General features: G+C 38.5%; 58 protein-coding genes. 38 read left to right on the top strand and 20 right to left on the bottom strand.

Annotated elements, in window-relative coordinates; all coding sequences use genetic code 11:
* Positions 1–82: 82 nt before the first annotated feature.
* Complete coding sequence (locus E7Z79_RS02455; RefSeq protein ID WP_303738395.1) at positions 83–496, bottom strand: nuclease; 414 nt, start codon at positions 494–496, stop codon at positions 83–85.
* A 9-nt stretch (positions 497–505) separates the two neighbouring features.
* Positions 506–709: a MoaD/ThiS family protein gene (locus tag E7Z79_RS02450; RefSeq protein ID WP_303738394.1), complete on the bottom strand. Its 204-nt coding sequence runs from the start codon at positions 707–709 to the stop codon at positions 506–508.
* Positions 710–1,005: 296 nt separating this feature from the next.
* Between E7Z79_RS02450 and E7Z79_RS02445 the strand changes: the two genes are divergently transcribed.
* Positions 1,006–1,719, top strand: a complete 714-nt coding sequence (locus E7Z79_RS02445; RefSeq protein WP_303738393.1) for an alpha/beta fold hydrolase — start codon at positions 1,006–1,008, stop codon at positions 1,717–1,719.
* A gap of 26 nt (positions 1,720–1,745) precedes the next feature.
* Here E7Z79_RS02445 and E7Z79_RS02440 read toward each other — a convergent pair whose 3' ends face one another.
* Both E7Z79_RS02440 and E7Z79_RS02435 read right to left on the bottom strand, forming a co-directional pair.
* A complete protein-coding gene (locus E7Z79_RS02440; RefSeq protein ID WP_303738392.1) occupies positions 1,746–2,264 on the bottom strand; it encodes a macro domain-containing protein in 519 nt (172 codons plus the stop codon).
* Positions 2,265–2,279: 15 nt separating this feature from the next.
* Positions 2,280–3,542, bottom strand: coding sequence for an exodeoxyribonuclease III (locus E7Z79_RS02435; protein WP_303738391.1), 1,263 nt, complete (start codon positions 3,540–3,542; stop codon positions 2,280–2,282).
* A 121-nt stretch (positions 3,543–3,663) separates the two neighbouring features.
* Between E7Z79_RS02435 and E7Z79_RS02430 the strand changes: the two genes are divergently transcribed.
* Positions 3,664–4,089, top strand: a complete 426-nt coding sequence (locus E7Z79_RS02430; protein ID WP_303738390.1) for a hypothetical protein — start codon at positions 3,664–3,666, stop codon at positions 4,087–4,089.
* A 249-nt stretch (positions 4,090–4,338) separates the two neighbouring features.
* Here the strand turns inward: E7Z79_RS02430 and E7Z79_RS02425 are convergent, their stop codons facing one another.
* Positions 4,339–5,007: an Ada metal-binding domain-containing protein gene (locus tag E7Z79_RS02425; RefSeq protein ID WP_303738389.1), complete on the bottom strand. Its 669-nt coding sequence runs from the start codon at positions 5,005–5,007 to the stop codon at positions 4,339–4,341.
* 95 nt (positions 5,008–5,102) lie between these two features.
* On the opposite strand from E7Z79_RS02425, the gene E7Z79_RS02420 reads away from it, so the two are divergent.
* The 3 genes from E7Z79_RS02420 (at position 5,103) to E7Z79_RS02410 (ending at position 7,344) form a co-directional block, all read left to right on the top strand.
* Positions 5,103–5,885 carry an ion channel gene (locus E7Z79_RS02420; RefSeq protein WP_303738399.1) on the top strand — a complete coding sequence of 261 codons (783 nt, stop codon included), beginning with the start codon at positions 5,103–5,105 and terminating at the stop codon, positions 5,883–5,885.
* 131 nt (positions 5,886–6,016) lie between these two features.
* A complete protein-coding gene (locus E7Z79_RS02415; protein ID WP_303738388.1) occupies positions 6,017–6,616 on the top strand; it encodes an Ig-like domain-containing protein in 600 nt (199 codons plus the stop codon).
* A gap of 218 nt (positions 6,617–6,834) precedes the next feature.
* The gene (locus E7Z79_RS02410; RefSeq protein WP_303738387.1) at positions 6,835–7,344 is read left to right on the top strand and encodes a hypothetical protein; all 510 of its coding nucleotides are present in this window, start codon (positions 6,835–6,837) and stop codon (positions 7,342–7,344) included.
* A gap of 85 nt (positions 7,345–7,429) precedes the next feature.
* On the opposite strand, the gene E7Z79_RS02405 is transcribed toward E7Z79_RS02410, so the two are convergent.
* Positions 7,430–8,344, bottom strand: a complete 915-nt coding sequence (locus E7Z79_RS02405) for a hypothetical protein (protein ID WP_303738386.1) — start codon at positions 8,342–8,344, stop codon at positions 7,430–7,432.
* A gap of 564 nt (positions 8,345–8,908) precedes the next feature.
* On the opposite strand from E7Z79_RS02405, the gene E7Z79_RS02400 reads away from it, so the two are divergent.
* On the top strand, positions 8,909–10,333 hold the full coding sequence (locus tag E7Z79_RS02400) for a gamma-glutamylcyclotransferase (protein WP_303738385.1): 1,425 nt from the start codon (positions 8,909–8,911) through the stop codon (positions 10,331–10,333).
* A 70-nt stretch (positions 10,334–10,403) separates the two neighbouring features.
* On the opposite strand, the gene E7Z79_RS02395 is transcribed toward E7Z79_RS02400, so the two are convergent.
* The 6 genes from E7Z79_RS02395 to E7Z79_RS02370 form a co-directional block, all read right to left on the bottom strand.
* A complete protein-coding gene (locus tag E7Z79_RS02395; RefSeq protein WP_303738384.1) occupies positions 10,404–10,622 on the bottom strand; it encodes a DUF4870 domain-containing protein in 219 nt (72 codons plus the stop codon).
* A 620-nt stretch (positions 10,623–11,242) separates the two neighbouring features.
* Positions 11,243–13,693 (bottom strand): hypothetical protein, encoded by a 2,451-nt coding sequence (locus E7Z79_RS02390; protein ID WP_303738383.1) that lies wholly within the window; start codon positions 13,691–13,693, stop codon positions 11,243–11,245.
* A gap of 298 nt (positions 13,694–13,991) precedes the next feature.
* Complete coding sequence (locus E7Z79_RS02385) at positions 13,992–14,858, bottom strand: zinc ribbon domain-containing protein (RefSeq protein WP_303738382.1); 867 nt, start codon at positions 14,856–14,858, stop codon at positions 13,992–13,994.
* 147 nt (positions 14,859–15,005) lie between these two features.
* Positions 15,006–16,268: a lipopolysaccharide assembly protein LapB gene (locus tag E7Z79_RS02380; RefSeq protein ID WP_303738381.1), complete on the bottom strand. Its 1,263-nt coding sequence runs from the start codon at positions 16,266–16,268 to the stop codon at positions 15,006–15,008.
* Positions 16,269–16,335: 67 nt separating this feature from the next.
* Positions 16,336–17,757, bottom strand: a complete 1,422-nt coding sequence (locus tag E7Z79_RS02375) for a tetratricopeptide repeat protein (protein ID WP_303738380.1) — start codon at positions 17,755–17,757, stop codon at positions 16,336–16,338.
* Between the two features lie 253 nt (positions 17,758–18,010).
* Complete coding sequence (locus tag E7Z79_RS02370; protein ID WP_303738379.1) at positions 18,011–19,633, bottom strand: topoisomerase DNA-binding C4 zinc finger domain-containing protein; 1,623 nt, start codon at positions 19,631–19,633, stop codon at positions 18,011–18,013.
* Positions 19,634–19,947: 314 nt separating this feature from the next.
* Here E7Z79_RS02370 and E7Z79_RS09695 point away from each other — a divergent pair, with 314 nt between their 5' ends.
* The 13 genes from E7Z79_RS09695 to E7Z79_RS02315 all read left to right on the top strand — a co-directional run bounded on the left by E7Z79_RS09695 (position 19,948) and on the right by E7Z79_RS02315 (position 29,731).
* Positions 19,948–20,103, top strand: coding sequence for a hypothetical protein (locus tag E7Z79_RS09695; RefSeq protein ID WP_369693420.1), 156 nt, complete (start codon positions 19,948–19,950; stop codon positions 20,101–20,103).
* Positions 20,104–20,552: 449 nt separating this feature from the next.
* Complete coding sequence (locus tag E7Z79_RS02365; RefSeq protein WP_303738378.1) at positions 20,553–20,867, top strand: nucleotide pyrophosphohydrolase; 315 nt, start codon at positions 20,553–20,555, stop codon at positions 20,865–20,867.
* A 2-nt stretch (positions 20,868–20,869) separates the two neighbouring features.
* Positions 20,870–22,762, top strand: a complete 1,893-nt coding sequence (locus tag E7Z79_RS02360; RefSeq protein WP_303738377.1) for a DUF2075 domain-containing protein — start codon at positions 20,870–20,872, stop codon at positions 22,760–22,762.
* Between the two features lie 173 nt (positions 22,763–22,935).
* On the top strand, positions 22,936–24,423 hold the full coding sequence (locus E7Z79_RS02355; protein ID WP_303738376.1) for a DUF2779 domain-containing protein: 1,488 nt from the start codon (positions 22,936–22,938) through the stop codon (positions 24,421–24,423).
* Between the two features lie 20 nt (positions 24,424–24,443).
* On the top strand, positions 24,444–25,253 hold the full coding sequence (locus E7Z79_RS02350) for an AAA family ATPase (RefSeq protein WP_303738375.1): 810 nt from the start codon (positions 24,444–24,446) through the stop codon (positions 25,251–25,253).
* A gap of 2 nt (positions 25,254–25,255) precedes the next feature.
* Positions 25,256–26,071, top strand: coding sequence for a hypothetical protein (locus tag E7Z79_RS02345; RefSeq protein WP_303738374.1), 816 nt, complete (start codon positions 25,256–25,258; stop codon positions 26,069–26,071).
* A gap of 137 nt (positions 26,072–26,208) precedes the next feature.
* Complete coding sequence (locus tag E7Z79_RS02340; RefSeq protein WP_303738373.1) at positions 26,209–26,733, top strand: zinc-ribbon domain-containing protein; 525 nt, start codon at positions 26,209–26,211, stop codon at positions 26,731–26,733.
* A 14-nt stretch (positions 26,734–26,747) separates the two neighbouring features.
* Positions 26,748–27,254 carry a hypothetical protein gene (locus E7Z79_RS02335; protein WP_303738372.1) on the top strand — a complete coding sequence of 169 codons (507 nt, stop codon included), beginning with the start codon at positions 26,748–26,750 and terminating at the stop codon, positions 27,252–27,254.
* A gap of 7 nt (positions 27,255–27,261) precedes the next feature.
* Complete coding sequence (locus tag E7Z79_RS02330) at positions 27,262–27,999, top strand: hypothetical protein (RefSeq protein ID WP_303738371.1); 738 nt, start codon at positions 27,262–27,264, stop codon at positions 27,997–27,999.
* Between the two features lie 349 nt (positions 28,000–28,348).
* A complete protein-coding gene (locus E7Z79_RS02325) occupies positions 28,349–28,471 on the top strand; it encodes a hypothetical protein (RefSeq protein ID WP_303738370.1) in 123 nt (40 codons plus the stop codon).
* Between the two features lie 57 nt (positions 28,472–28,528).
* Positions 28,529–28,633, top strand: coding sequence for a zinc-ribbon domain-containing protein (locus E7Z79_RS09690; protein ID WP_369693419.1), 105 nt, complete (start codon positions 28,529–28,531; stop codon positions 28,631–28,633).
* A 135-nt stretch (positions 28,634–28,768) separates the two neighbouring features.
* The gene (locus E7Z79_RS02320) at positions 28,769–28,975 is read left to right on the top strand and encodes a hypothetical protein (protein ID WP_303738369.1); all 207 of its coding nucleotides are present in this window, start codon (positions 28,769–28,771) and stop codon (positions 28,973–28,975) included.
* 48 nt (positions 28,976–29,023) lie between these two features.
* Positions 29,024–29,731: a zinc ribbon domain-containing protein gene (locus E7Z79_RS02315; RefSeq protein ID WP_303738368.1), complete on the top strand. Its 708-nt coding sequence runs from the start codon at positions 29,024–29,026 to the stop codon at positions 29,729–29,731.
* On the opposite strand, the gene E7Z79_RS02310 is transcribed toward E7Z79_RS02315, so the two are convergent.
* Positions 29,728–30,027, bottom strand: coding sequence for a helix-turn-helix domain-containing protein (locus E7Z79_RS02310; RefSeq protein ID WP_303738367.1), 300 nt, complete (start codon positions 30,025–30,027; stop codon positions 29,728–29,730). The genes E7Z79_RS02315 and E7Z79_RS02310 overlap by 4 nt on opposite strands.
* Before the next feature lie 125 nt (positions 30,028–30,152).
* Here E7Z79_RS02310 and E7Z79_RS02305 point away from each other — a divergent pair, with 125 nt between their 5' ends.
* The 7 genes from E7Z79_RS02305 to E7Z79_RS02275 all read left to right on the top strand — a co-directional run bounded on the left by E7Z79_RS02305 (position 30,153) and on the right by E7Z79_RS02275 (position 37,321).
* On the top strand, positions 30,153–31,055 hold the full coding sequence (locus tag E7Z79_RS02305; RefSeq protein WP_303738366.1) for an SseB family protein: 903 nt from the start codon (positions 30,153–30,155) through the stop codon (positions 31,053–31,055).
* A gap of 48 nt (positions 31,056–31,103) precedes the next feature.
* Positions 31,104–32,564 (top strand): AAA family ATPase, encoded by a 1,461-nt coding sequence (locus E7Z79_RS02300; protein ID WP_303738365.1) that lies wholly within the window; start codon positions 31,104–31,106, stop codon positions 32,562–32,564.
* Positions 32,565–32,566: 2 nt separating this feature from the next.
* Positions 32,567–33,631 carry a zinc ribbon domain-containing protein gene (locus E7Z79_RS02295; protein ID WP_303738364.1) on the top strand — a complete coding sequence of 355 codons (1,065 nt, stop codon included), beginning with the start codon at positions 32,567–32,569 and terminating at the stop codon, positions 33,629–33,631.
* A 58-nt stretch (positions 33,632–33,689) separates the two neighbouring features.
* A complete protein-coding gene (locus tag E7Z79_RS02290; protein ID WP_303738363.1) occupies positions 33,690–35,204 on the top strand; it encodes a helicase C-terminal domain-containing protein in 1,515 nt (504 codons plus the stop codon).
* Positions 35,198–36,166: an SseB family protein gene (locus E7Z79_RS02285; RefSeq protein ID WP_303738362.1), complete on the top strand. Its 969-nt coding sequence runs from the start codon at positions 35,198–35,200 to the stop codon at positions 36,164–36,166. The genes E7Z79_RS02290 and E7Z79_RS02285 overlap by 7 nt, the downstream gene beginning before the upstream one ends.
* Before the next feature lie 254 nt (positions 36,167–36,420).
* Positions 36,421–36,990 (top strand): hypothetical protein, encoded by a 570-nt coding sequence (locus E7Z79_RS02280; protein ID WP_303738361.1) that lies wholly within the window; start codon positions 36,421–36,423, stop codon positions 36,988–36,990.
* A gap of 4 nt (positions 36,991–36,994) precedes the next feature.
* Entirely contained in the window at positions 36,995–37,321 is a 327-nt protein-coding gene (locus tag E7Z79_RS02275) for a zinc ribbon domain-containing protein (protein WP_303738360.1), read from the top strand.
* 12 nt (positions 37,322–37,333) lie between these two features.
* On the opposite strand, the gene E7Z79_RS02270 is transcribed toward E7Z79_RS02275, so the two are convergent.
* A complete protein-coding gene (locus E7Z79_RS02270; protein ID WP_303738359.1) occupies positions 37,334–38,713 on the bottom strand; it encodes a 2,3-diphosphoglycerate synthetase in 1,380 nt (459 codons plus the stop codon).
* A 43-nt stretch (positions 38,714–38,756) separates the two neighbouring features.
* On the opposite strand from E7Z79_RS02270, the gene E7Z79_RS02265 reads away from it, so the two are divergent.
* The 9 genes from E7Z79_RS02265 to E7Z79_RS02225 all read left to right on the top strand — a co-directional run bounded on the left by E7Z79_RS02265 (position 38,757) and on the right by E7Z79_RS02225 (position 51,726).
* Positions 38,757–39,467, top strand: coding sequence for a UPF0280 family protein (locus E7Z79_RS02265; protein WP_303738358.1), 711 nt, complete (start codon positions 38,757–38,759; stop codon positions 39,465–39,467).
* Positions 39,468–39,604: 137 nt separating this feature from the next.
* Positions 39,605–39,892, top strand: a complete 288-nt coding sequence (locus E7Z79_RS02260) for a UPF0058 family protein (RefSeq protein WP_303738357.1) — start codon at positions 39,605–39,607, stop codon at positions 39,890–39,892.
* 98 nt (positions 39,893–39,990) lie between these two features.
* A complete protein-coding gene (gene comA / locus E7Z79_RS02255) occupies positions 39,991–40,761 on the top strand; it encodes a phosphosulfolactate synthase (protein WP_303738356.1) in 771 nt (256 codons plus the stop codon).
* Positions 40,762–40,812: 51 nt separating this feature from the next.
* Entirely contained in the window at positions 40,813–42,063 is a 1,251-nt protein-coding gene (locus tag E7Z79_RS02250; protein WP_303738355.1) for a methanogenesis marker 16 metalloprotein, read from the top strand.
* Positions 42,060–42,674 (top strand): ferredoxin:CoB-CoM heterodisulfide reductase subunit HdrC, encoded by a 615-nt coding sequence (gene hdrC / locus E7Z79_RS02245; RefSeq protein ID WP_303738354.1) that lies wholly within the window; start codon positions 42,060–42,062, stop codon positions 42,672–42,674. The genes E7Z79_RS02250 and hdrC overlap by 4 nt, the downstream gene beginning before the upstream one ends.
* A complete protein-coding gene (hdrB, locus tag E7Z79_RS02240) occupies positions 42,655–43,602 on the top strand; it encodes a ferredoxin:CoB-CoM heterodisulfide reductase subunit HdrB (protein ID WP_303738353.1) in 948 nt (315 codons plus the stop codon). Before hdrC ends, hdrB begins: the two co-directional genes overlap by 20 nt.
* The gene (gene hdrA / locus E7Z79_RS02235; RefSeq protein WP_303738352.1) at positions 43,592–45,901 is read left to right on the top strand and encodes a ferredoxin:CoB-CoM heterodisulfide reductase subunit HdrA; all 2,310 of its coding nucleotides are present in this window, start codon (positions 43,592–43,594) and stop codon (positions 45,899–45,901) included. Before hdrB ends, hdrA begins: the two co-directional genes overlap by 11 nt.
* Positions 45,902–46,053: 152 nt before the next feature.
* The gene (locus E7Z79_RS02230; RefSeq protein WP_303738351.1) at positions 46,054–51,327 is read left to right on the top strand and encodes a C1 family peptidase; all 5,274 of its coding nucleotides are present in this window, start codon (positions 46,054–46,056) and stop codon (positions 51,325–51,327) included.
* 3 nt (positions 51,328–51,330) lie between these two features.
* Positions 51,331–51,726: a HEAT repeat domain-containing protein gene (locus E7Z79_RS02225; protein ID WP_303738350.1), complete on the top strand. Its 396-nt coding sequence runs from the start codon at positions 51,331–51,333 to the stop codon at positions 51,724–51,726.
* 7 nt (positions 51,727–51,733) lie between these two features.
* Here E7Z79_RS02225 and E7Z79_RS02220 read toward each other — a convergent pair whose 3' ends face one another.
* Positions 51,734–53,023 carry a dicarboxylate/amino acid:cation symporter gene (locus tag E7Z79_RS02220; RefSeq protein WP_303738349.1) on the bottom strand — a complete coding sequence of 430 codons (1,290 nt, stop codon included), beginning with the start codon at positions 53,021–53,023 and terminating at the stop codon, positions 51,734–51,736.
* A gap of 182 nt (positions 53,024–53,205) precedes the next feature.
* Positions 53,206–53,466, bottom strand: coding sequence for a MarR family transcriptional regulator (locus tag E7Z79_RS02215; RefSeq protein ID WP_303738348.1), 261 nt, complete (start codon positions 53,464–53,466; stop codon positions 53,206–53,208).
* 139 nt (positions 53,467–53,605) lie between these two features.
* Here E7Z79_RS02215 and E7Z79_RS02210 point away from each other — a divergent pair, with 139 nt between their 5' ends.
* Positions 53,606–53,863, top strand: coding sequence for a hypothetical protein (locus tag E7Z79_RS02210; RefSeq protein WP_303738347.1), 258 nt, complete (start codon positions 53,606–53,608; stop codon positions 53,861–53,863).
* Here the strand turns inward: E7Z79_RS02210 and comE are convergent.
* Complete coding sequence (gene comE, locus E7Z79_RS02205) at positions 53,856–54,392, bottom strand: sulfopyruvate decarboxylase subunit beta (protein WP_303738346.1); 537 nt, start codon at positions 54,390–54,392, stop codon at positions 53,856–53,858. The genes E7Z79_RS02210 and comE overlap by 8 nt on opposite strands.
* A 4-nt stretch (positions 54,393–54,396) precedes the next feature.
* Positions 54,397–54,888: a sulfopyruvate decarboxylase subunit alpha gene (gene comD, locus E7Z79_RS02200; protein ID WP_303738345.1), complete on the bottom strand. Its 492-nt coding sequence runs from the start codon at positions 54,886–54,888 to the stop codon at positions 54,397–54,399.
* Positions 54,889–55,013: 125 nt separating this feature from the next.
* Here comD and cofH point away from each other — a divergent pair, with 125 nt between their 5' ends.
* Entirely contained in the window at positions 55,014–56,132 is a 1,119-nt protein-coding gene (cofH, locus tag E7Z79_RS02195; RefSeq protein WP_303738344.1) for a 5-amino-6-(D-ribitylamino)uracil--L-tyrosine 4-hydroxyphenyl transferase CofH, read from the top strand.
* Between the two features lie 11 nt (positions 56,133–56,143).
* Positions 56,144–56,716 carry a thymidylate kinase gene (locus E7Z79_RS02190; protein WP_303738343.1) on the top strand — a complete coding sequence of 191 codons (573 nt, stop codon included), beginning with the start codon at positions 56,144–56,146 and terminating at the stop codon, positions 56,714–56,716.
* Position 56,717: 1 nt separating this feature from the next.
* Here the strand turns inward: E7Z79_RS02190 and E7Z79_RS02185 are convergent, their stop codons facing one another.
* Positions 56,718–56,975 carry a hypothetical protein gene (locus tag E7Z79_RS02185; protein ID WP_303738342.1) on the bottom strand — a complete coding sequence of 86 codons (258 nt, stop codon included), beginning with the start codon at positions 56,973–56,975 and terminating at the stop codon, positions 56,718–56,720.
* Between the two features lie 2 nt (positions 56,976–56,977).
* Positions 56,978–57,671: DNA primase catalytic subunit PriS (gene priS / locus E7Z79_RS02180; RefSeq protein WP_303738341.1), on the bottom strand; the 694-nt coding region annotated here is incomplete at its 5' end.

The following is a 57,671-nucleotide window of genomic DNA, read 5'->3' as shown; positions in this document are numbered from 1 at the left end:
CGGTTTCTGGTGATGGCATTATGTCATTAGCATTAAGCTTTTTGAAACTTCGGCATTGTTTTGAATGGTGATGTATCAATTGTTAGGGTTTTTCGCCTGTGTCGCATGGCTTTACCCAGTCCTTGCCATTAACAAGGGTTTCTATTGCATCCACAATGCAGTGGGGATTCCATCCTACCACAGCGTCTGATCTCTCCTCCAGTTCCTTCAGAATGTATTCCATTCCGAAGAAGCGAACCAGAAGCACCGGAACGCCAAATTCCTTTGATTTCTCGAAAAGTTCCTCAAACATCTCCTGATTGTTGTGGTAGAGGCCAAAAAGCATCACGATAACGTCCACGTCTTCAAACACCTCGTCGGTGAGGTCGTTGTCTTCGGTATTGTATTCGATGTATGAGAAGTCATTCTGGCTGTCGATTCTCTCCTTGTAAAAACCGTATTGGTCATCGGGGTCGTTTCCCTTTGTAATGAGCAGCTTATATGTCTTGTCTGTCATGAAATCGCCTTATCCTCCATATATGATTTGAACCAGCCTTATTTCGTCCCCGTCATTTATGACGCTTTCCTCGATTGCCAGCTCGCCGTTCTGCTTTGCCACCACGGTCTGGGCTGACAGTCCAAGCTCCTTTATCAGGTCGTTAATAGTATACTCTTCGCCTTTCTGTTCCCTTTCCTCATCAATTTCCTTAAACTTAAGATTGAAACTCATTTTTATCACTTCATATATTGTCTTTTGGGATTGAATCACCAAAAAATTAACAATTGTTATATTATTTTAGTGCAATATAAAACTTTCTATGCAATCATTAAAGCGAATGAAAAAACATTTTAAGTGAGGATAATTTAAATATAATTGTTTGTGAATTTGCATGAGGCATTATCCGGATGACAATAAAAAAGCATGGATAAACGTCAAAACATTATTGCGGGAAGTCATATTATGGAATCAAGAATAACAGTAAACAATATAGAAATGTCAATAAAGCAGGCTGAACAGGTCAGGACATGGTCCTTATTCATGGAATCTTTGCAAGCAAGGAAATCATGAATCCTCTTTACGACCACTTCAGCAAAACCCATCATGTGCTTTCATATGATGTCAGGGGACATGGAAAAAGCGACAAGCTGGAATCCTTTGATTTGGATGACTATGCGGATGACTTGAATGGAATCATCAATGAGCTGAATCTGGACAGGCCAATAGTGATAGGCATTTCAATGGGATCATATGTTGCCCTCAGGACTGCAGAAAAGTATCCTGACGCCCTTTCAAGGATAGTCCTTTTGGGAAGCAGGGGACAGGGTGAAATCTCACTGATGCAGAAGGCCGCCGAGGAAAACGAGGGAGATTCCGATATTGACTTGAAGGAAATGGGAAGGATGATTTCAAGAAGGGTTTATGCCCCGGACACAACCATGGAACAGGTTGCCGAGTTCTATAAGGGAAACCGCAGCGAAGTCGAGCTAACCGAGGAGGAAAGGAAAAACATCTATGCCTCACTTGCCCATTATGATATGGTAAGCGATGCCGATAGGGTCAGGATACCTGTTTTGCTTCTGGTCGGCGAATATGACGGAATCAATCCTCCCGAAGAATCAATCAGGCTTCATGAAATCCTTCCGACATCCGAATTGGAAATCGTTGAGGGTGCTGGCCATATCGCCTATCTTGAAAGGGAGTCCGAGGTCATCGAATTGATAGAATCATTCATTGGCTGAACCGCTTTGCCGCATTTTTGATATATTCAGAGCATGTCTTCAATTACAGACTCTCCAAGCTCCCTTGAGCTGTCGCTTAAAACGGCGAATATGATTCTGATTGGGTAGTCTGGATTGTCATTGATGAAATCTTGGCATGCCCCGATTGCCACCTGCCATGCCTGCCTTTTTGGATAGCCATAGATTCCTGATGAAATCACAGGAAAACCGATTGAGCTGCAGTCATGCTCCTTTGCCAGAATTAATGATTGTTCGTAAGCACTGTAGAGTAGTTCCTCTTCGTTGTTGTCTCCGCCGCTCCATATTGGGCCGACGGCATGGATGACGTATTTTGCCTTGAGATTGAATCCGGGGGTGATTACTGCACTGCCTGTCGGACATCCTCCTATTTCACTGCATGCTTCTGTAAGCTCATATGAACCTGCCGCACTGAATATCGCTCCGCACACTCCGCTTCCTTCCAGAAGCCCGCTGTTTGCAGCATTCACGACTGCATCAACATCCAACTCTGTGATTCCTTTTTGCTGTATTTCAATTGTACTCATTTTAATTGTCTCCTTTTAAATAAAATCGCTTTTCGGTCTTGCCTCGATGCCCAATTTCTTATACATTCTTCTGGTTGCAGGATTGGATTCAATTGCCAGATATTTATCTGCTTCATCCCCATGCTGTGGTATAACCTCATTTTCCATCCAATATTTTTTGATTTGTGTTGGCTGGCCACCAAAGTTCCAATAAGATTCATCAGGCTCAAAACCGGTTTTTTCCTTAATGTCTCTTAATATTTTATGGGATCTTTTATAAGGACTTGCAGTTATTAAAATAACGTAGTTGTCCTTGATTAACTCAATCAAATCTTTTTCATATTCCTGTGACTTGATTTTCTTCTCAATGGGATAGTTCCAGATTTCTTTGGAGTTGGCTATTAATGTGTAATTCAAATCCAGAAGGATTATCTTGTCTTTAGCTATTTCTAATTTCTCCTCTCGTGATTGTTCATTTTCATCTTCAGGTTCAGATAGTTTAATTCCACAATGGTAACAGAATTCATTATTGTTGTTGTTGACTGTACCGCATACTTGGCAGGAGTTCAATTCCAAAACAATAGGGGCATGGTCAGAACCTAATTGGTCTTTTAGGATATATGAATCTGTTAATGTACTTTCAAAACTTTTGGAAACTATGAAATAATCGAATCTATACCCATTATTTTTTGTTCGGGAATCCCATGCATATGGCCACCATGTAAAGTTATCTCCCTTGTCATTAAATTCACGGAATGCATCTAAATATTTTGTTGATAACAATTCTTTAAACCAAGCTTCCTCTTCTGGCATGAATCCGGATTTATTCTTGATATTTTTGATGTTTTTTGCATCAAGTTCAGTTGATATTCTATTAAAATCTCCACAGAATATTACAGGTTTATTTGATTTTTTTACATACTCTGTGAATTTATCATAAAAATCGGTCTTATGCTTATATTCTTCATTTCCTCCGGCGCCTGTAGGTGCATACATGTTAAATAAATTGAAATTTTCAAACTCAAGTTTAATAACTCTCCCTTCATCATCAAATTCCTTAATGCCCAAACCTTTTTTAACTGAAACTGGCTTTATTTTTGTATAAATGGCAGTTCCACTATAATTTACGCCTTTTTGTGATGGGAATAAATAGGAATAATAATTTTCAACTTCAGGTATTTCTGCACTTTTAACTTCTTGAAGACATAAAATATCTGGTTTTTCAGCAAATATTTCCTCAAAATGTCCAGTCTTTATCAAAGATTTGATTCCATTAACATTCCATGAGATAATTTTCATATAATCACCTTTTAATATAATTATATTAATCACATAATATATACTGTTTATATGAATTCTTTATATGGACTTATTATAGATTCCTTAGAAAACTAGGTATTATTGGTGAAGTGGTGATGTAATGAATAAAAAAGAGAAAATAGCCATTATTGCATTATTGGTGATTATTATAATCTTGATTGGTTCAATATGTCTTTTCATGAATGGCGATACAGATAATAAGAATAATCAGACAACTCAAATTAACAATACTACAAACGCAACTACAGAAGTAATTAATGCAACATTGGCTGATGATAGTGAAGATACCTCCACTCAATCAAGTTCCTCTGAAGAAAGTGAACCTGAATTCGGTACAGATGAGTATGTTGATAAGTGGGATGAATCACAAAAAACAGATACTGGTTGGGCATATCTGCATGACCAGCCTGTAAAATCAGAAAATGGACATGAATACAAAAGGATGTATGATCCAGACACTCAAGAGGGTTACTGGTATCAGATGGACCAGGAATATGATGAGGATGAGTATTTTAATAATAAATAATGGGTCTGTAAGATAATTAATAAATGATTCCTGTTTTATTTTGGTCTAACAGGATATCATTTTAAATTTTTAAACACATATTAAACATAACTTTATGATGAGTGATTTTTGTCTTTTTTCGACAAATTAAATTATTTTAATTTTTTTCATGCTATAATTAAAATAAAAGAGTTGACAGGTAAAAAGTAGTTTATGTTAAGATATTTTCAAAAAAAAACATTGAAGAGAGGATATTAACCTCTCTTTTGACTAAGGATTGCAGTGTCCACAAGGGGAATATCCTGATCCTGCAGCCTCGTCACGGCTTGAGAAGAACACCTTGTTTGAAGGGTCCATCTTGTCCACATCGCCGCATCCCGGAGCATGGAATTTTCCTGTTTCGAGGTTTCCGACATAACTGCTTGAGGTGCCGGAATGGTAGCTGCTTCCGCCGGAGCCTGAACCTGAACCGGAATCTGATGATGAGCCTGAATCACTTGATGAAGCTGAGCTTGAGATGTAGCTGTGATCATAGTCTCCAAGGCCGAAGGTCTGAATTCCACTGCCGGCAGATAGGAGAACCTCTTTTGAAGCCAACAGATTATTGTTTGTGTCATAGATGTTGATTTTCGCATTGTCAGGGAACAGACTGTATGCATCCGCACTTCTGACATTGACGAATCCGTCGGATGTCACGGTTATAGGAACCATGTTCCCGTTGTTGAGTATGGAACCGTCACGTGAGTACCAGATTTGTATGATGACCTCGTCTCCTGCATATTGGCTTCCAACATCAACGGAAGCGTAGGTCAAATCCTCCAGACCACCGTCTGTCGAAAAGGCCCCTCCCTGTATTTCCATCGCAGCTACAGCTGAAAGGCCGCTGATTGCGATTAGACTGATTGTCAATAATATAAATATCATTTTTTTATAATGCATTTTTTCACCTTCTGTTATATAGTATACTATTTAAATCAAATGATTGATAAATATTAACATACTATCATGAAAAATTTTAAAAGGAGCTTATTTTGATGAAATTTCGTGGAATGGAAGTCAACAGGACAATGGCAGTATGGCTGGGAATACAAGTCCTTATTATAGTTGATATTGTCCTGATTACTTATGGAATGCTGTTTCCGATTTCAGATGTAACATCAGTTCAGATAATGTTTTTTGACTTTTGCGTATGTTTGATCCTTTTGGCGGAATGGATTATAAATTTCTATTTGTCCAGTCCGAAAACCGTTTTTTTAAAGCAATGGGATAACTGGGTAAGTTTGATTGCATCCATTCCATTTGATGTGATTCTGCCGTCAATCATTCCGGGAGCTATCCTTTTAAGGTATCTCAGGCTTTTGAAACTTCTCAGAATTATAGTCCTTTTCAGCAGGTTCTTTGACGGTTTGGCATTATTCCTTAAAAAAAGCAGTCTCGACAAGATTCTCGGCGGGATAATTTTTACCATAATCATCTTCACTTTTCTATTCTGGATATATGGGCCCACATATAATCTGTTTGACGACTTCTACTTTGTCATCGTTACCTTATCCACAGTTGGTTATGGTGATGTGACTCCCCAGTCATTCCAGGAAAAGCTAATCACCGTAATCCTGATTATCGTTGGGGTATTCATATTCTCAACAATCACTGCAGCGATATCCTCCTATCTCATAGACAGACTTGTAAAAGATGATGATGAAAAAATTTCTGAGAAGCTGGATAAAATGCAGGAAAATCTTGATGAGCTTCACAGGGAAAATCAGGACTTGAAGAATGAGATAAGTGAATTAAAGGATTTGATTAGAAAGGACTGACTCATATTGAAGGTTTTTAATTTTTATAGATTTGAATCTATTAGATAATCTTAAACTTCAAGAACCTCTATATTAATGGGTCGTTGTATATTTTCCATTAATTTTAATAACATCTAAAACATACTCTTTTTATGGATAAGAAAAGAATTTTGATAATATTGGTAGTGTTAATAATCGTTGGCATTATATTAATTGGTAATGTTTATTTCATGAAGGATTCTCATGAAAAAACTAATTTAACAATAACCAGTGATGATAATTTGACAAATGAAGATGTATTAACTCTAAGATTAACAAATGAAAGTAATATTGGAATTGCGAATAAAACTGTTAATATTAATTTAACTGATTCAAATAACAATACTAAAACAATCAATGTCACAACAGACTCTAAAGGAAATGGTAACTTTACACTTAACATTAGTGCGGGTAACTATACGGTCAATGCTAGTTTCAGTGGTGATGAACATTATAAAACTTCCTACACATTACAAAATCTAACTGTTGTTGAAGAGGCTATAGAAACAGGCAATTATGAGTCTAGTTCGGTACAATCATCAAATTCCCAATATGATTCATCATATAGTGACGATTATGAAGACGATGGAATTGTGTATTCAACTGATCCTAATTCAGACAAATCCGTATTAGATGAAAATGGAAACATTGATCAGGATAAAGTAGATTATTATAACCAGATAGCACATGAAAAATACGGGCCAATTGGTTAATTAAAAGTTTTTGTCTAAAAAAATAATGTCTTTAAAAGTCTAGAGAATTATATTTTATTAACATATGCTGATTTAACATTTTCTTAATGTGTATAATATATTATATTTTCAATTGAACTTTTTATGATTTTTACTCCAAAATCAATGGAATACAAATAAAATACCATATATACTAATGTTGATAAATTATTAATTAACAATAATATTGAGGTTATAAAATGGACATAAAAAAAGTATTTCTGATAACACTGATTGTAGTGGCAGCCATTGCTTCAATAAGTGCTGCTGGTGCAGGATTTTTAGATGGTCTAATTGGCAATGAGCCACAGGATAATGTTATTGAAATAGATAATATTAAATTTAACACAACAAATGTGACAAAATTTGAACTAAGCGAGAATGAAACAGATGATTATGGATATGTAAGTTGGTTTGTTGATGAAAATGATACTGGATATAATGTACATATTTTTAACTATAATTCATTAGATAATGATTTATTTAAAACAAGCTTTGTACCAACATATAAAGAAAGATATGATAATGCACCTACTCAAACTGTAAATGGAGTCGTTATATATACCACTACTGCAAATACTGGCAATCATATTGGAGAACCAAGATATAAAGCTTATGTTGAAAATTATGATTTGAATAAAATAGTTGATTTCTCATCTCCAGATCCTAACGAAACAGCCAAAATGGCCTTATCTTTAAAATTTGAATAAAATAAAATATGGAGATGCTATTGAGCATTTCCTTCATTAATTTTTTACTTTTATTTTTTTGAATGAATTTTATCAATTCGCAATGTTACCAATAAGATTTGACTTTAGCAGTTTTTACGCCACGTAAGCTATAACTGGATTTATACTTAAATAAACCGCCTTTTACAATATCATAACCCGGATTCTCATAATTAGTAGTCAATTCCACACTATATTTATGAGGGAAACCGCTTTGCATGCCTCCAAATCGGATTATCATGTAAACCTTAGCTTTTTTAGTTACTACTTTTTTATATTTTGTAATTTCTTTGATTATTCTATATTTGGTTTTGTTTTTCACTTTAACTTTTTTTATAGAGTATCGGAACTTTGGATGTAATTTCTTTATATATTTTTTTGCTTTTTTCTTGGTGTAAAATGATTTAACTGTTTTGTATTTAGTTCCTTTATACCCAAATCCTAATTTTTGTTTGACTGTTTTTCCAGTATATTTTTTCACTGAATAGTATAATCCTTGAGAATTAACAGTATACCAGTCAAATTCATCTCCAGAATCGTAAAGGTAATCTTCCTCATAAAAAAGGTCTTCCGCATAATGTGCATTATAAAATATGGCATAATCATATTTGCTGATCGTTACGGAATATTTTCCAATTTTGAATGTCCTGTCTGCTAGTGTTGCTTTTGCAGCTATGGTGTCATGATCAATTTCATATTCATATTCATCGTCATATTCATATTCGTCTTCGTCATATTCATATGTCAATGTTGGTTTTTGCATTGATGAGATTATATTTGATTCATTGCTAGCGGTAATTAAATTCTCTTCATTTGTTTGAACGGTGTCCTGTGTTTCGTTAATAGTAGTTTGTTCAAATACATATTCTTGATTATCTTCGTTTATTTCAAGAGTATCTGTTTGATTATCGTCTGCAGCGTTAACAATTCCAATGCTTAGCAATAATATTGTTAATATCAGACATATTTTCAATATCTTCATATTTCCTCCAAAATTTTATATATATTCTTTTCGCAAGCATTAAATGCTCTGTGATAATATTATGTGTGTATCATGTATTTATACATTTATCTAGTTTTTCATATATTTTTATTAAATTTTCACGTATTTTGTTTAGAATTTTCATAATGGTCGCATTGTTTTGGTTTGTTTTGTTATTATTAATTAATATACAGTTTTGGCTTTTAGGTCTGTTTAATTCTATGTTTTGGAAGTTCTTAAAATAAACTAGTGGAGTATAAATTTCTTTAAGGGAAACAATTCAATGTTTTTTCCTTATTTTTGCGATTGAACAAATTACATTAATCTAAAAGGTTATAATAATTTTTTGATGAATGATTTTTTAATTTTAACAAATTTTTATAAATTATGTTTAATCAATATAGTTGAACATTAGAAATGTCACTAACGATTTCATGATTTTATATGTAACTGACCAAAAGATTTATATATGTGTAAAAATATATAATAAACTATGTCTAAAGACATCCACCAAATGTTTTCAGGACAAACTTTTTTGAAATAAACTTAACAGGAGCCATTACCATGAAAATGATAAAACTCGAAAAACAAAAACACAATGAACCTAAGTTTGACGAACTTTCCGAAATGCTTTTGAGCATGAAGGATTTCCTTTCCGAAGAAACTGATTTCAATGACAAGCAGTGGGTTTGTAACCTCAACGCCATCATTGATTTCCAGGACGAAGACGGAAGCTTCAAGCTCTTCGATTCCTATAGCATTCCAAGCGATGCAAGAGTCGAATTCTGCCACCTGCCTACATACCTCGCAACAGCGACACTCATGAAGGCATACATGACAGATTCCGAATCCTTTACAATCAAGGAAACATCCGCCCTTTCAAAGGGCCTTAAGATGTCCACCGCAAGAAACCTCACCGGCCACGGCTATGAGGGACTCAAGGGCCAGATTGAAGCTCTGAACATATTCATGAAGGCGGGACTCAATGAGTTCCTTGATCTCCACGCTGACCTTTGCCCTGAATTCAGCGAAATGATGGAAGGCATCATCGCCAAGTTCGAGGACATGGAGGCTCAGGGCAAGTTCAAAGGCCCGTGGGGCGAAAGCTATGAGGACGAAATCAAGGCGGTCAACAAATACTTCAGCCATAGAAAGGTCTTTGTCTATGGAACCCTCATGAAGGGCGAGACAAACAACGGATTCATGAGCCACAGCACATTCCTCGGCAAGACTGTCATTGAAGGCTATGAGATGTATGACTGCGGATGGTATCCTGCAATCATCCCCGGTGACGGACTTGTCATAGGGGAGGTGTACAGCGTTCCCGTTGAGGACATCCCTTCAATAGATGCCCTTGAGGGCGAGGGAAGCCTTTACGTGAAAAAGTGCGAAAAGATAACCCTGAACGGGGAGTCAACATTTGCATTCGTCTATGTCTATCTTGGGGACTGCTCAGGCTTTGAAAAGATTCCTGCATGGAAGGAGCATGTTTGGTACGTTTCCTACGGAAGCAACATGCTTTATGAAAGCTTCATGAGATATATCGTGGGCGGATCATACGGAACCAGCGCATGGCGCGCACCCTGCAAGGACATGACACTTCCAGTGGCTGTCAAGACCGTGGAAATACCTTTCGACATGTATTTCGGCAACCTGAGCTCCTGGGGAGGGGGCGTCTCATTTCTGGACACCACCAAAAAGGGAAAATCCCTTGGAGTTGCATATCTCATAACACGCGAGCAGTTCGAGCATGTCTCATGCGAGGAAAACGGAGGCCGCTGCCCTGGAGAAGGCGAATGGTATGAGGACATCATCGACCTTGAAGAGATGGACGGCTTTGAGGTTAAGACAATAACCAACAACAAGCTTCGCACATACAATGAGCCATCCCTGTCATATATGGAAACCCTGTTTAAGGGGATAAAGGAGAACTGGCCTGAAATGTCTGAAAATGATATCTGGAATTATCTCTGCAGCTGCATGAGATAATCAGGTTTCCTATTTTTTTTAAAATAAGAGGAATTGAAAAAAAAGAAAAAGAGCTTATCGTATAGATAAGCTAAAATAGTGATGGGAACAGTCCTGCTGTAACAAGGATTATGCTGATAATCCATACGGCTATCGCAAAGATGATTATATACTTTCCATGCTTGTTGTAGAAAGGATTTTCCTTTTGTGTGAAGAACAGCACTGCACCTATGATTGCGCCGATAAGTGGGGATACGAGTGAGACAAGGTATCCTACAATTACAATCACCAGCTCTTTTGTTTCCGCCATATTGTCACCTCTTGATTTTAATTCAATTCCTTGCTTTTGCCATGTTTTAGTGTAATGGCCATTTAAGCAATGAATTGAATATATTTATGTTTTGTTCACTTTTAAATTTTTGTTGAAAAGTGATTCAATAGGGGTCATGTAAATCTATATGAAAAATTTTTAGTTTCCAATGCTTTTTTGTGATTTAGTGTAAAATATTATATACTAACATAATATGTGTCGCAAGACGCTCCAAAAAATAAATTTAAACTTGGGGAGTGGTTCAGCTCCCATTTCTTTTACTTTTTTGACTACTTTTTTCCATGTAATTAACTATAATTATTTTTACATTTAGGTTAAATTATTCCATGGTTTATATCGATTAGTCTATGAATATCTTATCATTTCTTCAATTTAAACGATACATTGGAATATATCAAAAAACTGGTGTATTGTTAGCAACATGTAAACTAAGAAATTATATCATAACCTCAAAAAAACAATGCTTCTTGAAAAAAATACTATGAAAACTGGAGAATACATAATTGTTATACTATGGCATGAAATGCTTTAATCTTCTAATTTTGAGGATATTCTCTTTCGAATTTTGTAACATTTATTAATTAAATTAATTGATTATTTTAGTCTTCTAATTTATCCATAAGAGATATTGGACCGTTCAAATCGAGTTCAAGCTCTTCATCCAGTTCAATAACATTGTCTCCAGGTTTTGGAAATAGGTTAAGTTGTTTCAGGTGTTTTACATCATCATTAACTAAAAATTGATGTCTTTTCAATGTTCGGATGATTTCCTTTTCTGTAGCGCCCTCTTTCACTCCTTTGGCATAACCCATTTTAATTGGAATCAAATATTCCTCTTTATACACGTTTAAAAACTCTTCATAATATTCATTGCCATTTAAAGCCTGTTTTATCCATTCGTATATTACTGAAATTTTTATCGAAGCCTTTTTTGATGCCATTTTGGTTGTATTTCCTTTTTTAAGTTCGTCAATAACAATTTCCAGTGATTTTTCTGAAACTCTATTGTTTAACTCTTCTTCAAATTCGTTCAGTTCTTCCTTTGTCATGTAGGACTTTTTCAATGCTTTTGGTTTGGAATCTGTTTTGATCATTGTTTTTACATAGGTCTCCTTTTTATATTCCAAAAATTTATCATAGAAATTGTCATATGGTTGCACTGAATTCTTTCCTTCTTCATACCATCTATTCAATTCATTTTCATCCATATCAAGGTCTTTCAGGACATTTTTCAATGGTTTGATTTTGATATTCTCTAAAAATTCATCCATTTGCCTTGGAATAGAATTTTCGGAGTATTCATGATATAGCTCAACATATGTTTCTTCACCTTTCATTCCCTTTTCAATTGAGGTGTTGAACCATTCCTGTTCAATATCTAATTTTTGCAATGTTTCTTCTTTTGTTTTTCCTGATTTCAACAGTTCTGCGGCACTGTTTGCAAGATAAATATCTAAATCATTGTCATGTTCACTTAAAAGTCGGGCAATGGTTTCACTGTCACAATTGATTTTTTTTAGTGATTTGTTTTTTGTATGTCCATTTTTTCTATATTCGATGTATTTTTTTAAGGAAAGCTGTTCGTAATCTCTCAAGAAGTTTGAATAGATTTCATTATCCGTATTTTTAGCCTCATTTATCCAATCTTCAATGTCCTTTTTCACCAATCCATTCCTTTTAAGGGAGTTTGTATAGTTGTAGTAATCGCAAAATTTTAAAAATTTATCCATCTTGTTTTTAACGTATGTCTTGTCATATTTTTCCTTGAGGTTAGGGTATTTTATCAACAATCCTTCAAGATCATTTTCACTTAATCCAACACCATCTAATGCCTCTTTTTTGGTGATTTTTACACGGGATGTATTTCTTAAAAACAGTGTAAACAAAAGCTCATCCTCTTTTTGAAGATAAAGTTCAGTTTCCTTGATTGCACTTAATATTTCATCACTTATTTTAAAATTCCCTTCTGAATCTCTTCTTTTATAGTAAAAAATTTCATCGATTAATTTTTCATTGAAAATGTCATGTTCTGGACCATCATTATTGAAATACCAATCATCCAGTTCATCCGAAGTTAAATACTCCTTGTTCAATATCTCTTCTATGCTTGTGCCCATGTTTATTTGGGATAAGAACTCTGAAAATGATATTTCGCGGAACAAATGATAAAGACCAACATATGGGTATTGGCCGTCCTTTCCCTTCTGATAAAATTCATGGTTTATGATATCATTCAATCCAAGATTTTTCAGTTTGAAATCACTAAGAAGCTTTTCAATGCTTATCATTGCTTCCGCTTCTTCAACATATCTGTCAGTGTTTTCCTTATCAATGAAATTCAACTTTCCGACGCTGTTTATCAGGTCATCATTTTTCAGCTCTTGAAGGAACGGCCCTATATATCCCTTTTCAAAGCCCATTTCAATTAGCTCATTTCGCTTGATGCCCTTTTTAAATCCGAAATGTTTTCTCAATGTTTTCAGATTGTCGCTCTTTTCAATTTTGTATTTGCATTCTTGGCAGAACAGTTCATCTTCGGATTTGGTTTTGCTTTCACATATGATACATTTTCCGTTTCCTATTTCACTTTTGATCAATATGTCGTTTTTCAACCTGCTTGGATGGATATAACTTGGTTGAGCCACTTTAAATTGGTCAGGTGAATTTTCACTGTAATACAACCATGAAACGTTAAAGAGGAGTTTATGGAGGTGAACTGCTCTTAGCTGGTTTAATTGAATATGGTTTTTGGCATCTCCGTTATAGCTGTGCATCTTGTTTCTAATTGAATATGCCTTCAGCATATGTTTTTTCAATTCGGGGCTTAGAAAACCGGCCTGAGATAAGAACATAATTTTATCCTTGAAATATACCAAATCATCCATTTTTAATTCGTTTTTCTTGAAGATGTCATAAATTATGATTTCCAGAAATGTTGTCGCATCGGTTAAAACTGCAGAAGGTGAATCATATATTTCATCTTCTATAATGCAGGCCAAATAGTGAAGGTCATTGTCGAAATTTCTTAAAAAATCAAAATTGGCACTCATGAAATCATCTCTAGTTTTATTTTGTTTCTATTGTAATATATGTTTTTGTGCATAAGTTATTATTATTTTATTTTAATATTTAATTAAATACGTTATAATTCTAATCTATATTAGGAAATAACCAATTTTATTATTTCCATACTTATTAACTTAGATATATGGATTTTTGATTATAGAATGATCTTTTTGAAAAAATCTATTCATCAACTAAACTGAATAAACATTTCCTATGAATATATTCGATTCATGAATCGAAACTAAATGCGGAATTCATTAAAAAATAAAAAAATGGAGTTATTTAAACTCCACTTACAGGTGAAATGGTTATGTTTTCAGTATATAGTGGTGTTGTGGATTTTGCAGAGTCGACAACCTTGACTTCCGCTTTTGCAGGCTGTTTCTGATCAAAGTACATTCCGTCAAAGTGGTATGTCTTTCCGCTTTCCGGATTCAAATCGTTCCAGGCAATTCCTGAATAGATTATCTTGTCCTGGTTGTCATAGTAGTTTACGGTGACCTCCAGATAGTCGAAATTGGTTCCGACGAATATGTCTCCAGTAACGCTGCCGTTGAAGTAACCATAGCCGCCATCGCCAATATTTTCGGTGATGTTTCCAACCTCAATTGAGTTTACGGCATTCATCTGATAGAATGCTCCGCCGGCTATTATCATTACGAATATCAAAACAACTGTCAGAATCGGTATAAGCCACAGCTTCTTGTTGTGGGCATAGTATCCCTTGAAATAAAGTGTTAGAATGGCCGCTATGATGAATAATATTGTTGATATTTCACCGAATCTTCCTATAAACATGAAAACCAATGCACCGGTTGCGATGAACTCGACTGCCGCTATTAAAGGTTCGTCCAGTTTCTCCATAAGAACTATTCCGATTATTCCTCCGACAATACCGATTGCCATTGCGGTGAGGATATTGTCCCATCCCATAAGCATAGGTGTGCCCAGTCCTTCGGCAATGGATACGACAATGCCTACAACTGCCAGAATCAACGGTAACTTTGTGACAAATTCATTTTTATTATCTTCACTGTGTTTAACAACTTGTTTGGCATTTGGATTTTCATTAAGCTTAAATCCGCAACCATCGCAGAATTCAGAATCGTCTGCAAGTTCCTTTCCACATTTTCTACAATATTGAACCATGAATTTTTCCCTCCTGATATTAATTCTGTTTTTATTGAAACTTAAATATTGTTGTAATTATATGGTAATATGGTTATTAAGGGGCAATTGTGTTTTACATGTATCTATTTCATCTCCGGCTTTTTAGCAGGCAGATTCATTATCAGCTCATATGCCGCAGTATGGGCACCAGGCCAGATATTCAGTACTGTTCAGGCAGTCTATGATGTCCCGGGTCAGCTCGTCGAAGCTCTTGCAGAATGTCGGATTGTAGAGCATCAGCCTGTCGTAATACCTGCGGGCATTGTCCATCTCATTTTCCCATACGCAGTTCCTGATTAATGTAACATGGTTTTCGGTGTTGTTGGGATCCAGTGCAATTGCCCTTTCTAGGGATTTCCTGAAGCCTTCAAAGTCAAGAGGGTAAAGCGTCCATGCCTTCATGACCCATAGCTCAACCGATTTGGGATCCAGTGCCAGACCCTTCTGTATGTATTCCAGGGATTTCAGAGCGTTGCCCAGATTCTGATATGCCTCTGCCAGCGTGACGTATGCGGTGATGTTGCTTTCGTTAACTCGAAGAAGGTCTTCGGCATAGGTTATGGCCATTCCCGCTTCGAAGTTTCCTATATGTGCCTTGCAAATCCTTTCAAGAACCCTTTCGTCACCGGGATTTTCATCCAACAGCCTTTTCAGGATATGGATTGCTCTTTTATAGTCGCTGTCAAGATACATGTCCGAAAATTCCAGAATGATTTCAGGATCCTTGCCTGATTCATAGGATTTGAATGCACATGAAACCGCTTTTGCATGCTTGTTCAGCTTCAGGTATGATTTTGCCATCAGGGAATATGCCTCCGCAGTCTTTATGGATTCAATCGTTTTGATGGCCTCATCATATTGTTTGAGGCGGAAGAGAACCAGTCCCTTTTTGAATTTGAGTTTCCGGCTTTCAAGCTCATTGATGTAGTCGAGGGATTTCTCGTATTCCCGGAGGTTGCAGTGGTAGTCGACCATGCGGAATTTCACCGACTTGTTGTCCGGGCGGATTTCAAGAAGCCTTTCGCCTGTGATGGCCGCATTTCTCCAGTCTTTGAGCTTTTCATAGGAAATCATCAGGTATGACATGATGGTTTCGTTGTCATCACTTTTGAGGAATTCGTTGAAGTGCCGGATTGCATTGGGGAAATCACTCATTCTGTAGAAGTCAAGTCCGATATAGGCATCCGATTTCGGATTGGCGGATTGTTTCAGATACCTGATTGACTCATCGTATTCATCGTTTAGAAACAGTGCCTTTCCAAGCTCGAAATAGGCTTCGTCGGTCGGCTCGACTTCAATGTACTCCTTCAAAAACTTGATTGCGTCTGAATATGGATTTTCGCTGAATTTTTTGAATCCGTTTAATATTTCGGTGATTTCGGTTGTCATAATGATTAGATGGTTCTAATGGTATATTAAGTTTGCCATGAAAAATAGGCCTCGGCTATGGGGCATCTCAAATCAGCTTTGCAATAACCCATTCGTTAAACAGGATGAACTGCACTTCGGCACGTGTTGATTTGGAATGTTTAAGGTCTCTTGCGCTTTTGACCTCCTTGATTAGGGTATACTGGTTGTTTGCAACATAACCTACCGTTTCACCTTTTATATCAACGCGTATCGCATACCTGTCATGGGGATTGTCGGGTTCTCTGATCAAATCAACGATTGTTCCTTCACTGAACGGTGCGAAATTCTTGTAGTATTGGGTTCCCGTAATGTTGATGTAGTTTTGAGTGGACTTTAATTTTTTAAGCTGCCTTTCCGCCTTATCCACTTCATCATAGCGTTTGGCTCCAAGAGCCTGACAGATTCTTGCCTTTACGGGTTCGCCCAGATGGTCTAGAATTTCTGCCTTGGTGGATAGGTATGGGCCGTTGTCGCAGCCTTTGGGAAGTATTTTCAATGCTTCATTGATCACTTCCAGATCACGAGGCTCAATTTCTCTAAAAAGCAGTTTCCTTTTTAGTTTGTCTTTCATGCAGGCTGCCTTGTTTTCCAGGAATGTTTTATTTGTGGGTTCTTTTGATAATGCCCTGTCATAATATTTCAGGGCCTCGTCATACTGAAAGCCCCTTTTCAGTATTATTGCCTTTCTGTTATAGTCATTGGCGGGGCGATGGGGATTAAGTTTAAATGCATAATCGATAAGAATCAGCGCCTCGGCATTCACTCCTTCATGTTCAGATGCTGCCCATGCAGTTTCTGAGAGATAATTCGCTTTAAACTCATCATCAGCATACTCTTTTGCCCGGATATACCTGCTGATTGCATGCTTTAATACATTGTGATATTTTTCCTTCTGGGTGTCCTTTTCAAGTTCCTCATATGAATAAATGATGTAATGGACTATTCTTGCATAATATATTAGGTGGGATGACCCGATTGCTGTGTCCTTCAGGGCGTCGAGCGCTTTTAGGGCCTCCTCATATGTGCTGATTGCATCCTCATAGCGGCCTCTTCGATATAATAGATCGCCTTTTTCCGTAAGATACATATGAACGGTTGAATTCCCTGCGGCTTCACAGGTTCTATTCCAATATGCTTCCGCCGAATCATAGTCTCCGATTGCTTCATATTCAAGTGCAATTTCAGATAATGCCTCACATTTTTTACTATTTCCAACCGATAACCTCAACGCTTCATTATAAAATTCTATTGCAGTTGAATGGTCTTTCCTTATGGAACATTCCTTGGCCTTTCTGTAAAAGTGTTCGCGCCTGCTGATATGTTTATGGGATTTCTTATGCTTGTCTTCATCTTCATCCTCATATATTATGATGCCTCCACAGTGGATGCAGACATCTTTCCCTATATAAGGGTTATACAGTACAAACGGGTCTCCTTTTTTCCATGGATGACATAAACAGTATCCCATAATAATCACTCATTCGTTTTTCATTTAATTGTCTGGATAAATTTGAGAATGTTGCATCATCTGCAACGTCTGTTTTACTTCAGTTTATCTTAAATATTTGATTTAATCTTTCCTTAATATTAATTTGGTTTTATATGATTATTAAATTTTATGATTATAAGTTGTGAATAAAAAGTTGAAAAAATAAAAAATAAAACTTCAAATTTTTAAAAATTAAATTTAAAAACCCCATTAAACTTGCTGATTATTGAAATCATGGATTTATAATATAACTTATATAAAACATATAATATAAAAAGCACATCAAGCCGTTCCAGAGCATACATATAATCACGGCAGCTGCATCACTGCCATTCACATCATTAGAAAAACCCTCTGTAATTAATGCGATACTGCAAAATATCACGGAATATGCGGCTAGAATAAAGCTGATCACTCCAATTAACTTATTATATCCTACATTTAAAATTGGACAAACAAATGTTGAAAAAAGTAAAATCATTATAGATATATTCTCAATCAACTCTACTAATTTTTCCCATCTTGTTGGAGGTTCAGTTGCTTTGGAAATGGCATCGGCTTCATTTGCATCATCTTTTATATTTGCTGTTTCATCAATTGCATCCTTTTCACTGACAGTCCCTTCAATGGAAGTTCCGCAGCTCTTACAAATAGTGTCTTCTAAGTTAAGTTTGCATCCGCAATTGCTGCAATAAACAACGTTCTCCTTGGCGGTTGTTTTTTCAGTTTTTATTTTGTCATCCGGTTTTGAATCCATTTTTTCAATGCTTGAATTTTCACTTTTTGCTTTGGAAACATTTTCTGTATTTGTATTTTTTGCTGAATGGAAGATTTCACGTTCGGAACTTAATTTTAATACATGGTCATAATAGTAATCTTCAATGCATGAAAAATTGCAATCGGGATATGATTCACAGGTAATGAAATACTCAGATTCTCTCTTTAAGCCGTTTCCACATTCTGGGCAATTTCCGAGGACGGGTTCTCCAATTTCCTGTTTATATTGCACATTGCTTAATCGGATATTATATATGAAAAGGTCTTCCATTGCATTATCCCATAAATCGTTTTCTTTTAAATAATTTTTGATGATGGAATTTGATTCCTTTACGGTATTTGCATTGATGATGTCAATGCCGTACTCATTGGATAAAAATTCACAATCGTATCTGTTAAAATATCCTCGTTTTTTGGATCGAAATTGCTTAAATGATATTCCTGAATGGGGGTCTGATGTATTCGACTTCAAAATCAGTTCTTCATCGCCTTCAAAGTCTTCATCCCATGAACTTCCACAGAATGGACATATGTGATAATTTTCTTCAGGAAGTGCTTTGCCGCAGGATTCGCAAATGTCAGTGATTGAAGCAGGGTCCGCTCTTTTCAGGGAACAAGAAAAACTGCATTTAGGATAGTTGATGCAGCCGGCAAAATTGCCATATTTGCCTTTTCGTCTAATAAGATTTCCTCCACAATCTGGACAGTCAGTTAATGGTTTGAGTGGAGAATATTTATTATATGGCAATCTGCCCCCTCCATGTTTATAATGGCCTTTATACTTATCGTATTCTCCGCCGGGAGTTTGATTGTATCCTTCGTAAAAACTGTTGAATTTTTTTATATAATGAATTTCCCGTTTTTCCAGTTCTTCCCGGCTTGCGCCAGGCATTTTTTCAAGTATTTCAAAAACAAATTTGTCGCCCCGGTCATGGTCCTCTTGCATGCCGGGATTATGGTGCGTTCCTAATGCAAGCTCCTTGTGGTGCATGCCTCTTCTGGCAAAAACATTATGTGACTGGCCTACATAAACCTCTCCGGTCCGATCATTGATGAATCTGTAAATGCCACTTTTCATAAAACCACAATTAGACAATCATTATTTATATTTCCATTCATAGAACAATATTTTATTAAATCTATATTTGACATTAATTTGGTAAAAAGTTATGTATTATGAAATTTCTCATTGGATATGCAGAATGTTTTCATGAAGTATTCAAGAATCCAATCATTCTGTTCTAAAATGTTTCGTAAGGAAAATGGTTAAATCATATTAATGTGTAAATGCATATAAAAGAACTATTGAATGCATTATGTTTGGGCAATATTGGGTTGATTTACATGGCAGATAAATTCAGCAAAGAGACACGCAGTTATATAATGTAACGGATCAAGGGCAAGGACACCAATCCTGAAATCATTGTTCGCAGTTATCTGTTCTCGAGAGGGTTGTGCTTCAGAAAGAACGATAGGAAATATCCTGGAAGTCCCGATGTCGTGTTGCCTAAATATAATACTGTTGTGTTTGTCCATGGATGCTTCTAGCATCTTCATGATGGATGTAAATATGCCGTAATGCCAAAAATCCAATGTTGAGTTTTGGAAGAAGAAATTCTATGGAAACCGGGAACGGGATGAACGTAATCATAAAGAGCTTGAATCAATGGGATGGGAGGTAATCACTGTTTGGGAATGTGAATTGAAAAAGGATAAAGTTGAACAGACTCTTGAGGAGTTATATATCCAAATAACATCAAAACTGTAAACTGCTAAATTTTATGTAATTAAATAACGAAAAAATATGGGTTAATCTTACTTGAAGATGTCTTCATGATTTTCACAATTTGTTAGTTATTATTAAATCTTGTTTTTTTATTTATTTCGGGAATTTCAAATTTTTTACAAAATGCACATTTGCACATGACAATAAATTTAATCAAATGTAAATATTATGATTAAGATATAATATTTTAACAAAACATGTAATGATTATTATGGACGATTTAAAAAAAGAACTTTTAATGTTTCAAAAGGAACGGGATTGGAAAAAATTCCACACGCCTGAAAATCTGGCAAAATCTATATCGATTGAAGCGGCGGAACTTCTCGAACATTTTCAGTGGCAAAAGGAATATGATGAAAATGAAGTCGCTGATGAATTGGCTGATGTTTTGATATACTGTTTATATATGGCTGATGCAATGGATTTCGATGTTAAAGAAATTATTTTAAATAAGATGAAGAAAAACGCCATTAAATATCCAATTGACAAGTCAAAAGGCAATGCTAAAAAATATACGGAGCTTTAAAGATGATTGTATATGAAGCAACTAAAGGGGAGTTTTGTGATTCTGTGCTTGTCGGTTCAATAACCGATGAAATCGAACATATGTATCTGGCAAAAATAGGTAAATCGCCGGAATCACAAATCAGGTCCTGGAGAAATTCAATGGTATATATGAGAAATGTTCTGGAAGATTCGGAAATTCCGGATGATTGTGGTGTGGCAATTGAGTTCACAATTCCAACAACTTCAAAAAGGATAGATTTCATATTGACCGGACTGAATCAATCTAAGGATGATTCCGTAGTTATAATTGAACTTAAGCAATGGGATTGGGCTGAAAAAGTTGAAGGAAAGGATGGGATTGTCAAGACAATTCTTGGAAGGGGTGTTCATGAAACGACTCATCCGTCATACCAGGCATGGTCTTATGCATCATTAATAAGGAACTTCAACGAAACGGTTGAGGAAGAGGAAATCGGATTGTATCCATGTGCATTTCTGCATAATTATGATTTTCAGGATGATGATCCTTTAACTGATGAAATATATAAGCCGTATTATGATGAAGCTCCATTATATGGGCAAAAGGATATTTTAAAGTTAAGGGAATTCATTAAAAGATATATACGATATGGTGATGACGGAAGCCTCTTGTATCGTATAGACAATGGCAGGATAAGGCCTTCCAAACGGCTTCAGGATACTTTGTACAGCATGCTTCAGGGAAATGATGAGTTCGTCATGATCGATGAGCAGAAGGTAGCATATGAGCTTGCAATTGAAATGGCTCGTGAGAGCTATATCGATGATAAAAAAAGGGTCTTGATAGTTGAGGGAGGTCCGGGAACAGGCAAATCGGTTGTTGCAATCAATTTGCTTGTGGATATCATGCAGGATGACATGAACTCCTGTTATGTAACTAAGAATACTGCTCCCCGTGAAGTGTTTTATAAAAAGCTGAAAGGAGGAGAATTTAAGGTTGGTTGGATTAAAAATATCTTCAAAGGCTCCGGAACATTTATAGAATCTAATGAAAATGATTATGATGCAATTATTGTGGATGAGGCACACAGGTTAACGGAAAAAACCGGTTTTTTCAAAAAGGGAGACAATCAAATAAAGGAAATAATGAATGCAGGAAAATTCACTGTGTTTTTCATTGACAAGTTTCAAAGGGTATCGATTGAGGATTATGGGAGCATTTCAGAAATTAAACGATGGGCTTCAGAGTTTGGTGCCGAAGTAAAGCAGATTAGGTTGGCATCGCAATTCCGGTGCAACGGATCGGATGGTTACTTGTCATGGATAAGTGACGTATTGGAACTTGAAGAGACTGCAAACTATGACGGTTTTAACTTTGACTATGATTTTAGAGTAGTGGATTCGGCTTCAAAATTGAGAGATTTGATTTTTGAGAAAAATAAAGAGAATAATAAATCTCGTCTGATTGCAGGGTACTGCTGGAATTGGATAAGTGAAGGAAAAGAGGATTCAGATGTTCATGATATCGTCATTGATGACTTTTCAATGAGCTGGAATTTAGGAAACAGTAAAACATGGGCCATTGATGATGATTCAATAAATGAGGTGGGATGCATTCATACATCACAAGGACTTGAATTTGATTATGTTGGTGTAATAATTGGTGAAGATATGAGATTTGATGGAGAACATATTGTAACTGATTTTAATAGGCGTGCAAGAACTGATAGGTCAATGTTCGGTATTAAAAAATTGTATCAATCGGATTCAAAGAAAGCTTTAGATTTGGCTGATGAAATAATTAAGAATACGTATAGAACTTTAATGACTAGGGGAATGAAAGGATGTTATATTTATTGTGAAGATATGGCTCTTCAGGCATATTTCATTGACAAATTAGATAAAATTAAAGTTCATGATAAAGATGATTTGTAAACGATTATTTGGAATGAGTGAGATACGTTAATTTTTAATTTATTTATTTGATTCAATATATTCTGTCATGCCAAAATTTATATTTTAATTGCACGGGTATGAGATTGAAATCAAGTAGTGTAAACAAAGTTATATTAAAAATTATAATAAACTATACATAAGGAGTTATTATTATGGACAAAACATTTTTGTCAAAATCCAGGTATTGCAGCTGTGTACAGTGTGTAAATATTCTTTGGTTAAGTAAATATAAACCGGAATTTGGAGAAGTTGAGAGTAATGATTCCACTCTTGAAACCGGTAGAAAAGTAGGGGAACTTGCCAAATGTTTATTTGGAGATTATAAAGACGTTCCGGTTGATGAAAATATTAATAAAAGAATAGAAAAAACAGAAAAACTACTTCAAGAAAAACCAAACATCATTACCGAAGCATCATTTATCTATGATAACAATTTCTGCAGTGTGGATGTCCTTAAAAATGATTCAGACGGAGTAGAAATCTATGAAGTAAAGAGTTCCACTAAAATCAAGGATATTTACATAGACGATGTTGCATACCAGTACTTTGTCTTATCCAATATAGGTTTGAATGTTAAAAAAGCATGTATTGTATATATAAACAATGAATACATAAGAGGCAAAGAATTGGACATTAACCAGTTATTCAATATTGAAGATTTAACTGATATCGTTTTAGCAAAACAAAACGAAATAAGAGATAATATTAATAAAATCAATGAGTTTATGCAAGAACATGACAGCGATAATCAGCCTGAATCACATTTGGGAAAGAATTGTTTTGATCCATATCCATGTGCCTTCTGGGATTACTGTACAAGGGATTTGCCTAAACCTAATGTTTTTGATATAAGTGGCATGTGGAAATCTGTGCAGTTTAGAAAATACGATGAAGGTAAAGTCTCATTTGAAGATTTGGAAAATGAGGACATAAATCCAAAATACCTAGAACAAATTGATTTTGAATTATACGAAAGAGAACCTAAAATAAATAAAGACGCTATAAACAGTATTTTAGATAATCTTAACTATCCGTTATATTTCATTGATTATGAATCCTGTCAGTATGCCATTCCTGAATTGGAAGGAACAAAGGCATATCAGCAGATTCCTTTCCAATATTCGTTACATATAATAAAAGAGGAATGTGCAGAAATAGAACATAAGGAATTTTTAGGAGAATCTAATGATGATAATTTAATCAGGACCTTCGCTGAAAGCATGATTAGGGATATGCCTGAAGATGGCAGTGTGATTGTCTATAATAAGGCTTTTGAAGCCACCCGTAATAAGGAAATTGGGGAAATGTATCCTGATTTAAAACCTGAAATGGATAGATTCAATGCCAATATGGTTGATTTGATGGTGCCCTTTAGAAATAGAGATTACTATACAAAAGAGATGGAAGGTTCCTATTCAATTAAAAAAGTATTGCCTGCATTATTCCCGAATGATCCTGAACTGGATTATAGTGAATTGTCATTAATTCATAAAGGTGATGAGGCATCAAACGCATTTTTAAGCTTAAAAGATAATCCTCCTGAAAAAGAGGAAATAATCAGGGCTTTACTTGAATACTGTAAACTTGATACTTATGCTATGGTAAAAATATGGGAAAAATTCATAGAAGTAACAGAATGATGATAAATGGAGGATAATTCATGGATTTGGAAATAAATGATTTTGGACAAATAAATAACGCTGAAATCAATATTAAAAAAATTAATGTGGTTGGTGGAGTCAACTCCAGCGGTAAATCAACGGTATCAAAAATTCTATATTGTTATCTAAAATCAGAAATTGATGATGAATCAATAGATTACTTGCTTGATAATGAAGATTTATCTGATTTAAATGATTCAAATGTTAAATTTGAAACTGATTTTATCCCTTCAGATATTTTTTATCTTGATAATATTTCTGTTTTTGATTTAAAGGATTTGGAAATACTGAGATTTGATCATATAGTTCACATTAAGGAAGCTTTAGAAGAAGATATTGTTAATAATGACTCTGAAATTCTCTCAAAAATCCAAGACATTATTAAAAGTGACTGTCCAATGTCTCAGGAAAACTCATCTGGAATCAAGGAAATTGGAATAATTCAAATTCTTCTTCAAAACAATAAATTAAATGAAAACTCCTTTTTAATCATTGATGAGCCTGAAGCAAGCCTTCATCCTCAATGGGAAATCAAATTTGCAGAAATCCTGGTTTTACTTGCAAAAGAGTTAAACATTCATATATATCTGAACTCCCATAGTCCGATGTTTATTGAGGCAATTTCACTTTACTCTCAGTATTATGATTTATTAAGTGATACTAATTTTTATCTGACACAAAAACAAAGTAATAACCAGTATAACTTCAGAAAGATTAACCCTAAAAACATGGGAGCAGTTTATGAAAATTTAACTAGTCCATATGATGAACTAGATAAGCTCAAAGCTAAAATATTGTTTAAGGAGTAAAAATGACATTAACAACTGAAGAAACCCTATTTGTGGAATTTCTCCAATCATTCCCGCAATTCTACAAAAAAGCCCATGAAATAGCTGAAAACACAAAGGGAATATCAATTCTTCCAATGGAAAATGGAGAAAATGAGTTTAAAATGTATGCTCTTGATGACATTTGCCACTCATGCAATATTTTTAGAGAGGGAAATCTATCAATAACTCCAAAAACAACCGATGCAATCTGGTATAAAAAAGTAGATGGGAATTTCTTTATTTTCCTAATTGAGTTTAAGGGAGACCTGCTCTGCAGAAACTCCAGTAAATGCACTCTAGTCGAAGTTGTTGAAAACTTAAAAAATAAAAACTATAATGATGAATTGGAACATGAACTTTTCCTATTAGATAAAGTTCTTTTAAAATATTCAGACCGAATGTTAAATGGACTTGCAGCAAAGCCATTAGAAACAGTAACAATTGCCCTACCTTTGATTTATGAGGAATATTATGAGAAAAACAAAGATAATGTTGATTTTTTAGATATCAGGAATTTCTTAAAAAATTCCAGAATTGTTTATAGAGTAGTTTCAATATCAGAAGATTATGAACCTAACCGTCAAAGAACACGTTCAAGATCTTATAGGTGTTCAAATATAATTCCATCTGTATGTAAGCAACTTGCCCGTGAAAGACACGACAGAGAATTGGAATCATCCTATGAATCGAGCCTACAGACTTATTACAGAAGATACGAACGTGCAGGCATAGTTTATAGTGCAGGTTTTGTGGACAATATTGCTTTTAATAATTTCATTGAAAATTACTTAAAATAGTGCCGCAGAAAATCTAATTTTTTATATACTATTGTTGATAAACAGATAATTAATATTATAAAGATGGGTGTAATTTAATAACAACTGAAAAAGATTATGTTGAAAGGCTTGAAAAAATCATTGATAAACAGGATGATTTGTTATCCCAATTAGATGCAAGGTTTAAGCAGCAAGATTCATTGATTGAAATTTTATCTAAAGAAAATAACTTTTTAAAGGAAGATATTCAAAAACACAAGAATTTAACAAGGGATATGCATAAAACTGTAAATCAGCAAAAAAATGTAGTGGCTAAACTAAAAAAAGAACTTGAAGATCAATTAAAAATACAACAGGATTTACATAGGGAATATGGTGAGGTTATTAAACAATTAACTGATGATTTAGAAGAAGAGCAAAATAATAACGAAAATTTGGTTAAAGAACAAGGTAAATTAGAATCTAAGATAAATTTATTGGAATCTGAGATAAAAAAATTAGAAAATGATATTTCATCTCAAATTGATAATAATAATTCTCAACCTAGTTTTTATGATAGTTTTAATCAAAAAGTTGAAAATGATTCTCCTGAAATTCAAAACGATAAGAAATCTTGTCCAAATTGCGGTTCTCAAATTGAAGAGGGTTTTTTGTTTTGTGAATCCTGTGGAACAAAATTATAATATTGGTGTTTAAAATGGGTTTTTTTAATAATGTAAAAAATATTAAAGACCAAGTTTTACAATATGATTCTGTTCCGAACTTTGAACAACTACAAATAGTATTTGATAAAATTGATGATCAGGCAGATAAGGAAAATGAAAAGAAGAAAGATGAAAGAAAACATTTTGAAAGCTTAAGTCGGGAAGAAAAAATAGAGTATAAAAAAATTCAAAGAAGGAATAAAAATCTTAAAAGATTAGGGCTGTATGGTTTGACTGCTGCGGGCATGGCAACAGGAGTGGGGATTCCTGTGTTGATGGCGGCCAATATTGGTACAATATTATCTGATGATAATTTGACTTATACTAAAAATAATAATAAAGAAGATAAAGAAAAGAAACCTACAGATTCTCAAACTAAAAAACCTAGAGAATATTTTACAATTAATTATACTAAAGAAGGACTTCCAAAAGTATCAACATTAGTTGATAGGGATCCGTTTAACTTAGAACAAAGATATAATGAACTTATGAGGGAATAGTGATATTATGGCTGATGAAAAACAAGTAGATATTGATGGAGACGGTTACAAAGAAAGTGTTGTATCTGATACAAATGGTGATGGTAATTATGATACAATTGTAAGTGATACTGATGGTGATGGTAATTACGATACTGTTGCAATGGATACAACTGGTGATGGGAATATTGATACAGTAGGTGTAGATTCAACCGGTGATGGGAATATTGATTACGTTGAAGCGGATACTGATGGTGATGGTTATGCTGATTTTGCCGCAGCTGATACAACTGGTGATGGAAATCCTGATACATATGCATATGACACTACCGGTGATGGATACATTGATTCTGTAGAATATGACACTACTGGTGATGGAAATGTAGATTATGGAGTCTATGATACTGATGGTGATGGTTATGCTGATTTTGCCGCAGCTGATACAACCGGTGATGGAAATGCAGATACTTATGCAGCAGATATTAATGGTGATGGATATATTGATTTTGTTGGCCAGGACACTGATGGAGATGGAAACATAGATATTGCTGCAGCTGATGTCAATGGTGATGGCTATGCTGATACTTACGCAGCAGACACTACTGGTGATGGTAATCCTGACACTTATGGTTTTGATTATGATGAAGATAGTGACATCGATGAATATGGTATAGATGAAGATGGAGATGGGGAAATAGATTATTATACTGATGATATAGATGATGATGTATTCGATGATTTTATAGATGATGACATCGATGTATAATGACTATCTGACATATTGCACTAAATCTTTAAATATTTATCAGTATTCTGTTCTTATTGTGGATGGTTTAAATCTAATTTTCCATCTACAAAAGACATAATCACTTATTAAATATATTTTTATTTAATAACTAAATTATAACTTTTTTATCTCATTATATTTACACATTTATAACCATCAACTAAAGCATTTTAATCAGAGGTGTAAAATATAATCTTAACTGCTCATATTATTATTTAAGAAATATTTTGGTCAATAAATGAAACTATTATTTGGAATTTTTATTGGAACTTGATTATTGAGAAAATGAATAATATTTATTAATAATTTACGTAAGATAAGTGATAATATGATAACATGTGATGTTTGTGGACATTTGAATGACCCTTCAAGGGCAACCTGTGAAAATTGCGGTTCAGACCTCTCAGACAGCCCTGACTGGGGAATATATGATGATGAATATTTCGATTAGGACAACCTGGAGGAGCCGGACTATATTAACCCGGATTTCTATGAGTGAGGTGATTTGATGAAGACTTGTCCAAGATGCGGTTCAATACTGTCCGATTTCGAACCATACTGTGAAAACTGCGGATTCGATCCGGACTTTGACTTTGACGACTGGGAAGAATAGACAGAGGAGATAAAATGTGGGAATGTCCTAACTGCGGAGCGGTATTTGATGAGGAATATGAGGAATGTCCCGAATGCGGATGCTCAGAGGATGTCAACTACGGATGGGTAGGCGAGAACTATGGATGAATAGCATTTGCGAGACCCTGAAAACGAGCATGACAAGGATGCCATCCGGGTTGAATATCAGGGAATGACTGTGGGATATGTAGCAAACAGCTCATATACGCTTATTGATGAGGCCAAATCCGCATCACAAATCAGTGAACTTTTTGAAAGGAGCACCAAGGCGAAGATACTTTTTGTCTTCATGCAGGACTATCTTCTTGCAGAGATGATTTGAAAACTTTAAATAAAAATATATTAGTCAGTTGATTGCATACATATTATCATGGAACTCAAGAATATCTTTAAAAATTCTTCATTCGATACTCTCGACAAGAACAAGGAGCTTCTCGAGGAGCATGACCTATTAAACATAATGGGCTCTCCAAATAAAGTGTTTTTAAAGTTCCTTGCATCAAAAAAGATTGACATAAACGAGGATGAAATCACAGAGGAACTGATTGATGAATTTGAAGGTTCCGTCGATTCCATTAACATGAAACTTGCCAAAATCCAAAGGCAGAAGGAAATCATATTCACCGAGCGCAAGGTATGGATCAACATAAAGGAAGACGACAAGACAAAAGGAAGCGATTTGATCCTTCACCATGACAGAATCACCATAGATGAAACAGGAAAAGAAATCCCCTACTCCGACATGCTTGAAATAGAGCTTGAGGATGGAAGCTGGTCGAAAAAAATATTCAAGATCACCACAAACGACGATGAGGAAATCACCTTTGAAATCAATGAGGACAATGCCGTTCCATTGAAGGAAATCATCGAGGACAACATCTACAACCAGGACTTTGATGAAATCGATGCCCTTCTAGAGCTTCAGAGCCTCTTTGAGGAAGGAAAGATTTCAGCCGAGGAGCTTGAGGCAAGAAAGGCAATCATATACAGCGATGATGTGTACTGCACCAACTGCGGCGCAAAAATAGATTCCGATTCTCTTTTCTGTCCAGAATGCGGACACGAAGTGCTTGACTAGTCATCACTCTTAAAACCGGTCTTTTCCAGTATTTCAATTATTTCCCGTCCCAGATTAGTGCACTGGTATATCCTTCCCTTTTTGGCTGTCTCGTTCATGCATCTCACTAATTTCTTCTTTTTCATGTCATGAAGAGCCACTGATACCTGGGCCGGTGTCAGCCTTGTTCTTTTGGAGATTTCGGAGGGCATAAGATTCTCATGCCTCAATGACTGAAGCGTCCTGTACCGGGCATTCGAAATCTTTATGAATCCTATGATTGACCAAATCTCATCTTCTGTAGGCTTGCTGTTCATGTGTTTTCTTTTTATTTTACATAATAGACTTTAATTGTTTCTTGTTCTTTTCCTGTTTCTTTTCACTTTATTGTGTTTATTAACAAAAATATTTTTAAATACATAGAGGTATAAAGTAAGTAGTGATGAGCGAAACAAATAAGTATCTGAAATCAACCATTTCACAGATAAGTAATTTCTACAGGAACAATACACAGCCCCCTGAGGACATGTATGAGAATCTTCTCATGGAGCTCAGGTTCAGCGAACTGCTGATGCCTGTTGTCTTTGACGGCGAGCACCTCAGCTTTCCGCATATAGAGGTCGATGACGGAACAAAACTTCTTCCATTGTTTACAAGCGATGACGAGCTTAAAAAGTATTCCGAGGATTTCGACAGGTTTGCCAATGACATAGAATATTATGTAAAGCTTGTCGGGGATTTCGGATTCGACGGCATTCTCATAGACCTCAAAAGCGATGAGCTCTGCATAGATAACGCCATGCTCAAGAAGATTCCCCGTTCACACGAAACCCGCAAAAACAGGGGACTTGACCCATCCAGGTTAAGGGAGATGGCACTGTCCGAGAAAAACGTGGCCCTCAGAAGTTTCATCAAAGACCCATCCAATTTCAACAGGTACGATGAAATCTCAAGGCTTTTGGTGGACTCACTGCTTTTGAATGTAGTTGTAAGCGAGGAGGACCTGAGCGGAATTGCCGAAGACGGGATAATATCACGGGATGATTCATTCACCTTCACATTATATACTAAAAAGAGCGGAAGGGACCATTACGGTGTTGTATACACCGACACCGATGCAATCGTCAGCTTCCACGAGACCCTTAAATACCACTACTATGTCCAGGTGACAAACAAGCACAGGGTCTTCGATTTCATACTTTCAAACGGCATGGATGGCATCATAATAAATCCGGGCACCGACGAGTATTACGTTCCAAGGCAGGTGCTTTTAAGGCTTTTCAGTGATGACCTCCTGGATGAGAGGCTTGAAAACGCCACCAGATATGCATTCCCGATTGAATAATCACAACTTATATAATCCCCCAAGTCAAAACTATTTTTAGGTATACTTATGTTGGAATGGACAATTTGCACAAAATGCGGAAAGGTATTGGACGACTCGAAAATCACATGTCCGGGTTGCGGCTCCAAAACCGAAAAGCTTGAAATGGACTATCTCAAAAAACACCTCTCAGGAATGCTGTTTCTAATCAGGACATTGGACATCGGCCTTTTAAGGGAGCAATGTCCCACAATCAGCACACAGAACGCCTCACTTGAGGTTGTGGTGCTTGATGACCTGTTCAGGTATTTGAGCTTTCTCGGCCTGGGCGACGGAGTCATCACCGACAACGAGCTCAACTTCATAAACGAGCTTCTCGTTTCCTATTACACCAAAGAGGACATCATGAAGCTCACGGACGTTGAAATCGAGGAGATGCCGATGTCATTCGAATGCCTTCATGAGCTTGACCAGTTCGCAAGAAACTATGACATGACAGGTGTTAGGGCATGCAACGAGCTTTTCGAGTCATACAAATTCCTTGGAAAGTTCTTCCTGACAGTTGACGGCGAGCTAAACCCTGAAGTCTATGAGAAGTACACCGATTACATTGACAGGCTGGAAAAGAGACTGGGCGACTATCTCATCGAGGATGACGGCCTTTCATATGCGATTCCGAAGGATTTCGAAACTCCCGAAGAGGAGGATGAGGAAAGCCATTCCCTTGATGAATATCTTGAGGAGCTGAACAGGCTTATAGGCCTTGAGCGTGTCAAGAAGGACGTGAACTCACTGATCAATCTGGTTCAAATCAGAAAGTTAAGGGAGGAGCGCGGCATCAAGCAGCCTGCAATGAGCCTTCATCTTGTCTTCAGCGGAAACCCTGGAACGGGCAAGACTACTGTGGCAAGGCTTCTATCCAAAATCTACCATGAGATTGGACTGCTGTCCAAGGGGCACCTCATCGAAACCGACAGGTCAGGCCTTGTCGGGGGATATGTTGGCCAGACCGCCATAAAGACAAAGGGAGTCATCGATGAGGCAATGGGAGGAATACTCTTTATCGACGAAGCCTATTCGCTGGCATCATCTTCCGAAAACGACTATGGAAAGGAAGCCATCGACACCCTATTAAAAGCAATGGAGGACAACCGTGATGACCTCATCGTCATCGTAGCGGGATACCCTGCACTGATGGAAAGGTTCCTTCATTCAAACCCTGGCCTTGAGTCAAGGTTCAACAAGTTCATATACTTCGAGGACTACACCGCAGAGGAGCTCTATGACATTTTCATGCTCATGTGCAGCGATGCGAACCTTACGCTTGACGGGCCGGCAGACGATTATGCAAGGCAGTACTTCGCCAAGATGTGCGAGCACAAGTCAGACAACTTTGCAAACGGAAGGGCAGTGAGGAACTTCTTTGAAGAGGTTATAACAGCCCAGGCAAACAGATTGGCTCCACAGGAAGACATCACAGATGAAGAACTTAATACTTTAACCTATGAGGATTTTTTAGTTGAGGAATAGATATGTCAAAGATATGTAACAATTGCGGAAAAGAAGTTGACGACGGAACAAAATTCTGTCCATCATGCAGATGCAATACCTTCAGGCAGGTCAATGCCCTGACAGCTCCAAAGGATGACCTTATTCACAGATTATTCTACTGGAACTATCCTCAGGGAAGCATCCTGGCAAAATCAAAGCTTTCAGGAATTGCAGTATTCCTGTATCTATCCATATTCTGGTTGTTAACACCATCATATCCTCTTGCAATACCTCTTGCGCTTGTTTTCGGGCTGATTACATTTCTTTTGGGATACATATTCCATAAAATCAAGGGCGAACCGCCGGTAAACAAGTTAATTTATAACGATTACGGATTGCTTCAGGATTTGTATCATCTGTTCTTCTATTGGCAAACCCCTAACGGAGGATATGTGCAGTCAAAAACAAAAATATTCTCATTTGTCATATTCCTTGTGGCATTTGGCATAGGGCTTTTCTCATTCAACAGTATGATCATTTTAAGCGCAATCATGTTTGCACTCGTATTTGAGGTTCCGGCACTTGCAATAGGATTCGGAATACACAAACTTACAAGAAATGATAACGATGTCAAGCCTGAACTTCCGAAAAGAAAACCTAAAAAGGAGATTAAGGAAACCCCTAAGGTTGAAACCTCAACCTCAAAGGCACAGATCATTCCCGAATACCTTGACTATCAGTTGGAGCTGGACGATTTGAACAAGAAGTTCCAGTCAAAGGAAAAGTCTGCACGTGATTTGATAGCAAAACGCTTCGAGCCGCCGCAATTGACATACACCAGATTCATCACAGGCGTAGACAAGTCAGCAAAGCTCTTTGAAAAGCACAGGGATTCAGCATACACCATGATAAGCCTTGCAGATGAGTACTCACCAAGGATCGCCTCTGAAATTGAGGCAAAAATTGATATCATGAAAGCAATCACCGATAAGATGGATGACCTTTCAAGCGAACTGATTGTCAGCGGCAATGTAACCACCACAGAGGATGTCGATAATCTCGTAGCCGATATGGATGATTTGATTGATTCGGTCAAGGACTATTAATAGTTTTCAAATGCTCTCTCTAAATGTTTAAATACTATCCGGCTATAAAGTTAAAGCAATGTGGCAGTACAGCAACTATTCGAAAATTTCTTCCGTGGCCGAAAGGCACTTTCCCTTCAAAAGCCCAAGGACAGACCAGATGGAAACGATTTCTGAAATAATCGATGCAATCAGCCAGGGCTATAAATATATAGTGCTTGAAGCCGGAACGGGAACCGGAAAATCCGCCATTGCCGCCACACTTTCATCAATATATGACTCTTCATATATATTGACCGTCACAAAACAGCTGCAGGATCAGTACCTTGAGGATTTCAATGGTATCAGCCTTGTAAAGGGAAGGGGAAACTTCACCTGCAGCAGGGATATCACACTTTCCTGCGACGAGGGCAAATGCATTGCAGGCGAGGAATCTTGTGAAAATCCCAAAGAAGACTGCGACTACTATATCCAAAAGCATCTTGCACTCAATTCTAAAACCGTCATCTCCAACTATCATTACATGTTTCTGGAGCTCAACTATGTAGGGGACTTCAAAAAAAGGGAACTCCTAATCTGTGATGAGGCTCATAACCTTGAAAATGTCATAATGAGCCAGCTGAAGCTCGAGTTTTCCTTAAGTGACCTGTCAAGCTACCTGAAGCTGGACATAACAGACGGCATGATTTATGAGCTTGAAAACGGCGATTATGATGTGTGGCTCATGTTCATCCATGAGGTAAGGGAAAAATACCTGAAGGAACTTGAGAAAATCCGGGATGTCCCGAAGCCACATCTTGCAGAAAAGATAGCCTTCATCAAAAGGGAGATAGGCGACTGCAACCGCTTCATCGAAAACATCGCATATGACCCCTACAGCTGGGTTTTCGACTACAATCAGGAATATGATATTCTTGAATTCAAGCCCCTTAAGGTGGACAACTACGCCAGAAACACCCTATTGGAATACGGTGAGGTCTGCATATTCATGAGCGCAACCATACTTGACTGGAAATTCTTTTCCAAATGCCTTGGAATAGGGGAGGATGAGATATATGCGATAAGGCGGAAGTCTCCCTTTGACTTCAAAAGAAATCCTGTAGTCCCTATAGGGGAGTATGACATGTCCCGCAAATGCATAGGCGAAAACGCTCCAAAAACCCTTGACATTGTAAAAACTATTTTAAAGAGACATGAAAACGATAAGGGAATCATACACACCGTAAGCGCATCATGCAAGGACTATCTCATTGACAATCTGAATGATTCAAGGCTGATGGAGCACAACACACAGAACCGTGCCGAGCAGCTTGAAAGGTTCAAGAAAAGCAACGATCCGCTGGTATTGGTTTCGCCGTCCATGAATGAGGGTGTTGACCTGCCGGGAGACCTGTGCCGCTTTCAAATAATGTACAAGCTGCCCTATCCCGATTTGGGAGACAAGCAGATAATGATGAGGGCGAACGCAGATGAGGACTGGTATAATTATAAGACTTCCCTTGCGCTGGTCCAGACCTACGGAAGGGGAATGAGGTTTGAGGACGACTCCTGCGTGACATATTTCATAGATTCAAGAATATCCGAAATATGTTAGAAATGACAGGTTCCTGCCTGAATCATTTAAATATCTTTTCAGACAAAATAACTTTGATGACTAACCACAAACACCTCAGGACAGTAATAGAAGATATATATTCAAACGGAAATGAGCTTACAAAGGATTTGACATTGAGGCTTATACATGAGTTTCGATATTCAAACCTTTATATTCCCGCCAAAAGGGATGATTTCAACCTCAATTTCATCATATATGAAGATGACAACGGACTGAGACTGACTCCACTTTTCACAGACCCGGATGAGTTCAGGAAGTTCTTCAAGGATGAGGAGGACATTGAGCTGATGCAGAATTCCTTCGAGCTCTACCAGAACGTTTTAAAGACAAGCGACATTGAAGGCTATGTCCTCAATCCGGCAACCGAAAAGTATGTCTTCACCAAGGAGTTCATCCTGGAAATCAGGCACATTCCGAAAACCAACTTCTACTCCACCAGAGGATACACCGCTGAGGAGCTCAGGGAAATGAAGAATGCGAGAAATGATGATCTTGAAAGGTTCATCGAAAATCCCAATAACATCGGGGATTACGAGGCTCTCTTTGAGGTGATGTCCAACTCAAGGCTTCTGACAATGATGGTGAGCGATGTGGATTTGGCTTCAAAGGCAAAGGACGGCATCATATCCATGATGGATTCAGGTCCGCTGGCTCAGATGTACACCGACAGGGTCGGAGGGACATATGCAACCCTATTTTCAAGCGAGGATAAGATGAAAGAGGTTGAAACAGACAAGTTCAGGTATTCACAGGTAGTGAACCTTGCGATGCTTGTGAACTTTGTCCTTTCGGAGGATATGGAGGGAATAGTTCTCAATCCCCAAACCGACAACGTCCTGATTCCAAGGGTCACTCTCCTAAAATATTCAATAGGATTCGAGAGGTTTGCCCATGACGAGAAGCTGTGCGACACCATCTATTACATGTTTCTGTTATCATGATTTCATAATTGAAGCCATATTATAATATTATATTCCAATTGCAATATTGTAATGGCTTTAAATGACAAAATATATAACATATGAGGTTCATATCAATATATGGGATTGTTAAGGGACAATCCCCCACTATTTGGTGATGGTTGGAAGGAACCTTATCGGCAATTTTGTATGTACTTTTTTTATTCGAGGGTTTGTTGATGCCGGTGAGGCTCCTTCAAAAAATTTTAATAATTACTAATTTTAAATAGAATATCATGTCTGAACTAGCTGAGTTAATAAGAGTCAACAAGAATATAGAAAAGCAGAACAGGGAAATCATCCGCCTTTTGAAAATCATCGCCGGTGAAGCCGACTTTGTGGACAAGTCAGGCTATGTCATCCCGGAATTCGAGGAGCCGGAAGAGGTATATCCTGATGCCGATGAATTCACATCACTTCTTGACGTCACATGTGAGGTCGGCGAGGTATATTTCATAGACGGTGACATCTACAAATTATCTATCCAAAATAATGAAAAAGTGATTGATAATCTGATGGGTGATGATGAAACAACTAATTTTAATATAGCAGAAATCATATCTGATGAATCCATAAACAGAAATCAAAATATTGATGATGCTACAGTAATACTCACTGACTCAAGTAAGGGAATGTTGCCCCAAACTTTGGAACTTTGCTACAAGCAGGATGCAAAGAAGGTCTTCATTCCATGGGACCAGGCAATGGAGCTGCTTGGAGCCCCTGACACCCTTCAAAGGGTATTGAAGCTTAACTTCTACAAGTCAGAAGAGGACCTAATCAACAAGATGTTTAGTGAGGAGTGATTACATGACCAAATATTGTCCATCATGCGGTGAAGAGCTCATTGATTCAGCAAAATTCTGCAAAAACTGCGGATGCAATCTGGATAATATGTCAGGCCCAATTGACAGCCATCAGCAAAACACTCAGCAGTTCATCGAGGCCAGCGAGAAAAGCCATACCTTTGCAATTGTGGCAGGATATGTTCTGGCGATTTTCATTCCACTCTTCGGTCTGATTGCAGCAATTTATCTCATGACAAGGGATTCGCCAAATGCCAAAAAGCACGGAAAATATGTATTGATAGTTACTGTGGCAATCTGGGTGCTGTCAATGATAGCGGCATTTCGCTAAAAAAAAGAAAGTTTATGATGATTTGTTGAAATCATCAATGGCTGAGTCAACTAATTTTAATACGGACTTTGCCAAATCAGGGTATGAATCATCTATAGGCACTGGTATGTTGTCGCAGTAGACGACTTCAAGGCCGTGGGCTATAGCATCCTTTGTTGCAACGTCAACTGCAGCAGCCTTGAGCTCGGTGAGCATGACGTCGGCCTTGTCCATGTATTTCTGCATGTCTTCACGTAGAAGCGGCCTGTTTGAAAGGTGCGCTGTGGTTCCGACAACCTCACAGTTGAAGTTCTCCTCAAGATATTCAACCAATTTGTCCTTTACGGCTTCCGGAGCGGTTGTTGCAAAGAGAACCTTCTTGCCGCTTATGTCGTCAAGTGCCTTAGGCCTGAATACTGTTGATATCACGGTTGCATCGGGATTCACTTCACTCACAAACTCCTCTATTTCTTTTACCTTATCCGCAGAGCACATCGGCTCCTCACACATTGTCAGAATGACCAGATCTCCAAGGCCTACCCTATATGGACCGAAGTAAGTTGTGAGGTTTTCAATCGGCTGGTTTGCTCCGATAAGTGCAATCTTCTTGTTGGTCTTGATTGGAGGTATTGCAGCTCCGCTTCCCTCGAATATTGCGAATTTGGAGTCGACCTCATTTGCAAGCCTTGCACCCTTTTTCATGTTGGTCAAAAAGACTTCGCCTGCCATTCCTCCACCGCAGCGTCTGCATCCGATGGTTAGAATCCTGCTCATAAGCGCATCTTCCCAGTGGTCACTTGCGGCATGAACGCCCTTTTCTGATTGCTCGAGAAGGAATTGCGCATTGATTTCAACCTTTTCCCCGTGCACGATTTCAGGCTCTTCAGGTCCGCCCCTTCCCATTGCTATTACGCATGGCTCGTATCCGTTCCTGTCAATCAGTCTTGAGACGAAACCTGACACTGCAGTCTTTCCTATTCTTTTGCCTGTTCCGAGAATTGTTATTGAAGGCTTTTCCATTATGTCATACTGTGTTGTAGGCTCGAACTTGAAGTCCGGTCCCTCATATGATATTCCCTCATTCAGGACACGGCATGCAATCTTGAACCTTTTTGAATAGTCAAGTATCGGCTCGTCGCTCAAATCAAAGACGGTGTCGATGTCGTATTTTCGAATCATTTCCACAATGATGTCGTATGGGATGTCCTTGCCTTTTGCAAACTGGACAGGTATTCCAAGCTTTTCTGAGTAGGATTCCTCGGAATCATCCCTGAGCTTTTCTGTTCCTCCGATGAATACTGCTCCCCTGATATCAATGTGTTCCAAATTGTTTAGTGTGTCTATTGCCTCTTGTGTGACTGGAAGATAGTGTTCACCGTCTACCAAACAGAGCATTTTAGTTAAGGATTTCATAATAATAGTATAGTTTTAATAAATAAAAGTTTAATTATAAATTATGGAAATCAACATCGGCGAAACCCACATCAGACTGAGGAGTGATGTGACAGATCATGATTTGGAGAATTATATCCGTTCAATCAGGGCAGATTTAAGCTCATACATTGCCCAGAATCCTGATTTTCTACACAGCTTCAATCCAATCCCAAGCAATGATGAAAACCTGCCTTTAATAGTGTCCAAGATGTATGAATCATCTAGTTTATGTGAAGTTGGTCCTATGGCATGTGTTGCGGGAACCATTTCCGAGATGTCTTTGGATTATCTGATGGATATGAATTCTAAAAATTCCATTGTGGAAAACGGCGGGGACATTGCTCTTGTTAATGACAGGACCGTTTTATGCGGAATATATTCCGAAAATGAGATTTTGGGAAATGGCATTGCATTTAAAATCACAGAAAGGAAATCCCCATTGGGCATCTGCACCTCATCTGGAAAGATTGGCCATTCCATCAGTTTCGGCGCATCGGACAGCGTTACGGTAATTTCAAATTCCGCATCAGTGGCTGACGGGCTTGCAACAAGAATTGCAAATGATGCAAAAGGTCAAAACAGTGAGGACAGGGTTTCAAATGCCGCCGAGACAGCCGAATCCTACAGTGACCTCTTTGATGGCGTTCTGATTATATGCGGAGGCAATGTTGCAACGGTGGGAAGGCTTCCTAAAATCGTAGAGACGGATAAATTCGACATTAATAAAATTTAAGACAAATTGATTTTCCATTTTTCGTAATATATTTTTGAATGCAATATTTAAATATGATAATAATATAATATTATTGTATATATTGAAGGAGTTAATTTTTAACTAACTGAAATTAGTTAAATAAGGGTTAGATATCTATGTATAAGGACGAAATGATACAAATGCATCAATTTTTAGTATATGTTTTAAAGTATTTAGCAGAAGACGACCAAATCAAAAACGACTGTAGTGAATATATCACCCTGAAAATAAGCCCCCATCACATCCACAAGACAAAGGCTGAGCACAAGCATGCCATCTTTGTTCTATGCAAGATTATTTCCGAAATCATCGCCAAAAGGGAGGACAACCCTATCCCTGAAAATGTCCGCAACTCATTATCCGATTTGGTGAGAAGGTCTGAAGCTGAACTTCATGCCGAATAACTCTTTTTCTTTTTTTTTAATTTTAGCAAAGTGTAAATATTATATATGACAATATAACTAACAACATTTTATAGAAATTAAATAACAATTGTGATATCTTGAAATCCTTTGAATTTTTATCCAAAAAACGTGAAGAGAAACCTAGAAATTGTGGAATTACAATGGTTCTGGACAAGGGACTTGGCCTTGAAACCGCAGAAAGCCTTATGAACATATCCGGAGAATATGTGGACTATCTGAAATTCGGATGGGGAACATCAATCGTCCATGAGCAGGACATCATAAAGGCCAAGGTAGTGATGTACAGGGCCCATGACATAACCCCATACACAGGAGGGACACTCTTCGAGCTTGCATACATGAACGATAAACTGGACGAATTTTTCAAAGAAGCCCGTGAACTGGGCTTTCCGGCCATTGAAATATCAGACGGATCCACAAACATCAGTCATGATGACAAATTGAACTGCATCAAAAGAGCAAAGCAGGAAGGATTTGAGGTATTGTCTGAAGTCGGCAAGAAAAATCCCGAATTGGATAAGGAACTTTCCATCGATGAAAGGATAGGATACATGCAGGAAGAGCTGGATGCAGGTTCCTCACTTGTGATAGTGGAAGCGAGGGAAGGCGGAAAGAACATAGGCATATTCGACAAGGCAGGAAACGCCAAGGAAGACGAAATAGACATGATTCTGGATAAGATCGATGCAGACAGGATATTATGGGAAGCTCCAAACAAGGACCAGCAGGTCTTTTTCATACTCAAGCTTGGAAACACTGTCAACCTGGGCAATGTTTCCAGTGATGACATAACATCTCTTGAAACCCTTAGGCAGGGTTTGAGGGGAGATACAGTTGGCAAAATATAATTTGTATTTAACTCGGGCGTTGGCAGTTAAAACAATCAGGAGAGTAAAAAATTGACAACCAGAAGCATCAGCCAAATCAACAAAAAGATTGAGGACGGCGAAGCCAATATATATACGGCAGAAGAATTTAAAAAGCTCATAAGAAATGATGACACTCCAAGCTTCGATGAAGTGGACGTGGTCACCTGCGGAACATGCGGAGTGATGAGCGGAACGGCGGCGATACTCAACTTCATAGTCTCAGACCCTGGAGTGTTCATAAGGGCAAATGAGGTGTACCTGAACGGCGTTCCGGCCTATGCAGGACCATGCCCAAACGAATGGCTTGGATCAGTTGACGTGATACTTCACGGAACAGCACACTCAATACATGACGAGTCATACGGCGGAGGATTCCTTTTAAAGGAAATCCTTGAAGGCAATCCTATTGACGTCAGGGTTGAAAGTGCAGAGGGCAAGACCATCGAAAGCACAATCACAAAGGATGACATCACACGTGCACAGATTATAGGTGCCAGAATGGCATTCAAGAACTACACAGCATTCACCAATCCTGGAAGCGAAGAGGTCCGGTCAATATTTGCGGCAATACCTCTTGAAGGAAACCTTAATGGACTGACATTTTCAGGATGCGGCGACTTGAACCCTCTTCAAAACGACATCCCACACAACGCAATCAAGGAGGGAAAGAGAGTCCTTCTAAACGGTGCGGTCGGATACATTTTGGGAGACGGTACAAGGTCAAGTGCAGAAAAGCCTAACCTTATGCTTTCAGCCGACCTTACAGAGATGGACCCGTATTACCTTGGAGGATTCAAGACATCACAGGGCGGAGAGGTATATGATACCGTAGCGATTCCAATACCTGTGCTTACAGAGGAGATATACAACAATCTGCTCATTACAGATGACATGATTGACCTGCCAGTGGCTGACATCAGGGGACGCCACTTGCCACTTGACAGTACAGACTACGGCAAGATGTGGACCGGACATGACCTGAGACCGCGCTACAATAGCGACAAGTGTTCTTCATGCGACAGCTGTACCGTGGAAAGCGTCTGTCCGACAAATGCGTTCACAAACAGAAGAATCAATCTTGCATACTGTTTCGGATGCGGAATGTGTTCACACTACTGCAGGAATGACGCCTTTGACATGAATACCGGAAGCGTCAATCTGCACATAAACGATGAGGACGTTACAGTTCCTATCATTTTAAGACAATCAGACAGGCTTAGGGCCAACAAACTATCATTAAAATTAAAACAGATGATTGAAAAAAGAGAGTTTAAACTATGACCACTCAAAGGATTAACGACTCCCCCATTGATTTTGCCGAAAAGATCATAAGGGACGTCAAAAACTCAAAGGAGGATGGGGTGCTCAAATGCGTTCAGTGCGGAATGTGCACATCAACATGTCCCGCAGCAAGGCACTCCGACTACAATCCCCGTGACATAATAGAAAGGGTTCTTGAAGGCGATGAGACCATTATAGATGATGACAACATCTGGAACTGCTTCTACTGCTATACCTGCCACAGCGTATGTCCCGTTGGAAACAGCGTATGTGAGGTAAACCAGATATTGAAGCAGATTGCAATAGAATCCGAAAAAGGATATGACAAACTATACGAGTATCTGGGCTTTGCCGATTCATACTTCACAGCGGCAATCGGAGCGATACCTGAAAGGTTCTTTGCAGACATCGACCGTGACGTGCCGGGCTGGTGGGAGTTCAGGCAGAACCTTGATGAAATCCGAAATGAACTGGAACTTGACCCTCCGCTGATGCCGTCTGAGGACGTCATTGATGAGGTAAGCAAAATATTGACCATAACAGGTTTCAAGGACAAGATCGAAAGGATAAGGCAAACAGAGGAGGGTGACAATGAAGAACATACCGACTAAGGACATACTCCTGTTCAGAAGCTGTCTTGTAAGCGTAGAGTATCCCGGCGTTGAGGCATCAACCAAATTCGTCTTCGACAAGCTGGGAATAGACTATGAGATATCACCAAAGCAGACCTGCTGCACAGGCCTTGGCCACTATTCCGATGTGTTCAGCCAGATTGACACAACAGCAATAGGGGCAAGGAACTTCAGGATTGCAAGGGAAATCGGAAGGCCGAACCTTGTCATGATGTGTGCTACATGCTATGCAATCAACAAGAAATCGGTCAAGCTCCTCAACAGGAAAGATGAGCTGAGAAATCAGATCAATCAGTTATTCGAAGAGAACGGCCTGTCCCATTTAAAGTATGAGAAGGATGACCTGAATCCCACAGAAAACATATTCCATGTGGTGGACATACTATATGCCAAGAAGGATGAGATAAAAGACCACATCAAGTATGACCTGAGCGGGTATAAGATTGCAACCCATCACGGCTGCCATTACTGCAAGGTCCACTATGAGGACACAATCGGAGGAGTGAGGGACCCGAACATAATAGATGAGCTTATAGCCGAATGCGGATGTGAAACAATAGGATGGTATGACCACAAGAGAGCCACATGCGGAACAGGCTTCCGCCAGAGGTATTCAAATCCCGAACTGTCATTCACAGCCACTGCAGACAAGATGAATGCAATCTGCGATGAGGATGTCGACATTCTCGTTCACCTGTGCCCGAACTGCCATATCCAGTTTGACAGGTATCAGCATCTAATAGCGGAACGTGAAGGCAGAAACTTCAAGGCAATACATTTGAATGTTGCGCAGTTCATAGCCTTGGCAATGGGCGGAGACCTTGATAAGGTTATCGGCGCCAAGGCCCATACAGTACCAATCGATTCAATAATTAAGGATTTAAAGGAGGTTGCAAATGAGAGATGATTTAAAAGTTGGCGTGTTTTTATGTGAGTGCGGAGGAAATATCTCCGACATTATAGATTTGGATAGGGTTCGCGAAGAACTCAATGTGGAATTTATAGGACAGTTTGAAAACTTATGTTCACTCAATGGTCGAAAGATCATACGTGATGCCATATTTGACCATGATCTTGACCGTGTGGTTGTGGCGGCATGCTCACCCATATCCCATGAAAAGACATTTCAGGATTATGTGAAGCCCCTAAACCCATATCTCATGGATATGGCAAACATACGTGAACAGTGCTCATGGGTGCATGACAACAAGGAACTGGCAACCCACAAGGCACTGACGCTTATCAACGCATCAATCGAGAAGGTAAAGCAGTCCGATGCCGTTGACCCTATATATTGCCAGACCCCTGATGAGGTTGCGGTCATCGGCGGAGGTATAGCCGGCATGAATGCGGCGTTGTCCCTTGCAAAGCAGGGAACAAAGGTAACCCTCATCGAGCAGTCTCCGTCAATAGGAGGGCACATGGCAAAGATAGGTAAGGTATTCTCCCCTGTCAAGATTGCAGAGGAATGCGGAATGTGTCTTTTGAATCCAATATTGAATGAATTGGTGTGGAACGAGAACATTGAGGTGCTGACAAACACCAAGGTCATCGAAGCTGAAAGAAGGGCAGGGACATATAACCTGATACTGGAGAAATCCCCAAGATATGTCGACACGGAAAGGTGCATCGCCTGCGGAAAATGCGCAGAGGCCTGTGAAGTGGAGGTTCCGAACGACTGGAACGACAACCTGTCAATGCGCAAGGCCATCTACAGGCCATTCGGACAGTCATATCCCGAAGCATATGTAATAGATATGGACAACTGCGACAAATGCAGCAACTGCGTAAAGGCATGTACCATGAAAGCCATCAGGCTCAGGGGAAAGCCTGAAAGGATTCCTCTGCAGGTCGGTTCAATAGTTGTTGCAACAGGCCACAAGCTCTTTGACATGGAAAAGCGTCCGGAATACGGATACACAAGGTATGATGATGTAATAACCCAGTCCGAATTGGGCCGTATCACTGGGGTAAACGGACCTACAAAGGGAAAGCTTCTCAAATCTAACGGCGAGGTTCCGAAGCGTGTGGTGATGATACAGTGTGTAGGCTCAAGGGATGAAAAGCCAGACGGCCACAGGTACTGTTCTAAAATATGCTGCACAGTTGCACTTAAGAACGCAAACATCATAAAGCACAAGTATCCCGACACGGATGTTCTGATATGCTATACCGATGTCAGGACCCCTGGAATGTTTGAGAAATATTACAAACACACACAGGAGAACGAGGTTAGGTTCCTCAGGGGAAGGCCGGGAGAGGTCGTCAAGAAGGGAGACAACTTCATCGTCAGAACAGAGGATACACTCAAGGGCGAATTCATTGAAATCGAAGCTGACATGGTGGTGCTTTCAACTGCAATGGAGCCGTCTGAGGGAACTGCAGAGATTGCTGAAATCCTGAATGTGGGAATTACAGAGGACGGATTCATCAAGGAATCACATCCGAAAATCAAGCCTGTGGCAACAGATGTTCAGGGAATATTCGTCTGCGGAACCGCCCATGAGCCGAAGGACATCACCGATTCAATCATGCAGGCGACAGCCGCAGCGGCAAAGGTCAACGAATACAACTATGGCGGTGTTGAAATAGAGCCGTTCATAGCTGAAATCGACACTGAAAAGTGTATAGTCTGCGGAGACTGCATCGAGAGATGCAAATACAAGTCAATGAGCATACAGAATGACCAGATATATATAGATCCGATGAGCTGTACAGGATGCGGAAAGTGTCTTGTCGGATGTAACCAGAGGGCGATTCACGTGAACGGAAACATAGACGAGAAGATACTGGCAACCATCAAGGGAGTATTGTCCAAAAAGAGGGAAGGCGAACGCATGATACTGGTGTTCCTGGACAATATCGGATACACCGCAGCCGACAACATAGGAGTCAACAGGCTCAAGTATCCTGAATCCATACATATAATCAAGGTCATTTCAGTAAACCGTGTAAGTCCGAAGCATATACACTATGCCCTTGACAACGGTGCCGATGGTGTATTCATCGGTGAGTTTCCGGGAGATCTCATGTATGATGAGGTCGAGCGCAAAATCCAAAGGGTCAAGGACAGGATTTCAGAGATGGGCGAGAATCCGGAAAGGATTACCTTCTCAAAAGTGTATATCCCATATTTCTCAGGGCTTGCCCGCAAGCTGACCGAATTCGACAATAAGATTGAACAGTTGGATGAAGTGGAACTATAATTTTTCCCTTCAACCTTTTTTATTTTTTTGAATTAATTGTTAACATACTGAAATATTCTTTTTTTTAAATAATCTTGTAGATACATTAATTAATTAGTAATTACAAAAATATAATTCAATTTAGATGATAAATCGAAATTGGATGATATATTATGAATTACAAGAAGGGATTGATGGTAATTTCAATATTGGTTTGCATTCTTTTCGTGATATCATGCGTTTCGGCTTCGGATGATATTGCAGGAGATACGAATCAGACACAAAGCAGTGAAGATGAACAGATAGTTTTAGAGCAGGACAGCTCAGACAATGAATCATTGACAGTAGCGAATGATGAGGATGTTTTGGGTGCAACATCCCATATATATTTCGATGCATCCGCAAAATATGACGGTGACGGTTCACAGTCAAAGCCATATAAGTACTATGACACCGACAGGATTGCTTTCGGTTCAACCGTTCATTTCAAGAATGGAGTATATAATGTACAGAGTACCCTGTCAATCAGTTCATCCTTAAGCTATAAGACAACATTCATAGGAGAGGGACAGGATACCATCCTCAAATCCTCAAGCAGCATCCTTGGTTTTAAGGTAAGGGACAATTCCAATTTCGTGCTTCAGGAACTGACAATTGATAGTGCTAGGATAAACAATAACGGTAATCTAGAAGCTAAAAATGTGCTTTTCAGGAATGCCGACAGCAAATACAGCCAGATTTATTCCATAAGTACTTCCGTAAGCCCTACCGTAAAGCTGACAAACTGTAATTTCCAGAACAATCATGCAACAGATTTGGGAGGGGCAGTCAGTCTTAATAAAGGAACTATCACAATTGAAAACTGTAACTTCTACAATACAAGATCAGATATCTTCGGAGGGGCAATCAAGCTTCAAAGAGGTACCCTCACTATAAAAAATTCCAGATTCGAATCAACCCAATCAAAACATGGAGGGGCCATATATGCTAAAGATTCAACAGTTAACATAATAGGCACTGATTTTATCAACTGTAAAGCCGCTGTCTTTGGAGGAGCAGTTGCCTGTGAAAATTCTCCATTGACCGTTGATGGTTGTGATTTCACCAATTGTAGGTCACAGGAAGATGGTGGAGGTGCAATATATGTTATGGACGGTAATTCCAATGTGAAAAATTCATACTTTACCAATGACTCAGCATACTTCGGAGGTGCAATCTGTAACCTCAATTCCCGTCTCAATGTATCATTCAATGAATTTTCCGATAACTATGCAGATTATTACGGAGGTTCCATCTACAACATGTATGGAAATGTATATATGTTGGAAAACAGCTTCTACAACTCAAGGGCTAAAGTCAGCGGAGGAGCAATCATCACAAGGTTTTCAAACTCATTCATAATCAGTTCAAATAATTTCATAAGGACCTATGCGGAAAACGGTCCTGTAATCTTCATTGACGGGGATGAGGATTCTATCACCCTAGAGAACAACAATGTCTATAGGGATATCTACAAGTTTATGGCCGTCTACAGCGGATTATTGGACGGAAATAAAATTGTGTCTCAAAGCAATAATCTTACATTCTCTATTTCAAGTGATGGAAACTATCTCTATGCTCAAAGCGATGATTCCTCTCTGAGCAATCCTTATGTAGACTTGAAAGTTTTATGTGGCGGTCATAATAAGATCAACACTATTTTAAATAATTTAAACATGATACAATTTAACATCACTAAAATCGATTCAAGTGTAATCAGTGACAGCATTGAGATTTTCCTCCTCGATGAGGTCGGAAACCGTATATCATTGGGTAGCTATGAACTGGAAAATATTGATTATCTCAATGCAAATCTCTTCAATATATCATTTAACGATTATCTTTTAAAAATGGATTACGAAACCCTATATTCTCATCATCATTTTGCTGAAGTGCCTTTGTTCAATTTCACCGCACCGGTTGCACCTGGGTCTCTTCCTAAATCATATGATTCAAGGGACTATGGATACATCACACCTGTTAAAGACCAGGGTACAGGAGGTAACTGCTGGGCTTTCGGTGGAGTGGCAACCCTTGAGGCATGTCTTAAAAAGGCAACAGGAATCACATTTGACTTTTCAGAGGAAAACATCAAAAATCTCATGGCTGAATATTCCATGTTCGGTTGGGATCCTAATGGAGGAGGATATGATGCTCTGGTTTGGGCGTATTTGGCAAGCTGGTTCGGTCCGGTATATGATGGAGATGATATTTATGATGAATATTCCGCATTGTCCGTGATTTATAACCCTGCATTGCATATTCAGGATATACTTTCACTTCCTGATGTTGTATCAAGCAGCTCTGATTTCCCTAATGCAAGAAATAAAGTAAAAGAAGCAATTATGGAGTACGGAGCGGTTACAATGTCAACTTCCTGGACAAGTACAGAAAACCACTGTATGAGTATTGTCGGATGGGATGACAATTACAAGGGTTATGACTACTTCGGAAGCTACACTCAAGGTGCATGGATAGTCAAAAACAGTTACGGCCCGGACTGGGAATATAACGGTTATCTGTATATCTCTTATTACAGAACAATTTATGATTTGTACACCTTTATTTTCGCACCGATAGCTAAGGAATATTCAGATATCTATCAATATGACTATGGAGGATATTCAAAATATTTCGGTATACCAAACCAACCTAATTACTTTAAAAATAAGTTCACATCCCGGGAAAGCGATATTTTATCTGCAGTTTCAACATACTTCCAATCAAATACAGATTATACAATCAGAGTGTACATCAATGGAGTATTGAACAGCACTCAAAGCGGAAACGGCCATACCGGATATAATATTATTCATTTGGATAATGAAGTTCAATTGGCAAAAGGAGATGTGTTTGAAATCGAATTCGAAACTCAAAATTCATTCATTCCTGTTTACTCAGCAAATTACAACAATAAGGAAACATTCAGTTCAGGTTTGTCATTCTATAAAACTTTTGCAGGAGGAAACTGGATAGATTTATACTCTTCAACCACTCCTAGAGTTGCTTGTATCAAAGCGTTCACAAGGCCGGCACACCTTGAAGAATTTGAAGTCAACTTCAGAAACATTTTCCCTACAGTGCCACTCGGTACTGATATTCCATTTACAGTTACACTTCCTGGCAACGTTCACGGATTGGTGACATTCACAATCAATGGCCAAAATTATTATGTGGAGGCGGTAGATGGTAAAGCTACCTTAAACATTGCATTTACTAAAACAGGTCAATATACTATAAGTGTGCACTATGAATCCAGTTTGGCTGAATCAAACAACATATCCTTCCGTTTTTCTGTGGTGGATGCTTCAGTACAGTCAGTCATATCTATTAAAACAGATGATGTTGTAAAATATTATGGAGGATTCGGTAACTTCAATGCCACATTAACAGATTATTTCGGAATTCCACTTGCAGGCAAGACTTTAACAGTTAAAGTCAACGGCAAAACATATACTCCAAAAACCGATGCCGACGGTGAAATCAGCATTGACTTGAACCTGAATCCTGGAATATATACAGTATACACTTACTATGGCAACAAAGTCGAAACATCCAAATTCATAGTCAAATCAACAATCGGTGCAGTCGATACAAGTGGAGAGTTCCTGAACACCTTCGTCAATGCAACATTTATGGATTCCAATGGCCAATTCCTTCAAGGCGGAAATGCCATATTCCATGTTGACGGTAAGGAATTCATTGGAGCTATTAATGGTAGCGGTTTTTCATTAATCGAACTGGATTTGGATGCAGGAAACTATACCATGACAATTACAAATCCTGTCACAGGTGAGCAAACCGTAAGAAACCTATTCATCGACAAGACAACACCAGGATTCTTTACAATTTCCATCTATCAGTACGGACACCTCGTTTCAATATATGCCGATTTGCCTTTCAATGCAAACGGATACGTTACATTGCAATGTGAAGAATTTCAAAGCACATACTCACCAATCAACAAGAGCGGATACACAACACTGAAAATGAATAATCTTCCTGTTGGAAACCATGTATTGACAGCATATTATGAGGGAGACGACAACTATATGGGTGTCTATAACATTAATCGAAATTTCACTGTCTATGAAACAAACATCGAGATAACCTCATATGATTCATCATTCTATTATGATTATCTGAATCCTGGCATATACACTGTCCATGTAAGGAACAATGGACTTCCAGTCCAAAATGGAGATGTCGTCATCACAATAGATGGTCACACCCGTAGCGCTCCATGTAGGGACGGCATTGCATATATCCGCATATTCGAAAAGCCTGGAATTTATCAGGCTGTCCTCGAATACGGTGGAGTCAACATTACACATGAGATACATGTCAAACCAACAATAATCGCCGATGCCACTTTCAACTGCAACTATTCACAATCAGCGGTGTCTGCCACATTCATTGATGCCCACGGCAATTACATCCAGAACAGGGACGTTACATTCTATGTAGGTGCAGATGAATATCATGGAACAACAGACGCAAACGGATACATGACCATGAATGTTGCTGCAAGTGCAGGTTCCCACGAAGTTGTATTCATCAATCCGGTTACCATGGATGAATTCAGGTCTGTTCTGAATGTCAGCAAGATAACCCCTCAGCTCGATTATAGAATTAAAGAGAATTCAGATTCATACTCATTTGCAGGCATATTGTCCCAGGCTGCTACAGGTGGAACTCTCGTATATACATTTGAAGGCAAGGAATACCTGATAAAGTATGCAAGAGGATTTGCAGATTTCAAAATCACTCCTGTCCGTGAAGGCGACTTCAGCATTGGCGTAAGATTCACAGGTGACCACAACCTGGAACCGGTATCTGGTTCATTTATTGTGCATATGAATAACAAGGCTGATGTCTTCACAGTGTCCGGCCTTACAGTTAATTACGGTCAGAATGGCCGTGTTGCAATCACCTTAAGTGATGCAAGCGGCAGGTTGAAGGCAAACTCCAGAATAACCGTGGTCGTCGATGGAAAAACATCATACCTGACAACCAATTCATATGGAATGGCATACTATACTGTAAACCTCAATGCCGGAACACACTCACTTAAGTTGACAAGCAACAATAATGGAAATAAGGCAGTTAATCTGGTCGTCAAAAAGTCAACCCCTGTATTGACATTACCTAAAAAGACTTTCAAGGTCAAGGTCAAAACCAAGAAATATACTGTCACATTCAAGCTGTTTAATAAGAATCTCAAGAACTACAAGCTCACCTTGAAGGTTAAAGGCAAAAAATACAATGCGGTTACCAATGCAAAAGGACAGGCCACATTCAAGATTACCAAATTGAACAAGAAAGGAACATTCAAGGCTGTAGTTACATTTGGCGGAGACGGTAACCTCAATAAGGTAAGTAAATCCGTTAAAATCAAGGTCAAATAGCTTATGAAGCTAAGTGAATTGTTTAAGGGCAGCTCTGACTTTGAAGAAAAGTCCAAAGAGGTAGATTGCATTGCCGATTTGGACATTCTCAAAGAGATTGCCAAAAGCGATCCCGACTACAGAATTAGGATGAAAGCGGTCATGAGGATATCCGATGACCCTTTCCTAAATGATATTGTGCTCAATGATTCCAACCGTAATGTCAAGATTGCCGCTTTAGATAACCTCACAAACCAAAAATATCTCGAAGGCATTGCCAAAAGCCATCCCAATAGCCATGTGAGGATATATGCAATAGATAAAATAGAAGACGAATCGGTGCTGAATTATATTGCCGAAAACGATTCCAACAGAAGCGTGAAAGATGCGGCATTAAAAAAAATAAAAAAGATTATGTAACTTAACGTTACATAATATGTTTTTCCTCTTTTGGCTGTTTTTTACCGTTGTATATATCTACATCCATTTCCTTGTTTCTTAATGAAACGATAATTGTACAGATTGCATCACCTGTAACGTTTACCGCTGTCCTGAACATGTCAAGGATATGATCTATTCCAAAGATAACGCCTATTGCCTGTATAGGAAGTCCTACTGAATTGAACACCATTGTCAATGTTATGAGTCCAACTGAAGGAACGCCCGCTGTACCGATGGATGCCATTACTGCAGTGAATATTACTGTAAGCAGTGCAGAGGTACCCAAATCGATACCATATGCCTGAGCGGCAAACATCACAGCCACACCCTGCATGATTGCTGTTCCGTCCATGTTTATTGTAGCGCCCAGTGGTATTGTAAAGGAGCTTACGTCACGTGAAACACCCATTTCATAGAGCTTGTCCATGTTCAGAGGTATTGTCGCATTTGAAGTTGATGATGAGAATGCGAAGAACATGACTGGGATAAACTTTTTGAAGAAGTTTATCGGATTCAGGCGTGTTAATATGACAAGCAATGACGGATAGACAACGAAGGCCTGTATGGCAAGACCGATCAGCACGCAGATGAAATATTTCCCGAGAGGCATTATTCCTTCCAGTCCAAGGCTGCCGAATGTTTTTGCCATCAGACAGAAAACACCGATAGGGGCGAATTTCATGACGATTGCTGTCATTTCCATCATGATTCTGTTACATTCGGTGAAGGCTTTGTTCATTATTTCTGTCTCTTCCCTAAGTTTGGCCAGTATGATACCTATGAGAAGTCCGAAAATGATTACCGGAAGCATGTCCCCGTTTGCAAGTGAATTGAATGGGTTTTCGGGAACCATATTCAGTATGGCACCAGGCAATGTCTGGTTTGTTGTCACATTGGATGCATCTGCAAGGGCTGTCATGTGCAATCCTGCACCGGGCTGAAGGACGATACCAATTATCAAAGCGAGTGTAATCGCTACTGCAGTTGTCAGCAGATAAATCAGGATTGTTGTTCCTCCGATTGTTCCTATTGTTTTAATATCGGATATTGATGCGACACCGACAACTATTGAAAAGAAAACGAGGGGAACAACCAGCATTTTCATCAGTTTGATGAATAGGGTTCCTCCCAGGTAGAACACATTGTCCATAAGGATAATGTTTTTAATGTACGGGTCTGTTACATAGAAGTTGACTATAAGACCAACTATAAGACCCAAGAACATTCCAATCAGTATCCAGTTTCCCAGGCTTATGCTTTTTAGTTTAGTTAACATTTTTTTCCTCATGTTAAATTTTGTTGAGAGCAATTAATAAGTTTTATCTATATTTATGGAGACAAAAAATAATCTTTTAATCTAATGTATAAAAATATTGACAATCAATTCATTTTTTTGACTGTTTAAAAAAATAAGTGGTGGAATAATCAATCGTAAAATTGATTTAATGATGATTATTGTTAGAGGCATTCAAGGATTTCCAAACCCGACTCACTGCATTTGTAAAGCCTGCCCTTTTTCACTTCCTCGTTGAGGCAAACAACAAGGTTTTTGCTCTTAAGGTCATGAAGCGCTGATGAAATCTGGCTGGTTTTGAAGCCGGTTTCGCGTGCGATTTCAGAGGGCATCTTATATGAATTTCCAATGGTTTTCAGGGTTTCGATTCTGTATTTTGAAATTTTAACAAAACCCAGAGTGGAATATAATTCTTTTTCATTCATGCTAATATTTGTTTAAATTAAAAAAGAAAAGTTTATATACGAATTTATGTGAATTTATGTCTGTTTTATAATAATTTAATAACATATTAAACGAAAACTTAATATTAATTAACTATATATAATAAAATGGGGGCATATTATGGCCGAAGCAAGCTATGAAGAATTGATTTTGGATATATTGTATGTTGATGGAAGGATATCAAAGGCCAAACTCATTGGCATATTGGTGGGCCTTATTATTTTCATCATTGATTTGACCTATATGATTCCCCATTCCCTGAGAATCGGCTTTTTGCCGTTTTTTATTACAGTGTCTATTTGCTTTTTCCAGATAGTGTTATATTACTGCATATGCAGAGGTGCAGGCTATTTAATTAGAAAGGTTCTAATTAAATAGAGCTCATGAACCTTTCCTTGATGGTGATTGGATCCAAATCGATGATTGGTGCTTTTGAATTGCCAGGTTCTGTCTTATAGACTATAAAGCTTACGTCATCGCTTCTTATGATGTCCTTAAGATTTATGTCCTCGAAGTTGAAGCTGTTTTTGTATCCAACACCCTTTGCAGCCTCAACCAAATCTATTTTTTGGCAGTAGGTGTCCTGATTGCCGGTTGAACCGTAGGCGCCGTTGTCGATGACAATCCATGTGAGATTTGAGGGATTGTTTGCAAATATTGTCACAAGTGAGCCCATGTTCATGAGAAGTGACCCGTCCCCGTCAATGACTACAACATCCTTGTGTGGCTTAGCCATTGCAAGACCGAAACCTATTGATGATGCAAGGCCCATTGACCCAATCATATAGAAGTTTTTAGGCCTGTCGTCTATCTCATACAGCTCCCTTGACGGAAATCCTATATTGCATATTACCAGTTCTTCGTCTATGCTTTCCATTATTTTCTGTATCGCTTCATATCTTGCCATAATATCACCAGTATTTGATCTCCAGTAGAATGCTCACAGGCTTTCCCTCATCTTCTGAAAGTTCCCATGACAGTCTTATGTCATCATAGGCCGCTTCAGGTGTGGCAGGTGTGAAGAAGTTGAATCCCATTGATTCAAGAATAAGCGGAGTGGATTCACCCATCGGAACCTGTCCGCAGATGCTTTCGCCTTCGGTTCCCCTGTGGCTCATTATCATAAGTAGGGGAAATTCATACAGTTCCATCAATGACTTGAGAGCGTTTATGGAGTTTCCAAGACCGGAATTCTGCATCAGAATGGCTGTCCTTTTGCCTCCGAGATATGCTCCTGCGCATATGCCTATCCCTTCCTCTTCACGGGTAACCGGAATATGTGTAATTTCCGGGTCCTCATCAATCATGTTCAATAACTTTGATAAATTGACACATGGAACGCTGACGATAAAGTCGATTCCCGCATCCTTTAGTCCATCATAAATAGCTTCCGTACTATCCATATTATCACTTCTTTTTCATTGATAATAATTTTATATCTTAATTAGTATAAAAAAGTATTTAAATTTGGCTTATTTTAGTTTTATAAATAGTAACCTTTTTATTTATTTAAATCTAATATAAAATCATGTTTGATATACTATCCGTTTCCTCTAAAACAGAAAAAATATTGACAAAATCCCTTGATGAGGAGATTTCTGTTGAAGAGGCTAACCATTTGATGAATATAAAAGGGCCTGAATTATACCCTTTACTTGCAACTGCTGATTATTTAAGACAACAAATCGTTGGGGACAACGTAACATTCATTAACAACTGTAACATCAACTTTACAAATATCTGTACTGTAAGATGCGGCTTTTGTGCATTCGGTAAGGATGCCGATGACCCTGAAGCATACATACTAAATGACGAACAGATACTTGAGAAAGCTGAAGGCGCCGTTGCAAATGGTGCACGGGAATTCACACTTATGGGTGGAGTTCATCCGGATGCGGACATCGACTATTACATACATCTGCTCACATTGCTGAAGGACAATTACCCTGATGTATCAATTCACGGATTTTCACCGACCATGGTCAGGGACGCATGTCTTGCTTCAGGAATTGACATGGCTGAAGGTTTTGAATCCCTTAAGGCTGCAGGCCTTGACACTCTTCCAGGAACTGCCGCGGAAATACTGACCGACAGGTCAAGGGAAATAATCTGTCCTGAAAAGGTAAGCGTGGCGGAGTGGATTGAAGCTGTCAAGACCGCTCAGGAAGTCGGAATTGAAGGCTCAGCCACAATAATGTATGGTCATGTTGAGACTTTGGAGGAAAGGGTAGAGCATATTGATATTATAAGACAGATTCAGCATGAGACTCATGGATTTACCGAGTTCATTCCAATGACATTCATGCATGAATATTCACCGATCTTTTTGGAAGGCCAGTCAAATCTTGGAGCTACCGGAACACAGGACTTGAAGCTTTATGCGGTCTCAAGGCTGATGCTTAGGGATGTGATTCCAAATATCCAGATATCCTGGGTGAAATTGGGATTCAGGTTTGCGCAGATAGTGCTTGCCGCAGGTGCAAATGACCTTGGAGGCACACTCGGAGGCGATGAGCTTTCAGCTGCTTCAGGTGCACCGGATGGCGTGAATGCATCTATCGATACATTGGCACGTATGGTCAGGGATTTGGACAGGCATCCGATAGAGAGGAATTCCAATTACACTGAATTTTACGAAATAGAATAGAAAGGTTTTTTATGAGGAAATTTATTGTCATAGATGGATTGGACGGTTCAGGAAAGGACACACAGGTAAACCTTTTGGCAGAGGCCTATGAGAAAAAGGGCCGCAATGTTACTGTCCGCTCCCATCCGTGCAGCGACAATAAGTTTGGCCGAAAGTCAAAGCAGGCACTACTGAAAACAGGCAAATACAATAAGATCAAGGCAACCGTCTATTTTGGCCTTGATGCGATAAGGTCAGTGCATATGTACTATTATAACAGGGATGTTGATGTGGTTATCTTTTCAAGGTATATCCTGGCGGTGATGTATCTTCCGAATGTCGTCAATACAATAGTGTACAAGATTGTGGCGTTCGTCCTTCCGACATCCGACTGCATGTTCTTTTTGGATATAACGCCTGAAGAGTCCCTCAGAAGGATAGGTTCCCGTGATGAGGAAACCGAAATGTTTGAAAATATAGAATCTCTCAGGGAAAACCGTGAAAAGTCCCGGAAGTTCACATACAACTGGAATGTGGTTCCGGCAGATGATTCCCCTGAAGTGATTTCAGAAAAAATAGTTGCCAAGTGCTTCAGCACTGACTGAATTACAATACTTCTTTTATACCGTCTGATGTGATGATCATCAGTGAGTTGAGATTTTCCAATACAAGTGAAACGATAGGATGTGTCTGTATGTCCTTGTGCATGAATATTATCTCATTGCCGACAAGGTCAATCCAGTTTACATGATATACGACAACGCCGTTTACGATAAGTCCAAGGTATTCTGGAACATATCTGTTTTCATTAATCTCTTCAAAGTATGGGTTTTTTCTCAATATCTCTCTTAATACTTTATCCATAATCATACACCTTTTCTTTCATAAACGAATTTCGGAACGGCCTGGTCGAACGGGTCGAATCTTTCCCTGTCCTTGACTTCCATGCACTTCATGCTCACCTTGGAGTGAAGTGAGGACGGCAGTCTCAAAATCCTTTTGAGGTCGATTGATACCTTTGCATCTATTGTTGCAAGGTTCACCCTTGCCATGGCCTCTACAAGGTTCTTGTATCTTCTAGGCCCAATGTCCTTTTTGAAAAGTCCCCAGTTGCCATTTTCAAGGTGGTGCCTTGAGGCTATTATGTCCTTCATGAGCTTGGGATTGATTCCGTCGAGCTTTTCGTTGCCCACAAGATGCTGGATGTTGAACTTCACCCTGTCGGTGAATATCTTCTGGTATCCCACAGGTATTGTGAAATGTTCGAAGTTGAAGCTCTGGTTGGATATCTCGGCGTTCATGAACTGTGATTTTGGAACCTCGGCGCCTGCAGCATATTTTAGGACTTCAGAGCGAAGCTCGCTTCCCGCTGTCATCATCTCCTCATCCATGATCCTTATGTGATATCCCCTTCCGGAGTATATCAGATGGATGTTCTTCAATCCCAAATCGCCTTCAAGAGTATCAATCAGGTTGTTAACTATTTCCAAAGCCTCTCCAAGACAGATTTCACACACGCCATCGCACTGGCATGACCTAATCGGTATGTCCTTTGCGTCA

This window comes from Methanobrevibacter thaueri, from assembly GCF_015062905.1.
GTDB classification, from domain to species: Archaea; Methanobacteriota; Methanobacteria; order Methanobacteriales; family Methanobacteriaceae; genus Methanocatella; species Methanocatella thaueri_A.
This window is presented reverse-complemented; position numbering and strand designations above follow the sequence as displayed.

Excerpts from the sequence above, each read along its gene's own strand:
- E7Z79_RS02290 (WP_303738363.1), top strand. The coding sequence starts at position 33,690 with ATGTGGCAGTACAGCAACTATTCGAAAATTTCTTCCGTGGCCGAAAGG.
- E7Z79_RS02370 (WP_303738379.1), bottom strand. The coding sequence starts at position 19,633 with ATGAAAAGTGGCATTTACAGATTCATCAATGATCGGACCGGAGAGGTT.
- E7Z79_RS02440 (WP_303738392.1), bottom strand. The coding sequence starts at position 2,264 with ATGAGTACAATTGAAATACAGCAAAAAGGAATCACAGAGTTGGATGTT.
- E7Z79_RS02285 (WP_303738362.1), top strand. The coding sequence starts at position 35,198 with ATGTTAGAAATGACAGGTTCCTGCCTGAATCATTTAAATATCTTTTCA.
- E7Z79_RS02265 (WP_303738358.1), top strand. The coding sequence starts at position 38,757 with ATGGAAATCAACATCGGCGAAACCCACATCAGACTGAGGAGTGATGTG.
- E7Z79_RS02225 (WP_303738350.1), top strand. The coding sequence starts at position 51,331 with ATGAAGCTAAGTGAATTGTTTAAGGGCAGCTCTGACTTTGAAGAAAAG.
- E7Z79_RS02335 (WP_303738372.1), top strand. The coding sequence starts at position 26,748 with ATGGGTTTTTTTAATAATGTAAAAAATATTAAAGACCAAGTTTTACAA.
- E7Z79_RS02360 (WP_303738377.1), top strand. The coding sequence starts at position 20,870 with ATGATTGTATATGAAGCAACTAAAGGGGAGTTTTGTGATTCTGTGCTT.
- hdrA (WP_303738352.1), top strand. The coding sequence starts at position 43,592 with ATGAGAGATGATTTAAAAGTTGGCGTGTTTTTATGTGAGTGCGGAGGA.
- E7Z79_RS02220 (WP_303738349.1), bottom strand. The coding sequence starts at position 53,023 with ATGTTAACTAAACTAAAAAGCATAAGCCTGGGAAACTGGATACTGATT.
- hdrC (WP_303738354.1), top strand. The coding sequence starts at position 42,060 with ATGACCACTCAAAGGATTAACGACTCCCCCATTGATTTTGCCGAAAAG.
- comE (WP_303738346.1), bottom strand. The coding sequence starts at position 54,392 with ATGGCAAGATATGAAGCGATACAGAAAATAATGGAAAGCATAGACGAA.
- comD (WP_303738345.1), bottom strand. The coding sequence starts at position 54,888 with ATGGATAGTACGGAAGCTATTTATGATGGACTAAAGGATGCGGGAATC.
- E7Z79_RS02305 (WP_303738366.1), top strand. The coding sequence starts at position 30,153 with ATGAGCGAAACAAATAAGTATCTGAAATCAACCATTTCACAGATAAGT.
- E7Z79_RS02395 (WP_303738384.1), bottom strand. The coding sequence starts at position 10,622 with ATGGCGGAAACAAAAGAGCTGGTGATTGTAATTGTAGGATACCTTGTC.
- E7Z79_RS02375 (WP_303738380.1), bottom strand. The coding sequence starts at position 17,757 with ATGGGATACTGTTTATGTCATCCATGGAAAAAAGGAGACCCGTTTGTA.
- E7Z79_RS02315 (WP_303738368.1), top strand. The coding sequence starts at position 29,024 with ATGGAACTCAAGAATATCTTTAAAAATTCTTCATTCGATACTCTCGAC.
- E7Z79_RS02385 (WP_303738382.1), bottom strand. The coding sequence starts at position 14,858 with ATGGTTCAATATTGTAGAAAATGTGGAAAGGAACTTGCAGACGATTCT.
- E7Z79_RS02380 (WP_303738381.1), bottom strand. The coding sequence starts at position 16,268 with ATGACAACCGAAATCACCGAAATATTAAACGGATTCAAAAAATTCAGC.
- E7Z79_RS02295 (WP_303738364.1), top strand. The coding sequence starts at position 32,567 with ATGTCAAAGATATGTAACAATTGCGGAAAAGAAGTTGACGACGGAACA.
- E7Z79_RS02400 (WP_303738385.1), top strand. The coding sequence starts at position 8,909 with ATGAAAATGATAAAACTCGAAAAACAAAAACACAATGAACCTAAGTTT.
- E7Z79_RS02355 (WP_303738376.1), top strand. The coding sequence starts at position 22,936 with ATGGACAAAACATTTTTGTCAAAATCCAGGTATTGCAGCTGTGTACAG.
- E7Z79_RS02420 (WP_303738399.1), top strand. The coding sequence starts at position 5,103 with ATGAAATTTCGTGGAATGGAAGTCAACAGGACAATGGCAGTATGGCTG.
- E7Z79_RS02230 (WP_303738351.1), top strand. The coding sequence starts at position 46,054 with ATGAATTACAAGAAGGGATTGATGGTAATTTCAATATTGGTTTGCATT.
- E7Z79_RS02270 (WP_303738359.1), bottom strand. The coding sequence starts at position 38,713 with ATGAAATCCTTAACTAAAATGCTCTGTTTGGTAGACGGTGAACACTAT.
- E7Z79_RS09690 (WP_369693419.1), top strand. The coding sequence starts at position 28,529 with ATGAAGACTTGTCCAAGATGCGGTTCAATACTGTCCGATTTCGAACCA.
- E7Z79_RS02280 (WP_303738361.1), top strand. The coding sequence starts at position 36,421 with ATGTCTGAACTAGCTGAGTTAATAAGAGTCAACAAGAATATAGAAAAG.
- E7Z79_RS02390 (WP_303738383.1), bottom strand. The coding sequence starts at position 13,693 with ATGAGTGCCAATTTTGATTTTTTAAGAAATTTCGACAATGACCTTCAC.
- E7Z79_RS02350 (WP_303738375.1), top strand. The coding sequence starts at position 24,444 with ATGGATTTGGAAATAAATGATTTTGGACAAATAAATAACGCTGAAATC.
- cofH (WP_303738344.1), top strand. The coding sequence starts at position 55,014 with ATGTTTGATATACTATCCGTTTCCTCTAAAACAGAAAAAATATTGACA.
- E7Z79_RS02185 (WP_303738342.1), bottom strand. The coding sequence starts at position 56,975 with ATGGATAAAGTATTAAGAGAGATATTGAGAAAAAACCCATACTTTGAA.
- E7Z79_RS02310 (WP_303738367.1), bottom strand. The coding sequence starts at position 30,027 with ATGAACAGCAAGCCTACAGAAGATGAGATTTGGTCAATCATAGGATTC.
- E7Z79_RS02415 (WP_303738388.1), top strand. The coding sequence starts at position 6,017 with ATGGATAAGAAAAGAATTTTGATAATATTGGTAGTGTTAATAATCGTT.
- E7Z79_RS02365 (WP_303738378.1), top strand. The coding sequence starts at position 20,553 with ATGGACGATTTAAAAAAAGAACTTTTAATGTTTCAAAAGGAACGGGAT.
- E7Z79_RS02455 (WP_303738395.1), bottom strand. The coding sequence starts at position 496 with ATGACAGACAAGACATATAAGCTGCTCATTACAAAGGGAAACGACCCC.
- E7Z79_RS02445 (WP_303738393.1), top strand. The coding sequence starts at position 1,006 with ATGGTCCTTATTCATGGAATCTTTGCAAGCAAGGAAATCATGAATCCT.
- E7Z79_RS02330 (WP_303738371.1), top strand. The coding sequence starts at position 27,262 with ATGGCTGATGAAAAACAAGTAGATATTGATGGAGACGGTTACAAAGAA.
- E7Z79_RS02405 (WP_303738386.1), bottom strand. The coding sequence starts at position 8,344 with ATGAAGATATTGAAAATATGTCTGATATTAACAATATTATTGCTAAGC.
- E7Z79_RS02300 (WP_303738365.1), top strand. The coding sequence starts at position 31,104 with ATGTTGGAATGGACAATTTGCACAAAATGCGGAAAGGTATTGGACGAC.
- E7Z79_RS02275 (WP_303738360.1), top strand. The coding sequence starts at position 36,995 with ATGACCAAATATTGTCCATCATGCGGTGAAGAGCTCATTGATTCAGCA.
- E7Z79_RS02260 (WP_303738357.1), top strand. The coding sequence starts at position 39,605 with ATGTATAAGGACGAAATGATACAAATGCATCAATTTTTAGTATATGTT.
- E7Z79_RS02215 (WP_303738348.1), bottom strand. The coding sequence starts at position 53,466 with ATGAATGAAAAAGAATTATATTCCACTCTGGGTTTTGTTAAAATTTCA.
- E7Z79_RS02450 (WP_303738394.1), bottom strand. The coding sequence starts at position 709 with ATGAGTTTCAATCTTAAGTTTAAGGAAATTGATGAGGAAAGGGAACAG.
- E7Z79_RS02210 (WP_303738347.1), top strand. The coding sequence starts at position 53,606 with ATGGCCGAAGCAAGCTATGAAGAATTGATTTTGGATATATTGTATGTT.
- E7Z79_RS02430 (WP_303738390.1), top strand. The coding sequence starts at position 3,664 with ATGAATAAAAAAGAGAAAATAGCCATTATTGCATTATTGGTGATTATT.
- E7Z79_RS02410 (WP_303738387.1), top strand. The coding sequence starts at position 6,835 with ATGGACATAAAAAAAGTATTTCTGATAACACTGATTGTAGTGGCAGCC.
- E7Z79_RS02345 (WP_303738374.1), top strand. The coding sequence starts at position 25,256 with ATGACATTAACAACTGAAGAAACCCTATTTGTGGAATTTCTCCAATCA.
- E7Z79_RS02190 (WP_303738343.1), top strand. The coding sequence starts at position 56,144 with ATGAGGAAATTTATTGTCATAGATGGATTGGACGGTTCAGGAAAGGAC.
- E7Z79_RS02425 (WP_303738389.1), bottom strand. The coding sequence starts at position 5,007 with ATGCATTATAAAAAAATGATATTTATATTATTGACAATCAGTCTAATC.
- E7Z79_RS02435 (WP_303738391.1), bottom strand. The coding sequence starts at position 3,542 with ATGAAAATTATCTCATGGAATGTTAATGGAATCAAATCTTTGATAAAG.
- hdrB (WP_303738353.1), top strand. The coding sequence starts at position 42,655 with ATGAAGAACATACCGACTAAGGACATACTCCTGTTCAGAAGCTGTCTT.
- E7Z79_RS02325 (WP_303738370.1), top strand. The coding sequence starts at position 28,349 with ATGATAACATGTGATGTTTGTGGACATTTGAATGACCCTTCAAGGGCA.